Genomic DNA, 57,671 nt, shown 5'->3' on the forward strand with positions numbered 1-57,671 from the left:
GGTGATCATGCCGCGATCCTATGCCGAATCGTCGACGACGACCGAGGGCCGGGCGGGCTGACCTCCGACCCCCGCCCAGCCCAGATCCCGGTCACTCCAGCCGGTGGCCAGGTCGTCCGGGTCGATCAGGGCGAGGTGCTCGGCCCCGACGGCTGCCACCCTCGCCAACTCGCCCTCACCGAGGCCGATGCCGACGGGCCAGGCCCACTCGCCCTCGATCTCGATCAGCCGTACGCCCGGTTGTTCCATCCAGGCTGCAACCCGTTCGGCCTCCTCGACACTGGCGGCCGGCAACCACGCTGGTCCGTCGGGAACCGACTCCGCCATGGAGACAGCGTCCCGGGCCACCTGCTGTGGCACCCCTCCGATCGGGCAGTGGGCCGAGCCGACCAGTCGTCCACGACGGAGCACCTGCACCTCCCACCCGGTCTCGATCCGGCGGGCCGCCACGATCTGTGAGCACCGCGCAAGCGATGACAACCGATGCCAGCGCCGCGTCGTCGACGTGTAGGTGGTCAGCCTGCGGGTGAGCTCCTGGGCCTCCTCGAAACGCTGCTGCCGGGCCAACCGATCGAGCTTCGAGCCGACGGCCCGCACCACCGGACGAACGTCGGCGTCGAGGGCGTGGGTGAGCGCCTCGACGACGGCCGAGTACTGGTCGACCCCCTCGCCGAGTTGGCACGGCGCCGGGCATCGCCCCATCTCGCCCAGCGCGCACGCCGGACTGGGTCTGCGTGCGGAGAGACGGGTCGTGCACTGACGGATGGGGAACGCGTCGTACAGGGCCAGACAACCCTCCTGGGCCGCCTGTGACGACCCGAAGGGACCCCAGTACCGGGCTCCGTCGTCGGTCACCTGACGTACCACCGACAATCTGGGGAAGGCCTCCTGGGTGACCTTGACCCAGTGCGTGCGGTGCTGACGTTTTGAGCGGCGGTTGTACCGGGGGGCGTGGGCAGCGATCATGCGCAGCTCCCGCACCTCGGCCTCGAGTTCGGTGGAACAGACGACGTGGTCGACCCCGTCGGCGACCCTGACCATCTCTTCGATCCGACCCCTCTTCTCCGACGCCGTGAAATAGCTGCGGACCCGGGTTCGCAGACTCCGCGACTTGCCGACGTACAGCACCTCCCGCCGGGTGCCTGCCTGGCCATCGGGCAGGTCGGCCCAGAACCAGTAGACGCCCGGGGAGTCGGGCAGACCCTGGGCCAGTGCTCGCTTGGCGCGGCGCTGGGGCGAGACGCGGTGGGTGAACTCGGTCAGGTCCTCCAGCGTGCTCACCCCCAGATTGCCCACCCGGGCCAGGAGGCCGTGGAGCACCTCGACGGTGGCGCGGGCATCGGACAGGGCCCGGTGGTTCGGCTGGGTGGTGGTGCGGAAGAAGGCCGCCAACGTCGCGAGCTTGCAGTTGGGCACCTCGTCCTTGAGCAGGCTCTGCCGGGCCAGGGCCACGGTGTCGACGACCAGGAAGCCGGGCCACGGATGGTCGTGCAGCTTCGCGGCCCGTTTCAGGAAGCCGACGTCGAAGCCCGCGTTGTGGGCCACCAGCACCGAGCCGGCTGCGAACTCGAGGAAGCTCGGCAGCACCTCGGGGAGCCGGGGGGCACCGGCGACCATCTGGTTCGTGATCCCCGTCAGCACGGCGATCAGGGGCGGGATGGCCGTGGCCGGGTTCACCAAGGTCTGGTACTCGGCGAGCACCTCACCACCGCGGACCTTGACGGCTCCGATCTCGGTGATGGTGTCGCCCTCGCCGCCCCCGGTCGTCTCGAGGTCGACGACCACGAAGGTGACAGCCGCCAGCGGCGTGCCGAGGTCCTCGAAGCTGGGTTGCCCGAAGCCCTGCTGCCCGAGGCCCGGTGGTGCGGCCGGCGACGGCTGGGTCAGCGGGGTGACCTCGGGCCTCGTCCGCGGCTCGTGCTCGCGGTAGGCGGCCCAACCCCGGGATGCACGAGTGGGGGAGCGGTCCGGTGACATGGCCGACACGCTAGGGCGGGGTTCGGACAAATTCGGGGAGGACGTGCTCCCGGCAGATTTGTCAGGGGCCCATGTTCGGATGCGGGCATGGATTCCTTGATTGTTGACTGCTCCACCTGTCAGGTACGCGGCGTCGGCTGCTCGGACTGCGTCATCAGTGTGCTTCTCGAACCATTCGACCCACAGGCCGTGTCGGAACCACAGGCCGTGTTCGACACCGATGAGCAGGCAGCAGTCGCCGCCCTGGTGGAGTCGGGTCTGGTCCCCCCGCTGAGGTTGGTGACCCCCGACCGCGGCTCGGACGGGGCCGGCGAGAGTCCGGGACCACATCGGCGGGCAGCCGGGTGGTGATCCGGCCAGTCGAGTGGCGCGCCTCCTGAAGGTCGGTTAAGATTTTCTCAGGCAAGTCGGTGGAGTGGCTCCATCCGGCGTGGAAGGCAGAATCGTGTCGATGGAGAACGTGTGGCGTCGAGCCTCGCTCGCCGGTGTGGGTGTCGGTCTGACGGTTGCGGCCCTCGTCGTCCCCATGTCGCTGTCCGCCCATGCCGATCCCGACGCGGTCAAGACGGCACAGCAGAAGCTCGAGCAGATCGAGTCGCAGGGTGCCCAGATGGCCGAGCAGTACTCCACCCTCGACGGTCGCCTGAAGCAGACCTCCGGCAGGGTTGCGACGCTCAATGCCGACCTCGTCGAGCAGAAGGCCAAGGTTTCCGCCCAGGTCGGTTCCATGGGTCAGCTGGCGCTGCTGCAGTACCAGGCCAACGGCATCGACCTCACCACCCGCCTGCTCGCGAGCCCCGATGACACGGCGTTCATCCGCAACTTGGCCACGGTGCAGAGCGTCACCACCCTGACCAACGACCGGGTGCAGGCCTACCAGGCCCAGCAGGCCAAGCTCCAGACCACCCAGCAGCAACTCATCGCGGCCAAGCAGCAACTGGTCGACGACAAGGCTGAGCAGGCCTCGCTCATCAAGCAGCAACAGCAGCGCGAGCAGCAGGCCCGCGAGGTGGTGGCCAAGCTGACCGCCCAGGAGCAGCAGCGCCTGGCCGCCGAACGCAAGGCCAAGGCCGAGGCCGAGGCACGTCGGGTGGCCCAACAGCAGGTCGCCACCGCGACCACGCGGTCAACGACCTCGCGTTCCACCACCTCGCGCTCCACGACCCGGGACCAGCCCCCGGCCGTCACCGTCCCCGCAGGCAGCTCGCGTGGCCAGGTGGCGGCGAACTTCGCGCTGTCGAAGGTGGGCGGCCCCTACGTCTACGGCGGAACCGGTCCCACGGGCTATGACTGCTCCGGGCTCACCGGGGGCGCGTGGGCGGCGGCGGGGGTCTCCCTGCCGCGCACCTCACAGGGCCAGTGGGGGGTCGGGGTGCCCGTGAGCGTCTCCCAGTTGCAGCCCGGCGACCTCGTCTTCTACTACTCCGGTATCTCCCACGTGGGCATCTACATCGGTGGCGGCAAGATCGTCGACGCCGCCAACCCCCGTAGTGGCATCCGGGTCACCACGGTGACCGGCAACTACATGCCCTACATGGGTGCCCGCCGAGTCGGGTGAGCAATCCTCTCCCATCCACTGGCGGAGAAAACTGAATAGGCGTTAAGCTTCTCGGGTGCGGGCACCGTGGCCCGCCCCGGAGCCGTCCACCACAGGGGAGCGGCCACCGTGCTGATCTCCGAGGAGACGCCATGACCGACCTGCCCTACCGTGACCCCTCGCTGAGTGTCGAGGCACGAGTCGAAGACCTGCTGGCACGCCTGACCGTCGAGGAGAAGGCCGGGCAACTCACCCAGTACTTCTACTTCGGGGCCTTCGAGGAGACCGCCAACGCTGCCCAGTCCGAGCAGCTCGAGACCGACGCTGACGCGATGCCCCTCGATGCCAGCCTCTTCTCCCAGCAACCCACACTCGTCGAGCAGGCATTGTCGGTGGGTGGCGCCGGTTCCCTCTTGTTCGTCAAGGATGCGGCCAACGCCAATCGGCTGCAGCGGATGGCCATCGACGGCAACCGCCACGGGATCCCCGTCATCTTCGGTTTCGACGTCATCCACGGCTTCCGCACCATCATGCCGGTGCCGATCGCGGTGGCAGCTTCCTGGGACCCCGAGGTCGCCGAGGCGGGCCAGTCGGTCGCGGCCCGTGAGGCGAGCGCCGTGGGCATCCGCTGGACCTTCGCCCCGATGCTCGACATTGCGCGCGACCCGCGCTGGGGCCGCATCGTGGAGGGCGCCGGCGAGGACCCGGTGCTCGGCGCGGCCATGGCCGCTGCCCAGGTGCGCGGCTTCCAGGGCGACCTCGGTCCCGAGCGGATCGTGGCCGGGCCCAAACACTTCGCCGGGTACGGAGCCGCCCGTGGCGGCCGTGACTACGACGACTCCGACATCTCGGACTCCGAACTGCGCAACGTCTACCTGCCGCCGTTCAAGGCCGCGGTCGAGGCAGGTGCTGGCAACATCATGTCGGCCTACATGGACCTCAACGGCACCCCCGCGGTCTCGAACTCCTGGCTCCTGACCGAGGTGCTGCGCGACGAGTGGGGCTTCGCCGGATTCGTGGTCTCCGACGCGAACGGCGTCCGTTCGCAGGAGACCCAGCACCACGTGCCCGACCTGACGGAGGCGGCTGTCCGCGCCCTGAATGCTGGCAACGACATGGAGATGTGCATGTTCGACCCGGCGTTCGGCCGCATCCCCGAGGCGGTCGAGGCCGGCCGGATCAGTGTGCAGACCCTGGACGAGTCCGTCCGGCGCGTGCTGCGGCTCAAGTTCGAACTGGGGCTCTTCGAGAACCCCTATGTCGACGAGGATGCGGTGACCGCCACCCTCGACTCCGTGGCCCACCGAGAGGTCGCCCGCAGTGCCGCCGAGCGATCGGCGGTGCTGCTGAAGAACGACGACGCTGCCCTGCCGCTGTCGGCGGACGGGTTGTCGTCCATTGCCGTGATCGGCCAACTGGCCGACTCGGTCCGTGACACCGTGGGACCGTGGGTCTTCGACCAGGACAACGACGAGACCGTCACGATCCTGGCGGGTGTCCGCGCCTTGGTGGGGGAGGGAGTGAGGGTCGAGCACGCCAACGGTGCCAGCATCCCGAACCGGCTCATCCCGTCGATGTTCGAGCGGATGGACAAGGTTCGCGCCAACACCCCCGAGGGCTACGACGACGACGCCGAGATCGAGCGGGCCGTCTCGCTGGCGGCGTCGGCCGATGTGGCGATCGTGGTGGTGGGCCAACGCCAGAACCAGATCGGCGAGGCTGCCTCGAGCTCGACCCTCGAGCTGGCCGGTCGCCAGACCGAACAGCTGCGACGCATCGCCGAGACCGGAACCCGACTGGTCGTCGTCTCGATGTCGGGTCGCCCCCTCGACCTGCGGGGCGTGCTCGAGGTCGCGCCGGCCGTGCTGCACGTGTGGTACCCCGGCACCCGGGGCGGTGAGGCCGTCGCCAACCTGCTGTTCGGACGAGTCTCCCCGGCCGGACGGCTGCCGTTCACGTGGCCACGCCACGTCGGGCAGGTGCCGATGGTGTTGAGCCACTACCGCACCTTCCAGCCCGAGTCCCAGGCGGCCCGGTACTGGGACGACGAGTCCACCCCCTTGTTCGGGTTCGGCCACGGGCTCAGCTATGCCTCCTTCGAGTACTCCGACCTCAGGGTCGAGCCCGCCAGCATCGCGGTGGGACAGTCCGCGCGGGTGAGGGTCGAGGTCACCAACACCTCCGATGTGGACGCCGACGAGGTCGTCCAGTTGTACATCCACCAGCGCTACGGCACCTCGACCCGCCCCATCCGGGAACTCAAGGGCTTCGAACGGGTGGCGATCCCTGCCGGGACCAGCACCACCGTCAGCTTCGACCTCGGCCCGGACCAGTTGCGTTACTGGTCGGGTGCGACCCGCGACTGGGTGCAGGATGCCACCACGATCGAGGTGCACGTCGGTGGCAGTTCCCGGACGGCGCTGGAGGGCGAACTCACGGTCACGGCGTGAGCACCGTCGGCCTCGGCTAGGCTCACTGCGTGCTCACGATCGGCATCGACATCGGTGGAACCAAGGTGGCGGCCGGTGTGGTCACCCCCGAAGGTGAGGTGCTGCGGCGCCTGCAGCGTCCCACGCCCTCGCGCAGCCCGGAGGCCGTCGAGGACGCGATCTGCGAGATCGTCAGTGACCTCAGCCGAGAGTTCCGCGTCGCCGCGGTCGGCATCGGCGCAGCCGGATGGGTCGACACCGACCAGGCCATCGTCCGTTTCTCGCCCCACCTCGCGTGGCGCAACGAACCCTTGCGCGACCGGATCGCCTCTCGCGTCCAGGTGCCGGTGCTGGTCGACAACGACGCCAACGCCGCCGCCTGGGCCGAGTACCGTTTCGGGGCTGGCCGGTCGGCGCGTGTCATGGTCTGCCTCACCCTGGGCACCGGCATCGGTGGGGCCATGGTCATGAACGGACGTCTCTTCCGCGGCCGCTACGGGATGGCGGGGGAGTTCGGCCACATGAGTGTCGTGCCCGATGGGCACTGGTGCCCCTGTGGCAACCGGGGATGCTGGGAGCAGTACTCCTCGGGCAACGCGCTCGTGCGCGATGCGCGGGCCCTGATCGAGGCCGGGTCCCCCCAGGCCGAGGGCCTGCTCGACCACGTCGAGGGGGGAGACCCGGCCCTGCTGACAGGTCCCGACGTCACCGAGGCAGCGATGGCCGGGCACCCGATGGCCGTCGAACTGATCGGTGACGTCGGCACCTGGCTCGGGCGTGGGCTGGCCAACCTCGCAGCCGCTGTCGACCCCGACCTGTTCGTGATCGGTGGCGGCGTCAGTGCGGCAGGCGACCTCCTGGTGGCGCCCGCCCGGGCCGCCTTCGAACGAACCCTGACCGGGCGTGGATATCGTCCGGTGGCCCAGGTCGCGCTGGCCCACTTCCGCAACGACGCCGGGCTGGTGGGAGCGGCCGACCTGGCCCGGCACTCGATCATCGAGCCTCCCGGCCCCGCACGTGGCTTCTGGCCACGTCGGCGCGGCCGTCCACGTTCCTCGCGGTTGCAGTTGCGCATCCGTGAACTGATGGAGCCACCACGCCGCGGATGACCTCGCCTCAGAGGACGGCGCCCGATCCGTCATCGGGATCGCGGGGTGGGCGCCGCATGGCGCGCACGAGGAGCCAGACCACACCGCCACCGGCGGCTGCGGGTGCCAGCCAGACCAGGTTGGCGGGCAGGTTCACGACGAAGCCAGCCAGCAGGAGGCCGACCAGGCCAGCGGCCGACAGGATCACCGCGATCCGCACGTCGGCGGGCAGGGGTGCCGGTGCGCTGACCCTGCGGTAGTCGACATCGTCGTTCCCCGGCTCGTCCTCGACCGGCTCATACCTCACCGGGCCATGGCTTTCCGGATCCTGACCAACTGGCCCACTCCGGTCGGGCGCCCGGGGCGCGTCCTTGGGTTCGCGCCATGCCTGTTCACCGAACTCCGTCGTGACGAGTTCGGCGAATCGGCGGTCGACGTCGTCGGGATCCACGCCTCCACCGTAGGTCGCTCCGGCGCCGGATTCGAGGGCCGACGACCGATTTCGCCTCCCTCGCCGGCAGGCATGGGTGTCGTAGGGTGTCGGGAGGGCTCGCGCAGGCAGCGGCGAGTGGTGGCGGGAAGGGTGTTGTCAGGTCGTGTGGTACTGGTTCCTGAAATGGACGATCTTTCGTCCGGTCTGCGTCGTGGCGTTCCGGCCGTGGATCAAGGGGGACGAGAACATCCCCGAGGGCGGGGCGATCCTTGCCGGCAACCATCTCTCCGCGGGTGACACCTTCCTGCTGCCCGCGCTCATCCATCGTCGCCTGACCTTCCCGGCCAAGGCCGAACTGTTCGCCGGTGACCGGGGCGTGCGCTCCAAGGTGGTGGCGTGGTTCCTGAAGGCCGTCGGGCAGGTGCCGATGGATCGGTCAGGCGGTCGCGCCTCCGCCACTGGTCTGGGCCCGGTGACGCAGACCCTCAAGGACGGCGGACTCGTGGGCATCTTTCCCGAGGGCACCCGATCCGGCGACGGAAGACTGTACAAGGGGCGCACCGGCGTGGCCCGGCTGGCCCTCGACGGCGGGGTGCCGGTGCTCCCGGTCGGCTTCGTCAACACCGCCTTCACCCGGGGGTTGTTCGGCATCCCGGTGATGCGCCGTCCTGGTGTGATCATCGGCAAGCCCTTGGACTTCAGTGCCTTCGAGGGCCGCCAGGACGAACTGAAGGTGCTGCGCCACGTGACCGATGAGGTGATGGCCGCCATCCAGGAACTCACCGGTCAGGAGTACGCCGACGTCTACGGCACCCGGGTGAAGTTCGGCGACCTCAAGGACGCCGACCTCACCCCCCACCTGAAGAGCCGGCCGGGGGACGACCGGCCCGCGCCCACCCCACCTGCCTGAGCCCGAGGACGCCGCATGCCCCCCCGCCGCCCCACCTCCCTTCCCGCCGTCATGCGGATCGCCCGTCGTGCCGTTCACCGGACGCTCACCGTGGTCGGCGCTCCCGCAGTCAGCGAGTTCCGCGACCTGCAGGTCGAAGGGCTCGACAACGTCCCGGCCCATGGGTCGGCCCTGATCGCGTGCAACCACCGCTCGGCCCTCGACGCGGCCACGGTCCAGGCGGTGCTGGATCGCCCGGCGACGGTGGTCCTCCTGCAGGGGTTGTGGCCTTCGGCCGACGGGGACGAGTCCGTCCGCGTCCAGCACCGGGTCGCGGCCGGGGACCTGCTGCTCTGCTTCCCCGAGGTGCACCCGAGCCCCGACGGCCTCGTCCACCGTGGGCACATCGGTCTGGGCGCCCTGGTGCTCGACCATGACCTGCCCGTGATTCCCGCCGCGGTGGTCAACCACGGACGCTCCGTCAGGTTCGGTGCCCCGCTCGACTTCTCCCGGCACCAGGGACTGCCGCTGGCTCGCACCCTGGCTCGTTCGGTGACCGACGAGGTGATGGAACACATCGTCGAGCTCTCCGACCAGGGCTACAGCGATGCCACCGCAGCCGGTGCCAGACAGCAGGCCCGACGTGAACGCCGCGAGCAGATCGCGGGCCGCCGGATCGCGGCAGCCGCTCGCAGACGGGCCGTCAAGGTGGCCGAGGTCACCCGCCGTGAGCAGCGCCACCTGGAGCGGTCCGACCTGGCCCGCCGCGCCGAGGAGGCCGAGATCGTCGCCCGCAGGCAGGCGGAGGAGGCGGCACGCCGCGACCGGCAACAGTTCGGTGAGGGGCGCTGATGGCGTGGCCGATCGCCAGACAACTCGCTCCCGAGCGGCATCTGCTGCGCCCGACCTTCACGGTGCTCAACACCACCCGACTGCTGCTTGCCGTTCACGCAGTGGTGTTCAACGTGATGCGCTCGGACGCGATCAGACATCCCTGGCTGGTCGGTGGGGTGGGGCTGGTGATGCTGGGCTGGACCGGGATCACGTGGTGGACCAGCAGCCGCGAGTCCGAACCGCGGGGGTGGTTCAACTGCCTCGACCTCGCCGTCACGGTGGGACTCGTGCTGTCGTCGGAGCTGTTGTTGGGGCCCACCACCTACGAACGGGGCTACGTGCCCGTGACCGTCGACTGGCATGTCGCCGCACCTTTGGCCATCGCCGTCTCCCGCGGACCCCGGTGGGGACTCGCCTCGGCGGCACTGGTGGGTGCCTCGACCCTGGCCCTGGCACCCTCGTGGGAGCCCCGGGCCTGGTCGGGAGGATTCGCCGTCTGCATCATCGTCTGGGGCGTGGGTCAACTGGTCGAACTGGTGCGTGCGGCCATCCGTGAGCGTGACGCCACCGTGGCCCGGTCGACCGCCCTCGCCGAGCGTGACCGGGTGGCGCGCATCGTGCACGACGGTGCCCTGCAGGTGTTGTCAATGGTGGAGCGTGAGGGTCCGGCTCTCGGCCCCACCGGGCAACGCCTGTCACGGATGGCGCGCAATCAGGAGACCAGGCTGCGTGCGATCCTGCAGGACCGCACGGTCGACATCGTCGATGGCGACGAACCTGCCATGGTCGACCTGGTCGCACTGCTCGACGCGCAGTCCTCGGACCGGGTGACGGTGTCGACGATGGCAGGGCAGGTGATGATGCCCCGAGGGCGGGCCAGCGAGCTCATGGCAGCGGTCAGTCAGGCCCTCTACAACGCCCAGCGTCACGCCGGGGCGAACGCCCACGCCTGGGTGCTGGTCGAGGAACTCGAGGGCCGGGTGACGATCTCGGTGCGCGACAACGGCGTGGGGATGACTCCCGATGCCATCGCCACGGCTCTGGCATCAGACAGGATGGGTATGCGCGCCTCCATCAGGGGACGACTGGTCGACCTCGGCGGAACGGCAACCCTGCGCTCGGAACCCGGTCGTGGCGTGGAATGGGAGCTGTCGGCCCCCTTGGGCGACCCTGCCACCAGCGACATCGACTCGAGGAAGTGACCCGTGCACCAGCCAGCCAGCGGCCGCCGCGTGATGTTGGTGGACGACCACCCCATGTGGATCGAAGCCCTGCGCGATGACCTCACCCAGGAGGGTTTCGAGGTCGTCGCCGAGGCCCACACCGGTGAGGAGTGCCTGCGGCGCGCCCGGGCCACTCGTCCCGACGTGGTCGTCATGGACCTGCAGATCCCCGAACCCGACGGTGCCTCGTGCACCGAGATCCTGCTCAAGGAGTTCCCCGAACTGAGGATCCTGGTGCTGTCCGCCTCGGGGGAGCGGGACGACGTGCTGCGGGCCGTGAAGGCCGGAGCCCTCGGCTACCTGCTGAAGAACGCCTCGAAGGCCGAACTCCTCGACGGCGTCCGCCGCACGGCCGCAGGCGATGCGGTGTTCACCCCAGGACTGGCCGGGCTGGTGTTGGGCGAGTTCCGGCGGATGATGACCGTGGCCCACCTGCACAAGGAGGAGGGTCCGATCCTCACCTCCCGCGAGGTCGAGGTGCTGCGCCTGGTGGCCAAGGGTCTGGCCTACCGCGAGATCGCCGACGAACTGGTGGTCTCCCACCGCACCGTGCAGAACCACGTGCAGAACGTGCTGCGCAAACTGCAGTTGCACAACCGGGTCGAGCTCACGCTCTACGCCATCGAGCAGGGCTACTCCGAGGGCCCTGTCAGCTGAGCCGCCGCCACCGGCGGCACCGCTGTCCGGGCAGGGCTTCCGCCAGTCGGGAATTGGTGCGGCGCCCCTCCCGTGAGCGACTAGCATCACGATCATGTCTTCGCTGATCCCCTCCTTGGCCGAGCTGCGTGAACGCCCCCTGATCCAGCAGCCGACCTATCAGGATCTGGGGAAGCGCGACCAGGTGATCGAGTCACTGCGGGGGCTGCCGCCGCTGGTGTTCGCCGGTGAGTGCGACGACCTGCGTTCGAAGTTGGCCGAGGTCGCCCAGGGACGAGCCTTCCTGCTCCAGGGCGGCGACTGTGCAGAGACCTTCGCGTCGGTGAACGCCGACAACATCAAGGGCAAGCTGAGGGTGCTGCTGAGCATGGCCGTGGTGATGACCTACGCGGCGCAGGTGCCCGTGGTCAAGGTCGGCCGGATCGCGGGTCAGTACGCGAAGCCACGCTCCAAGAACGACGAGACCCGAGACGGGGTGACCCTGCCGGCCTACCGCGGTGATGCGGTCAACGGCTTCCCCTTCACCCCGGAGTCACGGGCCCACGACCCGCAGCGCCTGCTGCGCGTCTACAACGCATCGGCGGCCACGCTCAACCTCGTGCGCGCCTTCACCAGGGGCGGCTTCGCCGACCTTCGCGACATCCACACCTGGAATGCCGATTTCGTCCGCAACTCCAATGTCGAGACCAAGTACGAGGAGTTGGCCGCCGAGATCGACCGGGCGCTCGCCTTCATGGTCGCCTGCGGTATCGACGCCGACGAGATGTCGACGGTCGACTTCTACGCCAGCCATGAGGCCCTGCTGCTCGACTACGAACACTCACTGACCCGCATCGACTCCCGCTCCCAACTTCCGTACAACACCTCGGGCCACATGGTCTGGATCGGCGAACGCAACCGTCAGCTCGACGGCGCGCAGGTCGAACTGATGCGCCACATCCAGAACCCGGTCGGGGTGAAGCTGGGTCCCACCAGTGACGCCGAGACGGCCCTGGCGCTCGCCGACCGGCTCGACCCTGAGCGGGTGCCGGGCAAGATCACCTTCATCACCAGGATGGGCGCGGCCAACGTGCGGGACAAACTCCCGGGCATCGTCGAGGCCGTCGAGGCGTCGGGCCGCAAGGTGGTGTGGGTCTGCGATCCGATGCACGGCAACACCTTCGAGGCCGCCAACGGCTACAAGACCCGTGCGTTCAACGACGTGGTCGACGAGGTGAACGGGTTCTTCGACGTGCACCACAACCTCGGCACCTGGCCCGGGGGCGTGCACATCGAGCTCACCGGCGACGACGTGACCGAGTGCGTGGGGGGCGCTGACGAGCTCAAGGAGGAAGACCTCGCGAGCCGCTACGAGACCGCCTGCGATCCCCGACTCAACCGCAACCAGTCGCTGGAGTTGGCGTTCATGGTGGCCGAGCGCCTGCGTGACGGACTGGCCAAGCGCGGGGTGAACCCCGTACAGGCCTTCCAGTCCAGGGAACTCTGAGCAGACATGACCGCGATCGACCTGCGCTCCGACACCGTCACCCGTCCCACGGCGCAGATGCGTCGGGTGATGCTCGACGCCCCGGTGGGCGACGACGTCTACGGCGAGGATCCCTCGATCGCCGAGTTCGAGGCCCGGGTGGCCGACCTGTGCGGCAAGCCGGCGGCGTTGTTCTGCGCCACCGGGTCGTTGTCGAACCTGTTGGGGGTGCAGACCCTGGTCGCTCCCGGCACCGAGGTGCTGTGCGAGGCCAGCGCCCACATCGCCCGCGCCGAGATGGGTGCACACGGGGCCCTGCACGGGGTGACCATGCGCACCTGGGTCGCCGGGCACGGCGAGGGACGAACGGCGGGGCTGGCCACCACGGGTCAGATCGAGGAACTGCTGTCGCCTGAGGCGGGCCCCTACCTGGTCTCCACCGCGGCCGTGGAACTGGAGAACACCCACAACTTCGGCGGCGGCACCATCCAGCCCATCGAGCACCTGCGGGAGGTCTCGGCGATGTGCCGCGCGGCTGGGGTGGGCCTGCACCTCGACGGGGCGAGGTTGTGGAATGCCCATGTCGAGACCGGTGTGCCGATCGCCGACTACTCCGCCCTGTTCGACACCGTGAGCCTTTGTTTCTCCAAGGGCCTCGGCGCCCCGGTCGGGTCGGTCCTGGTCGGCTCGGACGAGGCCATCGCCCAGGCAAGGGTGCAGCGCAAGCGACTCGGGGCGGGCTGGCGACAGGCCGGCATGCTGGCAGCGGCCGCCCAGTTCGCCCTCGACCACCACGTCGACCGGTTGGTGGACGACCACGCCGCTGCCCGCGCCTTCGCCGAACGGGTCGCCCTGGCTGCCCCGGGAGCGGTGGACCCCGAGCGGGTGCCGACCAACATCGTGGTCGTGAAGACCGGGAGCCGCCCGGCCCAGGACGTGGCGGCCGCCGCCGCTGCCCAAGGGGTGCGGGTGAGCGTGGTGGGTGCGCGTCTGGTGCGGGCCGTGACCCACCTCGACGTGGACGCCGCCGACTGTCGGGCGGCCGGCGACGTGGTCGGACGACTGCTCGCCCCCTGACCCGTGGGTCGCGGACGGGGCCCGACGGCTGGGTGAACACAGCCAGGATCGGCTGCCCCGATCGGCTGACGAACGGTGTCGACCCGGGCAGAGTGGACTCATGCAACTGACACATCTCGGGCACGCGGCCGTCCTGGTCGAGGTCGCCGATCGGCGCCTCCTGATCGACCCCGGCAACCTCTCGTCCGACTGGCACACCCTGACCGGTCTCGATGCGATCCTGGTCACCCACCAGCACCCCGACCACGTCGATCCGGCCCGGATCGGTGCCCTGCTCGCCGCCAATCCCGATGCGAAGGTCTGGGTCGAGCCGCAGGTGCTCGACAACGTCGACCTCGGCGGTCGAGGCGAGGGCCTGGCGGCTGACGGGTCGGTGGACCTCGGCGCGGTCCGAGTCAGCGCCGTGGGTGGTCTGCACGCGGTCATCCATCGCGACATCCCTCAGATCGGCAATGTCGGACTGCTGGTCGAGGCGGAATCAGAACCGTGCTTCTTCCACCCCGGCGACTCACTGGCGACCTGCCCCCAGGGCGTCGACGTCGTCGCAGTTCCCGGGTACGGCCCCTGGGCGGCCATGAAGGAGACGATCGACTTCGCCCGCGAGGTGGGGGCGCCGCAAGGATTCATCATCCACGACAGACTGCTGAGCGAGCCCGGGTTCGGACTGGTCTTCTCCCGGGTCGGCGACATGTCCCCGACGACGATGGTCGACCTGCGGGACGGGCGGCCGTTCGAGGTGGGTCAGCCCACTCAGTAGGGGAGCACCTCGGTCAGGCGCGTCTGCTGCTCGACCGATCCCACCAGCGGCACGGGCGGGACCGCCAGACCCAGGTTCTGCCACACGTAACGCGGCACACGTCCGAAGAACGCGAGCAGGAACAGTCGCGCGGTCTCCATGGACTCGACGGTGTGCTCGCAGCTGATCGTCAGTCTGCCGTCCGCCCCCTCGAAGGGAGGGGGGTTGACCGCCAGCATCCACTCCATCATGCGGGGGTGGAAGATGTCGTGGGCGAAGCGGGCGTCGGGTGCGCGCACGGTGAACCGTTCGTTGAAGTCGACCGACTCGAACTCGCGCTTGTTGCCGAACCACCCGGCATTGACCTTGAACTCGCCGAACGGGAAGCTCGGGTGGAACTCACGAAGGTTCTCCGAGTGGTGGTCGGTGACCGTCCGCGTCCGCGTGCCACCGTTGCCATCGGACTCGGTGACGGTTCGCGTGGTCGTCCAGTGGTGCGTGAGGGCGACGATGGCGATGGGGCCGTCGGTGGCGATCATCACGTCCTTCGCCTGGTGGTTCGACCCGCCGGAGGTGTGCGCCACCGACTGCAACGCGGCATCGTCCCGGGGACGGTAGATCCACGCGGGGTGCTGGTAGAAGCTCAGTTCGCGCGGCGGGGCCTCGGTCTGGAACCGGGCCAGACCTTCTGCCGACAGCTCCCGGGCCCCCAGTGCCATCGCCTCGACGTAGGCCTGCAGCTGGTCGGCCTGTCGTGGCGCGCCCAGCCCCACCAAGGATGCGTGGTCGACCACCAGTTGGGGCGTGGTCACGGTCGAGAGCTGCCGGAGTGCCGGGTCCAGGGCGCGTGCGGCCACTCGCACCCATGCGGCGTCGTGGCCGATCTGGCGCAGCCCTGAGTCCTGGCTGAACTCGGTGGCACGGATGCCGGAGCGGTTGACGGTGACGGGGAAGGTGTGGAACTCGGGCAGTGAGCGGGGCAGGGGCATGGTGACCACGTAGCCGTCGCCCGCCGACACCCCCGAGGCGGAGTACTTGAAGGCCTGGAAGGGCACGCCAGAACTCGTCCGCCCGATGATCTGGTCATCGACCCGACGGTTGAACCCCAGCCCGAAGGGGGCCACGTTGAGCCCGTGCACGATCGAGACGTCGGGGCTGGTGACGAATCGCCACCCCTTGTCCCTGAGCGACTTCACGTACCGCGCTCGGAGCACCCCCCAGACGATCAACCCGGCCACCAGGAGGCCGAGCACCACCAGCAGCACGACCCATCCGCCGCCACCGTCCATGGCGATCCCCTCTCACTCGAGCCCAGCCTGCCACCCGGACCGGTCAGGCGGACTCGGCTGGGACGCGGGCAGCGTCCTGCTGGATCCGGGGGACGACCCGGCCACGTGCGGACGACGGGCGCCCGCGGCGAGCAGCCGTGACGCGTCCGCGCCAACGGCCCCGGGGGACGATCACCAAGGCGATGGCGGCGGTGATGGCCGTGCCGCCCAGCAGCAGCCGAAGGGTGAGGGACTCACCGCCCATCGAGATGGCGAACAGGGCCCCCCACAGGGGCTCGGTGCCCATCACGATGGCGGCCTTGGTCGCCTCCACGTGGGCCTGGGCCCACACCTGGAGGGCCAGCGGGAGCGCTCCGCAGATCACCGCGAGGTAGGCCAGTTCCCACCACAGTCCCGCGCTGTCGGGAAGAGCAACCCCGTGGGGGATCGCGACGATCCCGGAGACGACGGCGATGGTGATGGTCTGCACCAGGGTGAGGCTCAGCGCCGTCCGGGGAGTGACCACGTGGCCCACGGCAATGATGTGGGCCGCGTAGGCCAGTGCACCGAGCAACGTGAGCAGCTCACCTCGTCCGATGCCTGAACCGGTCGAACCCAACGAGAGGGCGGCCAGCCCAAGGGTCGACAGCCCCACCGCCGTCCAGACGTTCCTGGACGGTCGTGCCCCCAGCACGACCCATGCGAGCAGTGGGGTGGCAACGATGTAGAGTCCCGTCAGGAATCCCGAGATCGAGGCATCGATGTCGACCAGTCCCCAGGTGCTGGTCAGTTGTCCGAGGACGAAGACCAGGCCCAGCAGCACGCCCTGGCCCAGCGTGCGTCGTGACATGCGCAGGGCATGGGGAACGATGACCAGGAGCGCGACCGCAGCGATGGCGAACCTGGAGAACACGAGGTCGGTGGCGTCCATCGCCCCCAGCAGGTCCTTCATCACCACCAGTGAGGATCCCCACAACACCGCCATCGCCACGAGCGAGAGCGGTGCCAGACGATTCACATGGAGGTTCTTCACATGGATGGATCGTACAGGAAAGGAATTTTGTTCCAAACTCGAGCAGGCGTCAGATTTTACGGTTCCTGCACGGTTGGACGGAGAGTGTCGTCAGCTCACGAAGATGGTGACGGTCGAGCCCTTGGGGATCATCCGACCACTGGCCGGGTCCTGCCCCGCCACCACGTTGAGCCTCAGCCAGTCCGGCGTGTTGTAGGTGACCGTCACCTTGAACCCGGCCTGGGTCAGCTTCTCCCTGGCCTGGGCCTCGTCCTTGCCGGTGACCCGCGGAACACTGACGAGCACCGGTCCCTTGGACACGACCAGACGTACGGTGTCCCCCTTCTTGCCGTTGCCCCGATCAGGCGACTGGGAGATGACCACACCCTTCGCGACGGTGTCGGAGTTCTGCTCGGTCCTGGTGACGGTGAATCCCGCCTTGCCCAGGGCGGTGCTCGCATCGTCCGCGGACTTGCCGACGTAGCTGGCGATCGGGATGGGTTGGGGCCCCTTCGAGACCGTCAGGTCGATGGGGGTGTTCTTCTTCAGCAACGTGCCCTCGGGCTGGGAGGACTTCACCACGACGCCGACCGGCACCGTCTCGTTCCATGCCTGGCTCAGTGTGCCCAGGGTGAGTCGCCCCCGGCTCAGCGCCTGTCTGGCCTCGTCCAGTGAAAACCCGACCAGGGTCGGGGTCGCGTAGCGCTCCGGACCCGACGAGATGAACACGTGGAGCGAGGTACCCTTCTTCACGCGTTCCCCCCCGGTGGGGTCGCTGGAGATCACCGACCCCTTCTGCACCGTCTCCGAGAACTGTGACTCGCTGACGATGGAGAACCCCTCGGAGTGCGCCAGTGAGGTGGCCTGGCCCTCGCTCAGGTTCGCCAGCGGGGGAGCGGTCGTGTACGACCACCTGGTCACGTACAGGTAACTGGTGACGATCAGCCCCACCACGAGCACGAGCACCAGCAGGGCTGCCACCAGCCCCCGGCGGCGGCGGTGCACGGGTTCGTGCGAGATGTGCGAGAACACCGGGGTGCGTGGACTGCGCGGACTGCGTGTCGTCGGAGGGTTGGTTCGCGCACGGGAGACAGGACGCGGAACCGCGAACCCCTCCGAGTCATCCTGGTCGTCACGACCCACCCAGCCCACCGAGGATGAACCGGCTGAGGTCCGGCGGCGAGGGTCGAGGGAACTGCCGTCCACGGCCTTGTCGCTGAGGTCGACCCGGTAGTCAGGTCCGTGGCCCGGGGCGCTGTGATCGGTGGGGCTCTTCGGGGTGGGGGCCGTCAGCCGCACCGAGGCAACAGCCGGCTCGAGCCGGTGGATGGGCTCGGAGTGCGGTGAGGTGGGCCGGTGGCTGACCGGACGAGGCGGTGCGCCGGCTGACTGGGCGCCCTGCCGCAGGGAGGACCGGTGCGGTGGCTCGGGTCGGCCGTCGGGGTCGGGAACGGTGCGTTCGTCCCGGCCCGGGTCGTGGCGCGTCGAGGCCAGCATCAGGTCGGTCAGGGCGGGGTCGTCCATCACACCCTTGCGCAGCGACCGCCGTGCGGTGCGCACCAGGGCGAGCAGTTCGCGCGCGTCGCGGGGGCGATCGGAACTCTGTCGACGGGTGCAGGCGACCACCAGTGCGTCGAGGTAGGGAGGGATGATGCGCGAGGTGTCGGTGGCCCGCCCGAGCAAGGTCGAGGGAGCGGGGATGTCGTGGTGGACGTGGCTCCAGGCGACGGCGATCGGTGTCTCGGCGACATGCGGCTTCTGGCCGGTCAGCATCTCGAAGAGCATCACCCCGGTGGAGTACACGTCTCCTGAGGCATCTGCCCTGGCGCGGGTGACGAGTTCGGGGGGCATGTAGCTGACGGTGCCCATCAGCAGTCCCTGGGTGGCCGTGGCGGTCTGCGCGGTGACGGCGCGAGCGAGCCCGAAGTCGGCCACCTTCACCTGACCCCGGCTCGAGATCAGCACGTTCTCGGGCTTCACGTCGCGGTGCACCATCTGCGAGTCGTGCGCACTCGCCAGGGCGTGGGCGACCGCCTCGATCAGTTCCAGGGCTCGCAGGGGTTCCATGGGACCCTCGCGATTGAGCAGGTGGCGCAGCGTGGAACCGTCCACGAACTCCATCACGATGTAGGGACGACCGTGGTCCTGTCCCTGGTCGAAGACGCTCACGACGTGCGGGTTCGACAGGGTGGCAGCTGCCCGTGCCTCCCGGTCGAACTTCTTGGCGAAATCGGTGTCGCCCCCGAGCCCCTCGTGCATGACCTTGATGGCGACCACCCGGGTGAGGCGGCGATCCAGCCCGCGGTAGACGGTTGCCATGCCCCCTCGCGCAAGGCGCGCAAGGACCTCGTAGCGCCCGTCGAGCACTTGCCCGACCAAGGGATCGCTGACGCCGGTCATGGTCACAAAAGCTCCAAACACGGTCGGGGAAGGGAGGCCGTGCAAGCCTGCGGCCCATCGTAGACGACACGACTGTGATTCTCCCCGCGCCCTCGCGTGAGCGTGTCGGGCGAGCGGGGGCCCTGGCGTCGACCGCCAACCGCGCCCGCCGCAGCCGCCCTCTCCCTATGCTGAACGGGTGACTGCACTCATCTCCATGCGTGACAACCTGCGGTGGTCGAAGCTGCACCTCATCACCGATCTCGGTGCGGGGCGAGGGGTCGCTGCCCACGACCTACCACGGTTCATCGGTGACCTCTATGACGCCGGGGTCGACGTCATCGAGTTGCGCGACCAGGCGCTGGGGGAGCAGCGTGCGCTGGTCGAACAGGTGCACGCGGTGGCCTTCGACCGCCGACGGTTGCTGGTGCTCGGACGAGACCTGCAGGCGGCGGCGGCCCAGCAGGCAGACGTGCTGCACCTGGGGGCGAGCGACGGTGACCTGACCGCCGCGCGTCGCCGACTGCACGAGTACGCCCTGGTCGGACGGTCGGTGCACAACCCGGCCCAGTGGGACCACGCGGCCCGGGAGGCCGACTACGCCTACGTCGGGCCGGTCTTCGCCGAGCAGGGACAGGCACCGGGGCTGGAACTCGTGCGCTACGCCGCCCAACAGTCCGGTGATGACTTCGTGTGGGTCGCGGTGGGTGGGATCACCGCGTCGAACCTCGACCAGGTGCTCGAGGCGGGAGCCAGACGGGTGGCGGTCTCCGCGGCCATTGTCGGCGCCAAGGATCCGGTGGCGGCGGCCGGGGCACTGGCCGACACCCTGCGCGAACGGCTGGGGCCGGTCGGCCTCACGGCACATGACTGAGCTGTGAGCGCGCCCCCGTGAGGTGGCTGTGGCCCCCGTGATGTGGCTGTGGCACAGTGGGAAGACATCTCCTGAGCAGTCTGGCTGGTGACCATGTCGAACCTGTTCGAACTCTTCAATCCCAACGCGGCGCACTGGCGCCGCCAACGCGATCTCGACAAGGTCGCCGTCGTGCCCAGCCGCAACGGTGCGCAGGGGCCGATGAGGATCGATCTCGACAAGGGGACGATCGTGCTGCCAGCCCGCCCCGCCAGCGATGTCGATCCCACCGCCACCGCCGAAGCCGAGACCTCCTCAGCCAAGACCTCCTCGGGGCCGGTCGCGGACCAGGATCCATCGGCCGCCGAGGAAGCAGCCGGGGCGCAGGAGTCCACTCCGGGTCAGTGACTGCGACGCACGCTGGCCTCGGCCAGAGCCGTCAGGGCCGTCCGTCCCTCATCGGTCAGTCTCGCCGCGTTGAGAACGTCGAGGGCTCGTGCATGGGCCGCCGAGATCGCCTGTTCCGTCGCAGCCAGAGCACCCGAACCCTCGATGATCGTCCTGGCGCGGTCGACGTCGGCCTCCGTCAGGTCCGGGTTCCCGAGCATGGCGTCCAGGGCGGCCGCGTCCTCGTCCGGGGCGAGGTCGAGGGCGTGGGCCACCAGCACGGTCCGCTTTCCCTCCCTGAGGTCGTCACCGGCCGGCTTGCCGGTCACTGACTCGTCACCGAACACGCCCAGCACGTCATCGCGGTACTGGAAGGCATGGCCCATGGGTGAGCCGAACTCGCCCAGGGCGCGCAACAGGTGCGAATCGGCGCCGGCCAGCGCCGCACCGATCTGACAGGGTCGGGCCACCGTGTAGCGGCTGGTCTTGAACTCGACCACCCGTTGGGCCATCTCCACCTCGCGGGCCACCTGCAGGTCACGGGCCTCGCCCCCGGATGCTGGAGTCGAGACGCCCAGCCTGGCCTGCGCCACCACGTCGAGGTACTGGCCGGCGGTCACTTCCTGTCGGACGGCGTCGAACAGGGGCAGGGCGCGGCCCAGGACTTCGTCGGCCAGCCCCGAGCGGCGCAGCAATTCGACCGACCAGACCAGCAGCAGGTCACCCAGCAGGATGGCCCCCGCCCTGCCGAAGGATTCTGCGCTGCCGCGGCCACCAGCGGCCCGGTGCTCGGCCTCGAGCTGTCGATGGGCCGAGGGCAGGCCACGTCGGGTGTCGGAGGCGTCCATCACGTCGTCGTGCATGAGGGCCGAGACGTGCAACAGGTCGAGCGAGGCGCAGGCCCTCAGCAGGGGTGCCGGGTCAGCGGGCTGGCCGGTGACCGCCACGTGGCTCCAGTACGCGAAGGCCGGACGAATGCGCTTCCCCCCGGTCGTGAACGTGGTGGCGAGGTCGCCCAACCGTGACAGCTCCGGGGCGATCTCGACGAGGCTGTTCGTCCGCTCGTCGATGAACTCGGTCAGTTCCCGGTGGACCGCCTCACGAAAGTCGGCGCTGAGCGGGGAACTGGGGTCGAAGGGGGCCACGGACTGAGCCTAACCGGTGGCCACCGAGCCGTCGCCCTAGGCTGGAAGGCGTGCCCTCCACCCCCGTGACCCCCCCGCGACCGACCCTCGCCGAGCGGTTGGCGACCGCGGAGCGTCCGTTGTTCTCGTTCGAGTTCCGGCCCCCGCGCTCCGAGGAGGAGTTCGAGACCCTGTGGACGGCCATCGAGCGGCTGGCCCCGCTCGACCCTGATTTCGTCTCGGTCACCTACGGCGCGAACGGGTCCCAGCGAGAGCGCACCCTGCGTGCGAGTGAGCGGATCATGCACCGTACCCAGCTGGAGACCATCGGCCACCTCACCTGTGCCGACCAGTCCGTCGACGAGTTGCGTGCCACCATCCGTGCGTACGCCGAGATCGGCGTCACCCACATCCTGGCCATCCGGGGCGACATGCCAGGAGGTCCCACCGTCCCCTGGCAGCGGCACCCCGACGGCCTCGACAACGCCACCGAGCTGGTGCGGCTGATCAAGGCCGAGGGAGATTTCTGCGTCGGGGTGGCGGCCTTCCCCACCCCCCACGCGGACAAGTCGGACGCCGACCTCGACGCCCGCCTGCTGGTGGCGAAGTGGGAGGCGGGCGCGGAGTTCGCGATCACCCAGCTGTTCTTCGAGCCCGACCAGTACTTCGATCTCGTCGACCGGGTGCGCTCGCTGGGCTGCCCCATCCCGATCATCCCCGGGATCATGCCGGTGGCAACCGTCAAGCAGGTCACGACCTTCGCCGAACTCTCGGGGGCACCCCTGCCGCAACTGATGGTCGACCGGTTGCAGGCGATCGCACACGATCCCGACCAGGTGCGGGTCGTGGGCGCCCGGATCGCCTCCGAGCTGGCCGTCACCCTGCTACGAGGTGGCGCGCCGGGGCTGCAGTTCTTCACCCAGAACCGGTCCCGGGCGACCCGGGAGATCTTCGAACGGCTGCAGCACCGACATTGGTGAACCCGTGCCCGGCGCCGGGCCGGGCGCCGGGTCAGACGCCTGCCACCTCGGGGCGCCAGCGTGCCGGGCGGCCCCGGTCGAGGTCGAGGGTGACCAGTCGCTGGGTGGGTCGGGTCAGCGCGACGTAGAGCACACGGACTCCACCCGGCGCCTCCGCCACCACGTCGTCCGGTGAGACCACCAGGACCCCGTCGTACTCCAGACCCTTGGCCTGCAGCGGCGTGACCACCCGCACCCGGTCGGGGTGGGAGGTGGCGAGCGCGGCGCGCACCCGCTCGATCAGCGAGGGAGGTGAGACGACACCGATCGTCCCCGTCACCTGGTCGGCCAGCCTGGACACGTGCTGACGCAGGGCATCGTCCAGGCCCTCGGGCGTGGTGGCCTCCAGCTGCGGAGCGAAACCGGTTCGACGCACGGCCTCGGGAAGGTCGGCGTCCGGCTGCACCGTGGTGATCACCTTGGCCGCCAGGTTGAACACCTCGGCCGGCGAGCGGTAGTTCGTCGACAACCTGAACTGGCGGAACGGGGCTCGTCCGACCAGGTCGGTCATGGCCCGGGCCGTCTCGTCGGGGTCGGGGAAGGAGCTCTGCGCGGGATCGCCGACGATCGTCCAGCTGGCCTGCGGGCCGCGCCGACGCAACATCCGCCACTGCATCGGCGTGATGTCCTGGGCCTCGTCGACGAGCACGTGCGCGAAGGTGTCCTGGGGGTCGTCGTCGGGGTCGACGACGCGCTGGTCGGTCAGCCGTTCCATGGTGGTGACCAGTTCCTCGACGTCGGCGCCTCCCTCGAAGATGACCGAACGGTCGTCGTCCACCTCGACGACGGGTGCGCCGACGATCGAGACCAACTCGTCGAGCAGCGCGATGTCGGCGATCGTCCAGCCACGCTCGCCCGAGACGACGGGGGCGTAGGACTCCGCCAGCACTCGGCGCTCCTCGGCCGAGAGTCCGCCCCCCACCTGCTCGAGCACGGCCGGGTCGACCAGTCGGGTCAACAGGTCGCGTGGGTCGACCGAGGGCCACCAGGCGTGCAGGAACATCGTCCACGACGCCTGCGAGGTGACGGCATCGTCGAACTGGTCGCGGCCCAGCTCGTCGTCATTGGTGAACATGCCCCACAACGCACCCAGGGCGGCCCGTTCGGCGGCCTCCCTGCCCTGGTTGAGGCGGTGGTTCGACAGCACCTGCTTGCGCAGTCCCGCCACCTGCTGGGGACGAAGGGTCATCACCTCGCCCTTGACGCTCACCCGAAGGCTCGGTTCCTGGTCACCGGGCGGAAGCTGGGCCAGGGCCCTGAGCACCGGCAGCATGCGGATGGAGCCCTTCAGCAGGGCTGCCGGCGCGGTGTCGACGATGTCGGAACTCGACCCCAGCACGTCGACGGCCAGGGCCCCGACGGCGCGCAGGGTGACGGCGTCCTCGCCGAGCGAGGGCAGAACCCGTTCGATGTAGTTCATGAACACCCCGCTCGGGCCGACCACGAGCACGCCGCCCTTCTCGAGGCGCTTGCGGTGGGTGTAGAGCAGGTAGGCCGCGCGGTGCAGGGCCACGACGGTCTTGCCGGTGCCGGGGCCACCCGAGATCACGGTGAACCCCTGGTAGGGAGCGCGGATGGCTTCGTCCTGCTCGGCCTGGATGGTGGCGACGATGTCGCGCATGGCGTCGCCCCGGGCGCGCTTCAGGGCGGCCATCAGGGCGCCCTCGCCGACCACCACCAGGTCGGAATCGGCGGAGGAGTCGAGCAGGTCGTCCTCGACACCGGTGACGGTGGCACCGTGGGTGCGCAGCACTCTGCGGCGGATGACGCCGAGCGGCTCGTTGGGGGTGGCGCGGTAGAACGGCTCGGCGGCCGGAGCGCGCCAGTCCATCACCAGTGGCTCGTACTCCTCGTCGCGCACGCCGATGCGACCGATGTGTCGCACCTCGCCATCGGTGAGGTCGAGCCGGCCGAACACCAGCCCCTCGTGTTCGGCGTCCAGGGTGGCCAGACGTCTGGCGGACTGGTAGGCGAACGCGTCCCGCTCGAACATGGCGGTGCCATGTTCCTCACGGACGTAGTCGCCACGATCGCTCTTGTAGGTCTCGCTACCAGCGCGAGCCACCTGCTTCGCGGACGCCGTGGCCAGGTCGAGGGCCTGGTACACGCGGTCGACGTGATCCTGTTCCGCCGCGATCTCTCGACGGACGGTGTCAGGATCGGGGGTGGACGCGGACTGGCGAGGCCGGTCCGAGCTTGTGGGTGATGAGTTCACTAACTTCCCTCACACGGTGAGACTGACGCTCAAGCCTACTCGGGTGCACGGCCGAACTGGGTATTCGAGCCGTCTGCTGGTCGCGGAACCGGAATCGGGCGTAGCCGTGGGGGAAGCGGTTGGTTCCGGTTGGTGGGGCGGATGTCCTCCCCGGTGAGGTGCTCGTGCACCTCGTAGGCCAGCAACGCCCCGGTGAGCAGTTGAGCCCAGGGTTCGTTGCCCGCGTGGCTCGCGGCGCTGCCTCGCCAGTGGGTGTCGTCGACGCGCAGAGGCGGACGCTCACGCCACTGACGGAAGCTTTTCACGGTCCAGCCCGCGGTACCCGGTGGGGGGGCCTGGCGGGTCGCCCAGTCGGTGACGACGGCGTGCCCCTGCCAGAGCCACGTGACCTCAGCCCCCGCCTCGGTTCGGTGATGGACGTGTTCGGTCACAACCCCTGGCGGCAGGTCATTGTCGTGATGACTGCACTCGAACGAGGGGGCCCAGGGGCGCGGGGCCGACCGCCACGGCAACAACGACCGCGGCGGGACCGGGGTCAGGGTGTCGACGTCGACGCGGGCCGAGCCGGGGTGCTGCTCATGGACGTGGGTGAAACGGACCCCCAGGGAGAGGGCCCGCGTCATCAGCAGATCGGTGAGGCGGCTCAGGGGTTGGGCCCGGCGGGTGTCGGCATCGATGAGGTGCCATCGTCCGAAGGTGCGCTCCACGGACCAGCGGGAGGCCAGCAGGGCAGGCGCCCTGTTGTCACGCGTGGCTGGTTCGTTCTCGGCGCCCGCGCGCGCTGCGACGCTGGTGAAGAGCTCGACCAGTCGGGCGTCGGTCAGTGGTGCGGTCAGTTCCCCCATCGACGTCCGCGGCAGCAGGGGGCCGAGATCTGCGTCGGTGTCGAAGGGATGCTCGGCGCCTTGGCGCCGCCAGGCCTGCCACAACGTGTCGGCGCGGTCGAGCACCTGGGCCCAGGCCAATGCCTGGGTTCGTCCCACCAAGGGCTCGAGGGCTCGCACCTGCGCCCCGCGCTCGGTGGGAAGTGCCACCTCGCTGCCGTCGAAGAAGTGATGCATCGCAGGGGGCGCCTCGACCAGTTCCAGATGGGCGCCGTTCAGCGCTCCGGCCAAGGGTTGGCCGGTCTTGGTGAAGAGGTCGCGCCAGACAGCCGGGAGAGTCATGACCGGGGGGTCGCACCGCTCCGGGGAGGGGGTGCCGACCACTTCGACCTGATGCCCCCAGCGGGCCAGTCGTGCCGCCGTGGCGATCCCCACCAGGCTCGCCCCACGCACTCGTACGGTAGGCCCCTCGCCGAGGCTCATGATGGCCGTGGCTCCGGGCGCAGCCAGCGTCGGATGGCACGCCATCCGCGACGCACCCTCGAGAAGGCGAACCAGAACACGATCGCGGTGGCCACCAGCAGCACGCCCGCGATGATCGCAGCCACCACCGGGAAGCTGGCAGCCAGAGCCGCCACTCCCACGACGCTGACGTCACCGGCGGCCGAGGCGGCGACATTGGTGACCGGCTCGGGTGAGGTGTTGATGGCCAGTCGTAGCCCCGCCTTGGTGAGGTGGCTGAGCAGGGCCGACACCCCGCCGACGGCTGCCAGCGAGAGGGTCAGCAGGCTGCCTGAGTGCCCGGCGATCAGGGCTCCGATCACGGCCCCCGCGACGGGTCGGATGATCGTCGAGACGGTGTCCCAGGCTGAGTCGAGGTAGGGAATCTTGTCGGCCACCAGTTCGAGCACGGCGAGCACCGTCATCACGATCAGCACATCGGTGCGCTGGAACCCCGCCGGAACGCTCGGCTCGTGGGCGAAACGGCCCATCAAGCCCAGGACCAGCACGGTGGCGTAGGCGTTGATGCCGCTGGCCCAACCCGAGGCGAACGTCATGGGGAGCAGTTCCATGGCGACACAGTAGGCCCGCGGCGGCCCGCGGCTCAGGCCATCAGGGCGGCGAGCACTGCGAAACTGACCAGCCAGTGCGTGCTCATGAAGTCGCCCTCGCTGATGGCGGCGGATGCATGGGCCACCAGCTCGTCCGCGGCAGAACGGGCTGCCGTGGCCCGAGGTGCCTCGAGGAAGGGCGCCAGTGCCCGTAGTTGGGCCGCGCGACTGAGCGCGAGCCCGTGGAGGTGGACGGCGTGGCCGTCGGTCTCGTCCAGCACGACCGGCGTCTGCAGCAGCCTCTCGCCGGGTTCGGCCAGCACCGGCAGGAAGGTGTTCAGCCAGGCCCCGAACTCCTGGTGGGGCAGCACCCGGCGCATCAGGTCGGCCTCGCAGAGCGCCGGGGACAGGAAGTCGGAACCGCTCGGCTCCCAGGAGCTGGGGTAGTCGACGTCGGGGAGGAAGAACTCGCGGGCGGCCGTGTCGATGGCGGTGACCACGTCGTCGACCCCGAGCGCCTCGAAGGCGTCGCGGGCCAGGGTGAGGCCGAAGGCGGTGTTGGAGTGCACCCCGTGGCGGATCGGGAAGGCGAGTTTGGGCAACCAGGCGATCAGGTGGTCCCCGACCTGGTCGGCCACCGGCTGCAGCGCGGTGGCCCAGGTCCGGGCGCGTGCAGCCAGGGGGTGGGCGGTGTCCGCCGCCAGCGCCGTGGCGCCGGCGGTCAGGGTCGCGACCCATCCCCAGCCATAGGGCCGTTCATAGCCGGGATGGTCCGCCAGATAGGTCGCCTCCACCTGACCGTTCTCGTCGGTGAGTCGGGAGTCGAGTTCGGCGGTGAGGGCGTCACGGGTCTCCTCGGGGAGGGCCGTGTGGTGCAGCAGCGTGATCGCCGACCACTGCATGTGCGCCGAGGAGTGCCAGTCGAGGCTGGCGTGGAACATCGGGTGCAGGCGGGAGGGGGTGACGTCACAGTCCTCGGGTCCCCGGCTGGCGTGGGCTGCGGCGTAGGGCCACGGGGTGGCCAACACCTCGGCGATGGTGGTGGCCCACGTCTGGGCGTGGGGCTGCAGCGCGCTGATCGACATGCCCTCGAGCGTAGGTGCTCGTGCCAGACTCGGGCACATGCGAACCGTCGATCTGAACGCCGACCTGGGGGAGTCCTTCGGGTCGTGGACGATGGGTGACGACGAGGCCCTGCTCGGCGTGGTGACCTCGGCCAATGTCGCCTGCGGTTTCCACGCCGGGGACCCGACGGTGATGCTGCGTACCCTGCGTGCGGCCGCCGACCGGGGGGTCGTGGTCGGGGCGCACGTCTCCTACCGCGACCTCGCGGGCTTCGGACGACGGTTCGTCGACGTCGATCCCGCCGAACTCCGCGCCGACGTGCTCTACCAACTGGCCGCACTGGCCGGTCTGGCCGCCGTCGTCGGCGCCCGGGTGGGCTACGTCAAACCCCACGGGGCGCTGTACAACGCCATCGTCACCCACCCCGAGCAGGCCGGTGCTGTGGTGGGGGCCATCGGTGACTTCGACGAGTCCTTGGCCCTGTTGGGCCTGCCGGGGATCGCTCACGAACTGGCCCGTGGACGAGGCATCCGCACCGTCGTCGAGGCCTTCGCCGACCGGGGTTACCGCCCCGACGGCACGCTCGTCCCGCGCCGCGAACCCGGTGCGCTGCTGCACGACCCGCGGGTGGTGGCGGAGAGGATGGTGGGGCTCGTCCGCACCGGGGTGGTTGAGGCCGTCGACGGCACCGAGGTGGCGGTGGAGGCCGAATCGATCTGCGTCCACGGCGACTCGCCCGGGGCGGTGGCGCTGGCCTGCTCCGTGCGGGAGGCGATGGCCGCGGCCGACATCGGGCTGGCCCCGTTCGTGTCGTGACGTCGGTGCCCGGCGAGTGGACGGACGATCCGGTGGGTGGCTCCGGGATCAGGCCCTTCGAGCTGAGACCCCTGGGCGGTTCGGCCGTGCTCGTCGACTGCGGGTCGCCGGTTCGGCGTCGCCAACTCGTGGCGCTGCTCGAGGCCGAACTGGTGGGGGGCCGGTTGCCCGACGTGATCGACCTGGTGGTGGGTGTGCAGACCGTTGCGGTCTTCCTGACCTCGCCTGTCGAGGTGTCGGCCGCGATGGCAGCACTCACCAGCCTGATCCCCAGGAGCGTCGTCACCGGGAGCACGGTGCCCGGGGCGGTTGCCGGGGTCACCTCCGACGTGGTGGTTCCGGTGGTCTACGACGGTGATGACCTCGTCGAGGTCGCCGACCTGCTCGGTCTGGGAGTGCGTGACCTGGTCGACTGGCACACCAGCCAGGTCTGGACCTGTGACCTGGTCGGATTCCTGCCCGGGTTCGGTTACCTGGTCGGTGAGCACCCCCGCTCCGTGCCTCGGCGCACCGCCCCCCGAACCCGAATCCCCGCCGGTTCGGTGGCGCTGGCGGGGGAGTGGAGCGGTGTCTACCCGGGTGCCTCTCCGGGGGGTTGGCAGGTGATCGGCCGCACGGCGCTGGCGATGTTCGACCCCCACCGTCAGCCGCCCGCCCTGCTGCATGCCGGGGTGCGGGTGCGGTTCGTCGAGGTCTCCGCGTGAACCCCCTGCCTGTGGACCCCTGCCATGTGGACTCCCTGCCTGTGGACCCCCGCCCAGTGGACCCCCTGCCTGCGGGTCCTGTTCTGCGGGTGCTCGAGCCCGGTCCCCTCTGCCTGCTCCAGGACCTCGGACGCCGCACCGGTCTCGGCATGGGACTGCCGAGGGCCGGTGCCCTCGATCGCGCCTCGTTGAGGCTGGCCAATCGTCTGGTCGGCAATCCCGAGACGGCTGCCGGCCTCGAACTGCTGGGCGGCGGGTTGGTGGTGCAGGTGATGGCTGACACGGTGCTCGCCTTCTGTGGGGCACCTGCACCCGTCCTGGTCGACGGACGACCCGAGCCCAGCCACACCGCCCTCCCGGTTCGTGCCGGGGCGCAGGTGCGGGTGGGTCGTCCCAGCCACGGGCTCCGGGTGCTGCTGGGCGTGGCCGGCGGACTGGCGGGCGACCTCCTGGTCGGTTCGGTCTCGTCCTCACCCACCGCGGGGTTGGGACGAGCGCCCGTGCGCACCGGTGACGTGCTCGACTCGGCGGGGCTGCCCACCGGCCCGTGGACGGCGACCGACCTCGGGCTGGCCGCGGCGGCGGTCGGCGGGGGGAGCGACGGGCTGGTGCTGGGTGTGTTCGCGGGGCCCCGGGACGACTGGTTCACCCCGGCGGCCCGTGCCCTGTTCGTCGCCACGCCGTGGCTGGTCTCTCCGGAGTGCGACCGCGTCGGCATGCGACTGCAGGCGCGCCACCACCCGGCGCGGGTCGGCCTCGAACGACTGGTCACCGGCGAACTCCCGAGCGAGGCCGTGATCCCCGGATCGGTGCAGGTGCCACCGGATGGTCGTCCCGTGGTCTTCCTCGCCGACCACCCGACGACCGGGGGCTACCCGGTGATCGGGGTGGTCGACCCGGCCGACCTCGACGTGCTCGGGCAGGTGCGCCCCGGTGACGAACTGAGGTTCGAGTGGAGGATCAACCCGGGGTTGACGAAGTGTCGGAGGGTGCTCCTATAGTTGGTGATGTTCGAACACCTGTTCGATTCGAGGGTGGTCACCCACTCCCTCGCATCACCGATCGGGAACTTGGGGAAGGGCCCGATCGGAACCGCAGTTCGTCGGTGGACGAGGTGGTTCGAGCACTGGGACCGCTTCGGCGTGGTCGGCCTCGACCCCCGATCACGTCGGAGCTCCCTTCACGGGTCGAGAAGTAGGTTTCGCACGGCTCGGGGAAGGGGTTCACAGTGCGCAGGCGTGGGGACGCGATCGAGGTCAGGCTCGGCAGGATGAACGATCCTGCCCAGTTCCTGTGGCGGGGGCAGCTGTGGCGGGTGCTGGCCATCGAGAGTCGCTGGATCGAGTCCGGGGAGTGGTGGACCTCGAGCCAGGTGCGCGCCGCTCGCGGCGACGACGACTGGGAGCACCAGCGCCTGGGTGGTGGCACGGCCACCATGAGCCGCCAGCACCCGGGAGCGGGCGATGACGCCGACCTGTTGCGTGAGAGCGAGGTGTGGCGGGTCGAGGCGGCCAACGGCATGGCAGGCAGTCGTGGCATCTACGAACTGGCCCACCGCTTCCACGACGGTGCCTGGCAACTGCGCACCGTGATCGACTGAGGAGCCTGGGATGAGCCACGAACTCCTGTCCTCCACCAGTGCGCGACCCGTCCGGGTGGCCGATCACCACCGCATCGACCTGGCTCGGGCCCAGACCCTGGTCGTCACGGCCGACCTGACTCCCGATCCGGCGACCCGCTACCTGGCCGCCCACCACGCCCTGCGCGAGCTGGCTGTCCTGGCGCTGCGGGCGCGCACCGGTCGTCCACCCCGTGGTTCCTCGAACGCAGGGTTGTGGCGCGTCGTGGCCCACCATGCCCCCGAACTGGCGGAGTGGGCGGGTTACCTGTCGGCCATCCAGCCACGCCACGACGCGGCCGCCCGAGGTGAACTGCCGATCGGTGACCGGGAGGCCGATGACCTGGTGCGCGACGCCCAGACCTTCCTCGAGGCCGTGGGCAGGCTGCGCCTCGATCCGGGGGGGCGACGATGAGCGACCCCTTCGTCCATCTTCGGGTGGCCTCGGGCTACTCCTTCCAGCACGGCGCCTCCCATCCTTCGGCCCTGGTCGCCACGGCGGCCGAGCACGGCCAGTCGGTGATGGCACTGACCGACCGTGACGGCCTCTACGGGGCGATCAGGTTCGCCAAGGCCTGCCTGCAACACGGGGTGGCCCCCGTGCTGGGGGTCGACCTGGCCGTCCCCGAACCCGTCGCCGCCCTCGCCCGAGCCCCGCGGCGGACCGCCGCCCGGGGGGGCGAGACACGTGACCGACGCCACCCTCGCGTGGTGCCGCTGGCGACGTCGAGGACCGGATGGGCGAGCCTGTGCCGATTGGTCTCGGCCACCCATCTGGCCGGGGAGCGCGGCACTCCCGAGACCTCGCTCGACCAACTCGAGCGGCACGGTGACGACCTGGTCGTGATGCTCGGCAGCGACTCCAGTTTCGGGTTGCGGGTGGCCGAACGTGATCGGCTCGGTGCCGAGGCCGAACTGCAACGGTGGGTCGACCGGCTGGGTGCCGATCGGGTGGTGATTGCTGCCACCAACCACCAGGTGGCCGGCAGTGGGGTGAACTCCGCAGCCCAGGCCGGGGGGATGGTGGCCCTGGCCGACCGGTTCTCGCTCCCGGCCGTGCTCACCAACCAGGTGCGGATGGCTGAACGCCACCAGGCTGCCACCGTCGACGTGCTCGACGCGGCCCGCCGGTTGGTGCCCCTCGACCTGCGCAACATCGATCGCCGCAACGCCGAGGGCTACCTCAAGTCGGGCAAGGCCATGGTCGAGATCGCCGAGCACGTCGTCCAACTCGCCGGACGAGGCCGCCACGGTGCCGAGCGGTTGGTGGCAGACACCCGCACCCTGGGACTGCGGTGCCAACTCGATCCCCGTGCTGACCTCGGGCTGGGTGAGATCCACCTGCCCGAGTTCGGGGTGTTGGGCACCACGGCCGAAGAGGTGATGACCACGCTGAGGCAACGCTGCGAGGCAGGCATCGCGGGTCGCTACGGGTCATCGTCCGCCCTCGTCGAGAAGGTGGAACGCAGGCTCGACGAGGAACTGGCCGTGATCGAGCACCTCGGTTTCGCCTCCTACTTCCTCACCGTCGCCGACGTGGTGCAACTCGTGCGCGACATGGGTATCCGCTGTGCCGCGCGCGGGTCGGGTGCCGGCAGCATGGCCAACCACCTGCTGGGCATCTCGGGGGTCGACCCGATCGCCAACGGGTTGATCATGGAGCGCTTCCTGTCGCCGCTGCGGCGGGCCCTGCCCGACATCGACCTCGACGTCGAGTCGGCCCGACGCACCGAGATCTACGAGAAGATCCTCGACGTCTTCGGTGGTGAGCGGGTGGCCTGCGTGGCGATGCTCGAGACCTACCGGGTCAGGCATGCCGTCCGCGACGTCGGGGCAGCCCTCAGCCTTCCCCCCATCGAGGTCGACGCCATCGCCAAGGCCTTCCCCCACATCCGTGCACGCGATGCCAGGTCCGCCCTGCGCGACCTGCCCGAACTGCGGGCCGCCGGGCTGGCTGAACGCCGCCTCGACGTGCTCTTCGACCTGGTCGAGTCGCTCGACGGGTTGCCCCGCCACGTCGCCCTGCATCCGTGTGGGGTGCTGCTGTCGGATGCCACCCTGGGTGATCGCACCCCGGTGGAGGCCAGTTTCGGCGGCTTCCCGATGAGCCAGTTCGACAAGGACGACGTCGAGGACATCGGCCTGCTCAAGCTCGACGTGCTGGGCATCCGGATGCAGTCGTCGATGGCGCACTGCCTCGACGAGATCGAGCGCACGGGGCACGTGCGGCCCGACATCGACGCCCTCGCACCCTTCGACGATCCCGACACCTACGACCTGATCGCCCATGCCGCGACCCTGGGTTGTTTCCAGATCGAGTCACCCGGGCAGCGTGAACTGATCGGGAAGTTCGGTCCCACCACCTTCACCGACGTGGTGATCGACATCTCGCTGTTTCGCCCCGGGCCGGTGAAGTCCGACATGGTGGTGCCCTTCCTGAACGCGCGCCAGGGCTGGAAGGACCCGGTGTACCTGCACCCCGACCTGGTGCCGGTGCTCGAGGAGACCGGCGGCGTGGTGGTCTTCCACGAGCAGATCATCCAGATCGTCGCCGTCATGACCGGCTGTTCGCTGGCCCAGGCCGACGAGGTCCGGCGGGCCTTGGGCGACCCGGCGGGACAGGCCGATGTGCGCGCCTGGTTCATTCCCACCACGATCGACCGTGGTTACGACGAACGGGTGGTCGAGAAGGTCTGGTCGGTGCTGGCCGCCTTCGCCTCGTTCGGTTTCTGCAAGGCGCACGCGGCCGCCTTCGCCCTGCCCACCTATCAGTCGGCCTGGTTGAAGCGGCACCATCCGGCCCATTTCATCGCCGGTGTGCTCACCCACGACCCGGGTATGTACCCCAAGCGGCTGATCCTCGAGGAGGCGCGGCGCATGCAGGTGCCCGTGCTCGGGCTCGACGTGAACGCCTCCAGTGACGTCTATCGGGTGGAGTGTCTGCACGGCCTCGAGTGGGGTGACTGGCGCCCGTCTCGCCGCACTGACCTCGACGAGGAACAGGAACAGGCGGGGTTGGAGCCGGGCAGTGACCCGGCCACCGCCGTTCGTCCGTTGAACCCCCAGGGCCTGCCCCAGGACCCCGAACACGGCATCCGGATGGCCCTCAACGAGGTGAAGGGCATCAGTGCCATCGAGGTCGCCCGGATCGTCGCTGGCCAGCCGTACCACTCCCTCACCGACTTCTGGAACCGGGCGCAGGTCGATGCCCCCGTGGTCGAACGGCTGGTGCTGGCCGGTGCCTTCGACCGGCTCTACGGCATCGGACGAGCGGCCGCGGTGCACCAGCGAGGGCTGCTCACCCGTCGTGACCTCGTGCTCGCTGTCGCCGACCTGCGTCGGCTCCAGGTGGTGGAGGCGCGGACCGCCTCCCGCGCCAAGGGACTGCGACGCACCAAGCCCGTGGCGTCGAACCTCGACGATCCCCGCGATCTGGCCAGGTCCCAGGCACAGGGTGAGGTGGTGAACGCACGCCGCGCGGATGCCTTCGCGGGGGTGCAGTTGGCCCTCGACTTCACCGACCCGGGGGAGGACGAAGCCCGGTCCGAGGGGTGGGGGTCCTCCCGCCAGGGTCCCGGCGACGTGGCCGCCACGGGGCTGCCCGAACTCGACGACCGGCAGCGCCTCGAACTCGAACTCGAGATCCTCGGCATGGACGCCAGCCAGCACGTGATGGCCTTCTACCGCGCCTTCCTGCAGCGGTTGGGCACCACCTGGTCGCCTGACCTGCTGGGCCAGCGCTCGCATGCCGACCTGCTGGTGGCGGGAGTGAAGGTGGCCACCCAGACACCGCCGGTGCGCAGCGGACGACGAGTCGTCTTCCTGACCCTCGATGATGGTTCCGGACCAGTCGATGCCACCTTCTTCGAGGACGCCCAGGGTCCGTACGCGGCGACGGTGTTCTCGAGTTGGCTCCTGGTGGTGCGCGGGGAGTTGCGCCGCACCGGGCCCCGTGGGGTCTCACTGCGGGCGACGGGGGCGTGGGACCTGCAGGCGCTGTTCGCGACCTACCAGGCCCACCTGACCCGGGACGGCGACGTCGACGCGGCGATGCAGGCCGTGGTCGACGAGATCAACGCCCGTCCCGAGCAACTGCAGGCGTCGGCGCCCCGTGCGGAGCGGATGACCGATGCCCGTCCCGCCGCCGACGCGCAGACCCACGGACGAGCCGGGGGCATGGGTCCCCGTCGCGTCCTGGTGCACGCCAGCGGTTTCAAGCAGTCGCCCTATGCCGACGTGAAACCGGCCGGCACCCCGGCTGCGCAGGCACCACGCAAGCTGTGGCACTCCAGCCCGGGAAGTTCGGGGTGGTGACGATGGCGAGCGAGACGGTGATCATGCACGTCGACATGGACGCCTTCTACGCCACCGTCGAACTGGCTCGCAGACCCGAACTGCGCGGACGACCGATGTGGGTGGGAGGCGCCGAGCGGGGGGTGGTGCTGTCGGCCAGCTACGAGGCACGCGCTGCGGGGGTGAGGTCGGGCATGCCCAGTTCACGGGCCAGGCGGTTGTGCCCCCAGGGGATTCCGGTGCCGCCCGACCACGACACCTATGCCGCGGTCAGCAAGGGTGTGTTCGCGATCTTCGGAGGGGTCACCCCTCGGGTGGAGGCGATCTCGATCGATGAGGCCTTTCTCGACGTGACCGGGTCGGTGCTGCGGCTGGGGGATCCCCGGGTGATCGCCGAACTGATCCGTGCGCAGGTGGCCGACGAGCAGCAGATCACCTGTTCGGTCGGCATCGCGCCCTCGAAGTTCGTGGCCAAGCTCGCCTCGAACCAGGCCAAGCCCGACGGGGTGGTGCAGGTACCCCCCAGTCAGGTGGTCGCCTTCCTGCACCCGCTCCCGGTCGAGAAGGTGTGGGGGGTCGGGGAGTCGACCGCCGCTCGCCTGCACCAGCTGGGACTGACCACCATCGGCGAGGTGGCCCACACGTCCAGACAGACCCTGCAACGGGCGATGGGTACCCATGCGGGGGGGTGGTTGCACGACCTGTCGTGGGGCAGGGACGACCGCCGGGTGGTCGGGGAGGCGGTGGAGCGCAGCATCGGGGCGCAGGAGACGTTCTCCCGTGACACCGACGACCCAGGTCTCGTGACCACCGAACTCCTGCGCATGGCGGCGCGCACCGCCGGACGCATGCGCCAGGCCCAGGTGCTCGGCCGAGGGGTGAGCATCTCGCTACGGTTCGCGGACTTCACCACCATCACCCGCACCACGCAGCTGGCCACCCCGACCGATGTCACCGACGAGATCTACGCGGCAGCACTGAGGTGTTGGCGGGGGCTGAACCTGCAGCGGGCACGGATCCGCCGGGTGGGGGTACGGGTGGAACGGTTGGTCGATGCGGACGAGGCCTACCAGCAGTTCACCCTCGATGCCCCCGAGAAGGGCATGAGGGAGGTGGAACAGGCGGCTGACGCGGCCATCATGAGGTTCGGGCCCCACGCCGTGCGGCGAGCAAGGCTGACCGGCTGAGGCCTGAACAGTCCGGACGGCGGGTCAGCGCCCCTCGTCCTGGCGCTTGCGCCAGCGCTCCTCGAACTTGTCCATCATCGAGCCGGAAGGGGCGGCCTTGGCGGCGGCCTGCTGCTTTGGCGTGTGGTGGTGCTGGCGCGGACCGCCACGCGAAGGCAACAACCCCAGTCCCGATGCAGCCGAGGCGGCCATCACCACGAAGCCGGCCACGCTGACCGTCCAATGGGTCTGGATGCCCAGCACCAGCAGGGTGAGCCCGACCAGGAAACCGATGCCCCCGGCCACGAGGTGGCGGGAACCACGGGTGGGACGAACCCGGCTGCCCCGCATCAGATGGGCAAGTTTCGGGTCGTCCTCGGCGAGGGACTGTTCGAGTTGCGCAAGCAGGCGCTGTTCCTCATCGGAGAGAGCCATCATGCCTCCTTGCCTTGACCCTGGGATGACTGACCGGTGAACGGGGTGGCGGCCGACGATCCTCGGCTGCTGACCCTGGTGACCAGACGGTCTTGTTGTGTCCTCCAGTCTAGGCCGCGGGCGGGGCGGCACAACAGACAGCGTCTCGATTCGCGGGCCCGATCCTCTGGGGTGCCGGCCGGTCCGGAATCACTGGCGGACCCCGGACAGCCAGCGCCCGAGGTTCACCCACAATGACCTCGGCCACAACGTCGCGGCAAGGCCGCGTAGGCCGGTCTCGTGCTCGCGCACCTCGTGGGTGAAGAACCGGATGTCATCGGCCAGGTCGGGTGACAGGTCGTCCATCGTCCTGGCGTACCGCGAGTGCTCCACCGCCAGCGCCAACCGGCTCAACGCCCCGGCGGCCTCGGTGCCCAATCCGGGGGCCGCTGCAGCGGCACGCCCGCGCGGTGATCCCTCGGGCCAGTCCGTGCCCGAGTCCACCAGCGTGTCCCGGGCCTCCTCCCACCACCCGGCCACCACGTGGTGGGGGTCCCCGGTGGCGTGCAGTCGTCCACGCCTGATCGACCGGCGCACCAGCAACGGCGTCACGGCGAGGAGCGCCACGACCGCGAGCCCGCCGGTGGCCCCGATGACCTGCGCCCACGGCATCACGAAGCCCGTGCCCCCGCTCACGGGCGCGGCCGTGCTCTGGCTGGCGCTGGGGTCCGAACTGGGGGCGCTGGCGCTCGACGACGAGGTCGGGTCGGACGACGGCTGCTGGGAGGTGCTGGAACTGGGGGTGGGTTGGTTCAGAGGTGAGGTCACGGTCCACATCGGGGCGTCAGCGACGGCTGCGGTCGGCTCGAAGCGAACCCAGCCGAAGCCGGCGAAGTAGAGCTCGGGCCAGGCGTGCATGTTGCGTCCGCGAACCCGCCACTGGTCGCCCGTCTTCTCACCGGGCAGGAAGCCGACGGCCACGCGGGAGGGAATGCCCTCGAGCCGCGCCATCAGCGCCATCGCCGAGGCGAAGTGGATGCAGTACCCGGCCTTGTCCCGCAGCAGGAAGTTGGCGATCACCTCATAGCCGTCGCCGGCCGGGGCCGTGGTCGAGTAGGTGAACCGGCGGGGGTCGCGCAGGTACTCCTGGATCGCCGCTGCCTTCAGCACGGGGGTCGGTGCGTCCTTCGTGATCGAGGCCGCCAGTTCGGCGATCTCGGCCGGCACGTCGCTGGGCACCTGGGCGGTGACGGCAGCGTCGGCGGGTGCCCCAGGGATCGCCTCGTTGAACTGCTGCGGGTTGGGATCGGTGTCGACACTGGTCACCTCGTAGGAGAGGTTGCGCGTCGACTCGGTGCCGTTGGCGGCGGTCGAGACGAGGGTGAGGGTGTTGCGATCCCAGGCCCACTCGCCCGTGGCCTGGAACGAGTCGGGCGCATAGGGGGCAGGCAGGTACTGGGTCGAGAAGTCACCGACGTTGATCTGCGTGGTGGTCCGGCGCGTCGACGAGACCCCCGGGGGCTGGGGGAGCGAGCCGGTGCTCAACTGCATCGGGGTCAGCTTCCACCCCGTGCGGTCGATCTGGCTGAGCGAGGTCAACCGGATGTACTCCCCGGTGGGGCTGTTACTGGTGTAGGTCATGACGACCCGTTCCGACTGCTGGGCCAGGTTCTTCTGCAGCTCGATGGTGGGGTCGACCAGTTGGATCGGGCCGTTGCCCCGGGGTCGCCGGGCATCGAGGTCGAGGGTGCCGAAGGTGGGCAGCAGGCTGCCGGCGGCTATGGCCGCGGCCAGCACCGGTATCCCGACCACGGCTGCCATGCGCCACACCCCCCAGCGGGAGTGCGTGCGTTCGGCGGAGTCGGTGACCAGGTTCCTCGTCCACGTGCCGAGTCGGTTGGCGGTGTCCGCCGCGAGGATCACCAGGTAACCCGAGGCCAGCAGGGCGAAGACCCACCACGACACACCACCCGGCAGGGCGAGGGCTGGGATCAGGTAGACCGAGACGAGCGGTGCCAGCGACCAGGCGGGCGATGAGAGGGTCAGCACCAGCAGGTCCATCAGGATGGTGACCAGACCCAGGATGATCAGGAACAGCCAGCGGACGGCGCCGTTGGCCTCCATGGGCGCCGACTCGGTGCGGATGGTGAGAACCGCCTCGAGGTAGAGCTGCCCCAGTTGTTGCAGCCAGCTGCCCGACGCGGGTTGGGCGCTGAGTCCCAGTCCCAGTCCGACGCCGGCCACGACGAGCAACTGCCACAGGTGCACCAGCCAGGAGCCCACGCGCAGGCGTCTGGCCCCGGCCGAGATCACCATCAGCACGGCGACCAGTCCGATGCCGAAGGCCAGCAACAGCCGGTCGCTGGTGAGGGCGAGCATCGACACGGTGGCGAGCACCATGGCGCCCATCGTGGCGAGGGCGAGTCGGTCCGTCGTCCTCATCGGGTGCTCACCCCCACCCGGTCGAGTGACCGCCAGGCCTCGTCGATGGTCGTCGTGCCGGTCACCTCGACCACCCGCCAGGCATGACGACGCAGCAGGTCGATCGCCGCCTCGTGCTCACCGGCGAGGGACTCGTCCCCCCGGAAGCGACGAGCGGTGAAGGTGTCGACGTCGAGCACCATGGCCAGCCCCTGGGCCCGGTGGGAGCGCATCGCGACCAGGGCGTGCACGTCGTCGCGGCTGAGGCGTCCGGTGATGGCGATCAGCACCTCGCCGGTCTGGTGGCCTGTGGCGGCGCGCACCATCGTCGCCAGCGACGTGTTGTGGCTGGTCATGGTCACGTCGGTCAGGGTGAGCGCGACCGACTCCCGCAACTCGTCGGGGGTCAGCCTGTCCGCATCGACCAACGGTCCCTCGGTGTCGAGGATGCTGAGTCGGTAGCCCGACGAGATCATGTGCATCGCGACCGAGGCGGCGGCCGAGACCGCCCATTCGAAGGAACTGTCCTGACCCATGCCGGCGTGGGCCGAGGAGCGGTTGTCGAGCAGCACGGACACGCTGGGATCCCAGGCCTGTTCCTCGCGGCGCACCATCAGTTCGTCGCGCCGGGCGGTCGAGCGCCAGTGGATCCGACGCACGTCGTCCCCGGCCCGGTACTCGCGTACCAGCACGTCGTCGGCGCCGACCAGCCCGATCCGCTGGGGGGTCGAGTCACCGCTCTGGCCCTGCCCGGTGGCCGACCCCATGCTCGACAACGGCACGATGCGCGGGGTGATCATGGTCTCTCGGGTGGAGGCGAAGCGACGATCCATCTTGGCCAGCCCGAAGGGGTCGGTGGCCCGGACCAGCAGGGGCCCCACCTGGTAGCGGCCCCGCTCGAGGCCCTCGAGTGGGTAGTTGACCTGCCGCGACCACTCACCGGCGAAGCGGTGCACGGTGAACCGCGGGCGGCGTCCGAGCTGGCGGGGGATCGCCTCCTCGAACTGCAGCAGTCCCAGCGGTAGCGATCCCCGTTTGGTCAGGGTGAGGCTGCCCCGCAGCCGCTCACCCAGGGGGGCGCGGGCGGGGTTCAGTCGGCGTTCCACCGCCAGCGACATGCGCGATCGTCCGACCATCACCATGGCGACCGCCGGCAGCGCGATCAGCAGCAGTCCCAACCAGAGCAGGTCGTTCTGGCCGAACAGCATCGCGGCGACGGTGACGATCGCTCCGAGGATGACGAGCGTCCAGCCCCGCGAGGTGAGCATGCGCAGGACGCTCATGGTCACCGACGATCGGGGATGACCACCGACGACACGGCGTGCTCGATGATGTCGGCCACCGAGCGCCCGTCGAGCTGGGCGGCCGTGGAGGGCAACACTCGGTGTGACAGCACGGGACGAGCCAGGGCCTGCACGTCGTCGGGAATGGCGTAGTCGCGGCTGTGCAGGGCGGCGTGCGCCCGCACGGCCCGCAGCAGGTGGAGACTGGCCCGTGGCGAAGCTCCCAGACGCAGGTCGTCGGTCCGGCGGGTGGCGGTGACCACGTCGATGATGTAGTCCTTCACCGCCGGTGCGACGTAGACGTCCTTGATGATCTCGATGAGCCGCACGATCTCGGGTCCGTCGGTGACAGGTTGCAGGTCTGACAGGGGCTGGCGGGCACCGTGGTGCTCCAGCATGGCGAGCTCGGCACCGCGGGTGGGGTAGCCCATCTCGACCCGTGCCATGAACCGGTCGCGCTGGGCCTCGGGCAGGGGATAGGTGCCCTCCATCTCGATGGGGTTCTGGGTGGCGACCACCATGAACGGCGAGGCGAGCTCGTGGGTGACACCGTCGGACGAGACCTGGCGCTCCGCCATGGCCTCGAGGAGGGCCGACTGGGTCTTGGGCGAGGCACGGTTGATCTCGTCGCCGACGACGATGTTGGCGAAGATGGCGCCGGGCTTGAACTCGAAGTCGCGCGTGACCTGGTTGAAGACGCTGACCCCGGTGATGTCGCTGGGCAACAGGTCGGGGGTGAACTGCAGCCGGCGAACGGTGCAGTCGATGGACTTGGCCAGGGCCCGGGCCAGCATGGTCTTGCCGACGCCCGGCACGTCCTCCACCAGCAGGTGCCCCTCGGCGAGCAGCACGGTCATCGCGAGGGTGATCTGGTCGCGCTTGCCCTCGATCACCTGCTCGATGGCGCCTCGAACACGATCGGTGATCTCGATCACCTCGTCGATCGCGACGGCCTGGTTCGTGTCTGCCACGGTTCTCCTCGCTGGTGCGCCGCCGGTGGGCGGCCTGGTGGGCGACTTCGGATCAGGCGTGGACGTCGGAGCACCACCCCCACGCAGACTGCCTCAGCCTAACCACTGCAGGCAACGGCGGGGAAGAAACCGGGTCGGGGGCCCGGCCCAGCAGGTGCCCGGGTGGCCTCGGCCCCGCCACGCCTCGAGCGGGCTCGCTCCGAGCCGCGGGAGCTGGTGGGAAGGGGGAGCAACACACCGGCGCCTATGGTCTTGGTGGGGCGAAGTGGAGTATGGTGGAGCGCAGTGGAGCAGACGGGTGCTTCTGTGGAGCGACAGGGGAGGGTGCGGGATGTTTCTCGGTACCTACTCGCCCAAGCTCGACGAGAAGGGCCGGCTGTTCCTGCCAGCGAAGTTCCGGGAGGCGCTCGCGGACGGAGTGGTGGTCACCAGGCAGCAGGACCGCTGTCTGGCCATCTATCCGCTCGAGACCTTCAGGCAGATGACGGTGGCGAGCATGAAGGCCCCGAGCACCTTCAAGCGAGTGCGGGACTACCAGCGCATGCTGGCGGCCAGTGCTTCGGACGAGGTGCCCGACAAGCAGGGACGCATCACGATTCCTCCCCGGCTGCGCGACTACGCCGGCCTCGACAAGGAATTGGTCCTGGTGGGCTCGATCGATCGCCTCGAGGTCTGGGATCCGGCTGCATGGGATGCCTATTCCGCGCAGAACGAGGACGCCTTCGCAGAGATGAACGAGGACCCCTTCCTCGGTTTCGACCAGCACGACTGAACACCCCCCAAGTAGGACCACCCGGTAGGACCACCCGGTACGACCAAGCAGTACGACCAAGCAGTACGACCAACGACTGTGTCCCGCGGCTTCAGCCCGGTCACCGCAGCCCCCTGGCGCACCTTCCCCGGTGCCAGGTGGCCTTCCCAGCGGCCCGGACTGAAACCCCGGAACACAACCGTTGCCCCCCGAGCCAGCCACACGAACATCCCGAGAGGGAGGGTCGAATGTCCGAGGTGGACGCCCCGAAGCCACACGCGTCAGCACTGCACGAACCGGTCATGGTCGACCGCATCGTGCAGGTCCTGGCGCCGGCACTCCAGGCTCCGGGTTCGGTGCACGTCGACGGCACCCTCGGTATGGGTGGCCACGCCGAAGCCATCCTCGCCGCCTGCCCCCACGCCAGACTGATCGGGATCGACCGCGACCCGCAGGCGCTGGCCATCGCCGGTGAGCGGCTGGCCCGCTTCGGTGACCGTGTCCGTCTCGAGCGGGCCGTCTACGACGAACTGCCCCAGGTCCTGGAGCGCACCGGGACGACGAGCATCCAGTCGATGTTGCTCGACCTGGGACTGTCCAGCCTGCAGATCGACCGCACCGAGCGGGGGTTCGCCTACTCGGTCGACGCCCCCCTGGACATGCGGATGGGTGATTCGGGCCCCACCGCGGCCGACGTGGTCAACACCTACGAACTGGACGACCTGGAGCGGATCCTTCGTCGCTTCGGTGAGGAGAAGTTCTCCCGACGCATCGCCCAGCGCATCGTCGCGGCCCGTCAACAGGAGCCCTTCACCAGCTCGGCCAGGCTCGTCCAGGTCATCTCGGATGCCATCCCGGCCGCCGCCCGCAACACCGGCGGCCACCCAGCCAAGCGCACCTTCCAGGCCCTGCGCATCGAGGTGAACGCCGAACTCGAGGCCTTGGCGGGGGTGCTCCCGGCCGCCGTGGCCGCACTGGCCGTCGGGGGCCGTCTCGCCGTGCTGGCCTACCACTCCCTGGAGGACCGACTGGTCAAGCAGGTCTTCCGGGTGGCTACCTCCGACCGCGCCCCTGCCCACCTGCCGATGGTGCCCGAGCACCTCCGCGCGGAGTGCAGGTCGCTGACAAGGGGGGCGGAGAAACCCACCCCCGACGAGGTGGCGGCCAACCGGCGTGCCGCCTCGGCCCGCTTCCGCGCCATCGAACGAGTCCGTGCCATCGAAACAGTGAGAAGTGCAGCATGAGTGTGGTCGAGTCCCTGACCTCCTGGGCCAGTCCTCAGCGCGAACCCGGCGCCCCGGAGTCAACGCGTCCCCACCTGCGGGCGCTGGACGCCCCGGCCAAGGTCGTCCGCATCCCGTTCGTGGCCGTGTTGGGAGCACTGCTGGCACTCGGGTTGTTGGGGCTGCTGGTGCTCAACACCGCGATCCAGACCCAGGCGAAGCAACTCAACTCGCTGCAGGCCGACGCCACCTCGCTGGGGTACCAGAAGGGCGAACTCACCACCCAGGTGGAGCAACTGCGCTCCGCCTCCGCGCTCGAGCAGAGGGCCCATCAGCTGGGGCTTCGTCCGAACCCCTACCCCGCCTTCATCACGCTGGCCGACGGACGAATCCTGGGCAACCCCGTGCCCGTCACCGGCAACGAACTCCCCGACCAGAAGTGGAGTTCCTGGCAGCAGCAACAGGACGCCCAGGAGGGCGCTCGCGCCCGGGTGGCGGCCGAGGCCAAGGCCAAGGCCGATGCCGCCAGGAAGAAGGCCGAGGAGTTGAGCAAGAAGCGCGCTGAGGAGGCCAAGAAGAAGGCCGCGGCAGCCAAGGCCAGCGCCAAGCCAAGTGCGAAGCCCAGCGCCACTTCCAGTACCGCCAACCCGTCTGCCAAGGCGAATTCCTCGACCAAGCCCTCGACCGCCCCGACCGCCGGCGGTCGCTGATGAGCCCCGAGCGTCGTCCCCCCAGCGATCGCCGCGCCCCGTCGGACCGCCCCCGTTCTGACCGCCCCCGTTCTGACCGTTCCTCCTCGGAGCGTCCCCTGTCCTCCCGCTCCTCGTCCTCCCGCTCCTCGGCGTCGCGCTCCTCGTCGGGACCTGCGGGCCAGCGCAGCGCGTCGACCGGACCCGCTCGCACCCCCGGCCGCCGTCCCCACCAGACGGACAGGCCGACCTACGGACGCACCTGGCGCCTCCGGCTGGCCAACAGCACCACCCGTCTGAACGCGCTGCTGCTGGTGATGCTGTTGACGCTTGCGGCGTGGGCAGGCCGGGCCTTCTACCTGCAGGCCTACGACGCCCAGGCGAACGCGGCGATGGCCGCCAACCGGATGACCTACACCAAGACCCTGGTGGCCCAGCGCGGCACCATCAGCGACCGCAACGGCGTGGTGATGGCTTCCTCGGAGCAGGCGGTCAAGATCGTCGCCGACCCGATCATGATCAGCCGCAACGGCATCGACACCCGGGTGGAGATGACCCCGGGGCAGAAGAAGCGCGCCGCGACGGCCGCCCGTGACATCTCCGTCGTGCTCGCCAAGTACCTCGGGGGCTCCGAGGCCGATTACCTGCCCATCCTCAGTGACCTCGGTCGCAAGCACTACGTGGTCGTCAAGTCGCAGGTGCCGGCCTGGACCTATGAGCAGATCCGCCGCGACCTGGCCGCCGCCAACGACGGCATCGGACTGCACGGCTTGGCCAAGGAGGACGACCCGATCCGCACCTACCCGGCGGGCGATGTGGCCGCCAACGTGATCGGCTTCATGAATTCGGCCGGCGAGGGGGCCGGTGGACTGGAGTATTCCCTGGAGGCCTCCCTGGCAGGGACCGACGGCAAGGAGTCCTACGCGACCAGCGCCAACGGACGCATCCCGTTGGCCAACACGACCCTGGTCCCGGCGGTCGATGGCACGAGCTACACCCTCACCCTCGACACCGAGATGCAGTTGATGGCCAACCAGGCACTGGCCGCGGGGGTGACCAGGGCGGGCGCCAAGAACGGCACCGCGATCGTCATGAACGTCAAGACCGGCGAGTTGTTGGCCCTGTCGACCACGCCCGGATTCGACTCCAACGACCCGGCCGGAGCCGACCCGGCCAACCTGGGCAACCGTGCCGTCAGCGCCCCTTACGAGCCCGGGTCGGTCGAGAAGGTGCTGACCATGGCCGCCCTCGCCGACCAAGGTCTGGTCACCGCGGACACCCGCGTCGAGGTACCCAGTCGTGTGGTCTCGGGCGACGGCAAGATCAAGGATGCGTTCGAGCACGGCACCCTCCACCTCACCGCGCGTGGTGTGATCGCCAACTCGTCCAACATCGGCACGGTGTTGCTGACCCGCCAGATGAACAAGCAGAAGCTGCGCCAGTACCTGCTCGACTTCGGCCTGGGGAAGAAGACCGGACTCGGCCTGCCCGGCGAGTCGGCGGGTTGGCTGCCCCCCGCGAGCCTGGCCGACTACTCCCGCGACCAGATCAGCTTCGGTCAGGGACTGTCAGTCACCGCCGTCCAGGAGGCATCGGCCATCGCAGCGGTGGCCAACGGTGGGCTCTACAACGCGCCCACGCTGGTCAAGGCGACGGTCGACGGTGACGGCAAGGCGGTTCCCGTCGAGAAGGCGGAGCCACGCCGGGTCATCTCGGCGGCGGCATCGGCGCAGGTGCTCGACATGATGGAGTCGGTGGTGATGCTGAAGAAGTCCCGCTCGATCCCGAACTACCGCATGGCAGGCAAGACGGGCACCGCCCAGCGTGTCGACCCGCAGTGCTCCTGCTACCGCGGCTACACCGCCAGCTTCGTGGGCGTCGCCCCGGTCGAGGACCCGCAGCTGCTCGTCTACGTCGTCGTCGACCAGCCCACCCGCGGGACCGACGGTTCGACGCTGGCCCTGCCGGTGGCCCAGCAGATCATGAGCCTCGCCCTGCCCCGCTACGGTGTGCTCCCGTCGACCACCAAGCCGACCGAGCGTCCGCTTACATATGTACCGTGACCGGTGATCCCTCGATGACGTCCCCACCCCCGATCAGGCTGTCCGTGCTGCTCGCCGACCTCGCGGTGGCGCCGGTCGGAGCCGCTGATGTCGTGGTCACGGGACTGGCTCTTGACTCACGAACGGTGGCCCCGGGCAATCTGTGGGTGGCACTGCCCGGTCAGAGGGCGCACGGGGCGCAGTTCGTCGACACCGCTGTCACGGCGGGCGCTGCCGTCGTGCTCACCGACGAGGTGGGTTCGGGCCTGGTGGGCGACCGGTTGCCGGTCGTCGTCGTCGCCGATCCCCGCCTGACCATGGCCGATCTCGCCGCGCGCTTCCATGGATACCCGAGTCAGCGGCTGACCATGCTGGGAGTCACCGGCACCAACGGCAAGACCACCACCACCTTCCTGCTGGAGGCGGCGCTCGCGGCGGCGGGTCATCGGGTGGGCACCATCGGCACCATCGGCTTCCGCCTCGCGGGCGAGCCCGTCGAGGTGGCCAGGACCACGGTGACGACCCCCGAATCGCTCGACCTGCAGGCCCTGCTCGCCCGGTTCGTCGGCCAGGGCGCCGACGCAGTGGTGATGGAGGTCTCGTCCCACGCCCTCGCGCTGGAGCGGGTGCGGGCGGTCGGCTTCGACGTCGCCGGCTTCACGAACCTCGGCCGCGACCACCTCGACTTCCACCCCACCCTCGAGGACTACTTCGAGACCAAGGCCCGCCTGTTCGAGCCAGACCGCTGCCGGCACGCCGTGGTGATGACCACCGATGACCACGGACGACTCCTGGCCTCCCGCCTGCGCGCAGCGAAGGCGCCCGCCCTCACCACCGTGGGCACGGCAGCGGACGACGACATCCGGCTGCTGTCGAGTGAGCCGACTCCCGAGGGTGGTACCCGGGTTCGCATCGCCGGGGCGCTGGGGGAGCGAGAGCTCAGCATCGACCTGCCGGGCGCCCACAACGGACGAAATGCCGTGCTCGCCCTGGCCATGGCCGCGGTGGTGGGCGTCGACCCCGACCAGGCGATGGCGGGCCTCAGGCACGCCCAGGTGCCGGGACGCATGCAGCGGATCCCACTTGGGCCACCCCGCCAGGGGGAGCAGGCCACCCCGACCGTGTTCGTCGACTTCGCCCACACCCCCCAGGCGATCGAGGAGGCGGTGCGGGTCGGGGACCAGTTCTCCCGCACGGCTGTGGTGGTGGGTGCCGGGGGTGATCGTGACAGCGCCAAACGATCGATGATGGGTGGCGCGGCCGCTCATGCCGATCTCGTGGTCGTCACCGACGACAACCCCCGAACCGAGGACCCCGCCCGGATCCGGCTGGCCGTCGAGCAGGGAGCCAGGGCCGTCGCCGAGACACGACCGGGGGCGACCGTCGTGCAGTGCGCCGACCGTGCCGCCGCGATCGCACACGCCCTTCGCTGGGCCGAGCCCGATGACGTCGTGCTGGTGCTGGGCAAGGGTCATGAACAAGGACAGATCGTCGGCGACCGGGTGCTGCCCTTCGATGACGCCGACGTCGTGGTCGAGGAATGGGCGATGATCGCCCGGGAGCAGTCATGAGTGCGATCAGCGGGAGCGGCACCGGCAACAGCCGGATCCGTGCCAGCGCGACCACCGGGATCGGGGAGCAGTCATGAGGAGCCATCGTCTGTCAGACCTCGCCGCCTGGACCGACGGCCGCGTCGAGGGCGACCCGACCACCGTGGTCGGCCCCGACGTCGTGATCGACTCCCGGCTCGCCACAACCGGATGTCTGTTCGTCGCGCTTCCCGGTGAACACGTCGACGGACACGACTTCACCGCCCGCGCCGCCGACGCCGGAGCAGCCGCGGTGCTGGCCAGTCGTCCCACCGGTGCCCCGGTGCCACACCTGCTGGTTGACGACCCGCTTGCAGGCCTGTCCGGGCTCGCGCGGGCCGTGGTGGACGAGGCCCGTGCCGCCGGACTCGTCACCTTGGCCATCACGGGTTCTTCGGGCAAGACCAGCACCAAGGACCTGCTGGCCCAGGTGCTCGAGGCCGAGGGGCCGACGGTGGCGCCGGTCGGGAGTTTCAACAACGAGATCGGGGTACCGCTCACGGCGACCGGGATCGACGAGCAGACCCGCTTCCTGGTCAGCGAGATGGGTGCGCGAGGGCAGGGGCACATTGCCTGGTTGTGCTCGATGACCCCGCCCTTGGTCTCGATGGTGCTCAATGTGGGTTCGGCCCATCTCGGCGAGTTCGGCTCGGTCGAGGGCATCGCCCGCGCCAAGGGTGAGATCGTCGAGGCGTTGCCGGCCGAGGGATGGGCGGTGTTGAACGCGGACGACCGCCGGGTTGCCGCGATGGCCAGCCGCACCATCGGGCAGCTCGCCTGGTTCTCGGCCGCCGACGCTCGACCCGAGGTCGACGGACCGCTGGTCTGGGCCACCCGGATCAGCCTGGACGACCTGCAACGCCCCACCTTCACGCTGGTGTTCACCGATGCCGCCGGCGAGCACCGCCACCAGGTCAGCCTGGCCCTCCTGGGTCGCCACATGGTGGCAAACGCCGCCGCCGCAGCAGCCGCTGCCTGGCGGGCCGGAGTGGCGCCCGAGCGGATCGCCGCCTCGTTGACAGCCGCCCGCCACCGTTCCCACTGGCGGATGCAACTCGAGGTGGCGGCACATGGCGGGGCCGTCATCAACGATTCCTACAACGCCAACCCCGACTCCATGAAGGCCGCCCTGGCAGCCCTCGGTGCGATCGGCGCGGCGCGCCGGGCCGCGCATCCGGACGCCACGGTGATCGCCGTACTCGGCGACATGCTGGAGTTGGGCCCCGACTCGACCACCCGCCACCACGAGGTCGGACGATGGGCCGCCGAGGCCGGCGTCGACCTGTTGCTGGCCATCGGCGACGAGGCTCCCGCCATGGTGGCCGGCGCCGCCGAAGCCGGGCTCGCCGGTCGGGTCGTCAGCGTCGACGAGGCCGGATCGCTAGATTTGGGCCCGCACGACGTCGTCCTCGTGAAGGCGTCCCGCGGTCTCGCACTCGAACGAGTGGCTGCGGCCGTGCTCGCCCATGTCGTGGAGGAGAAGTCGTGAAGAACATCCTGCTCGCCGGTGGACTGTCGATGGTCGGCACTCTGTTCGGTACCCGCCTGTTGATCCAGTTCCTCGTCAGCAGGGGCTACGGGCAGTTCGTGCGCGATGACGGGCCGACCACCCACCACACCAAACGAGGTACCCCCACCATGGGTGGCTGGGCCGTGATCGTGTCGGTCATCGTCTCCTACTTCCTGGCCCACCTGCTGACCTGGACACCGATCACCGTGTCGGCCCTGCTGGTGCTCTACCTGCTGCTGGGCATGGGCTTCATCGGCTTCCTCGACGACTGGACGAAGATCCGCCAGCAGCGTTCCCTGGGGCTGACCCCCCGGGGCAAGCTGTTCGGGCAGGTCTTCGTCGCCGGTTCGTTCGCGGTGTTGGCACTGCTGCCCTCCGAGGCACCCTGGGCACCGTTCTCGCTGGCGGACGACCGGGGCATCGAACCCGCGAGCCAGGCCATCTCGTTCCTGCGCGACATCAACTGGTTGTGGTTGCCCTTCCCGCTCGCCGTGCTGTGGCTGATGGTGCTGATCGCGGGTGCGTCCAACGCCTCCAACCTCACCGACGGCCTCGACGGTCTGCTCGCCGGCTGCTCGACGATGATCTTCGCCGCCTACGCGATCCTCAACATCTGGCAGTTCAACCAGTACTGCGGGTTCACCTCGACGGCCGGACCCAAGTGCTACGACGTGCGCAACCCACACGACCTGGCTGTGGTCGCGCTGGCCCTGGCGGGAGCCTGTTTCGGATTCCTGTGGTGGAACGCCAAACCGGCCAAGATCTTCATCGGCGACACCGGCTCCCTGGCGATCGGGGGTGCCTTGGCCGGGCTGGCCATCATGAGCCGCACCGAGTTCCTGCTGGTGATCATCGCCGGGATCATGGTGATGGAGACGCTGTCGGTGATCCTCCAGGTGGGCTGGTTCAAGGCGACCAAGGGCAAGCGGCTGTTCAAGATCGCACCCTTCCACCACCACTTCGAGATGGTGGGGTGGCAGGAGGTCACGGTGACGATCCGGTTCTGGATCATCTGTGGACTGTGCGTGGCGGCCGGCCTCGGCGTCTTCTACGCCGAATGGGTGGTCGGCTGATGGAGGTCACGCCCCGCCTGCCCTGGCTCGAAGGAGCCGACCGCAGTTCGGCCTGGCATGAGGCCACCGTCGTGGTCGCCGGGCTCGCCCGCTCGGGTTTCGCAGCGGCCGATGCGCTGCTGGAACGCGGTGCCCGGGTGATCGTGCTCGACGAGGCCGACACCGAGGCCAACCAGGAGAAGGCGACCCTGCTGCGGCTGCTCGACGGAGACGTCCGGATCGGGGAGGGCTCAACGGCTACCCTCCCCGACGATGTCGACCTGGTGGTCACCTCGCCGGGGTGGCGCCCGGTCGCGCCCCTGATCGCGCAGGCCCTGGCAAGAGGAGTGCCGGTGTGGGGTGAGGTGGAACTCGCCTGGCGCTTCCAGCGGCCAGACCGGGTGGTGCCCTGGCTGGCGATCACGGGCACCAACGGCAAGACCACCACCACACAGATGCTCGACTCGATCTTGCGGGCCGCCGGGTTGAAGGTGGCCTGTGTGGGCAACATCGGACGCCCCGTCATGGAGGCCGTGCTCGACGACGTCTCCTATGACGTCTACTGCGTGGAACTGTCGTCCTTCCAGTTGCACTACGCACCCTCCCTGCAGATGCATTCAGCGGCGGTGCTGAACCTCGATGCCGACCACCTCGAGTGGTACGCCCACGAGGACGACCCCTATGCCGCCTACGCGGCGGACAAGGCGCGCATCTTCAACCAGGTCAGCCATTCCTGCGTCTACAACGTCAACGACCCGGCCACCGAGAGGATGGTCGAGGAGGCCGACGTGATCGAGGGTGCCCGCGCGATCGGGTTCACCCTGGGCATCCCCGGGCCGTCGATGCTGGGGGTGGTCGACGACCTGCTCGTCGACCGCGCCTTCGTGGCGCAACGTCAGTCGTCCGCCCTTCCCCTGTGCAACCTCGACGACGTCAAGCCCTCTGCGCCGCACAACGTCGAGAACGCCTTGGCCGCCGCCGCCCTGGCACGCAGCTTCGGGGTGTCGCCGCAAGCCGTGGCCGAAGGGCTTCGCACGCTCGAACTGGGCGGGCACCGCATCCAGAAGGTCGCCGAGATCGGCGGGGTCACCTACGTGGACGACTCCAAGGCCACGAATCCGCACGCAGCCAACTCCTCGATGAGGGCGTTCGAGTCCATTGTCTGGATCGCCGGGGGACAGGCCAAGGGGGTCACTTTCGACGACCTCGTGAGCCAGCACGCCGACCGGCTGCGGGGGGCGGTGCTGATCGGTGTCGACGCTCCCGTCATTGCCGCCGCGCTTTCCCAACACGCGCCCGATGTGCCGGTCATCTCGATCGAGAGGTCGGACACTGGAGCCATGGTCGAAGCCGTCGAGGCGGCGACCGGACTGGCCCAACCAGGCGACGTGGTGCTGCTCGCTCCCGGATGTGCGAGCAAGGACATGTGGTCCGGCTACGACGCCCGCGGTGACAGCTTCATCGACGCCGTCGGCGGGCTCGTCCAGGACTGACTTCCCCCAGCCCTGCGAAAGGAATCCGAATGGCGACGACCACCCGCGAGCGGACGAAGGCACGCTCGGGTGGGTCCCGGCGCAGGCAAGGGGCCGTGTCGGCTCTCCTGGCCCAACCGATGTCGTCGTACTACCTGGTGTTGATCCCGGTGGTGCTGCTGGTGAGCATCGGACAGCTGATGAGTCTCAGTTCGTCCTCGGTCTACGCCCAGGCCATCTCGGGCACCCCCTACTACTTCGCCGTGCGGCAGATGGTCTTCCTCGCCGTCGGCATCCCCGTTGCCTGGTGGCTGAGTCGGCGCAGTGTCGGTTTCCTGTCGGGCATCGCGTGGCCGGCCATGGTGCTGTCGGTGGTGTTGTTGTTGACCCTGTTCACGCCGCTCGGGATCGAGAACAAGGGCAACCGGGCGTGGATCTCGCTGGGCGGGCTGGGCACCCTGCAGCCGGCCGAGTTCGCGAAGCTGGCCTCGGTGGTCTGGGCGGCCGCGGTGCTGCACAACAAGCAGAAGGTGCTCGACCAGCCCAAGCAGTTGCTGCCCCCGCTGCTGATCGGGTTCGGGGTGCCGATCCTGCTGATCCTGGCCGGCGGCGACCTCGGTACCGCTCTGGTGCTGGTGGCCATCTTCGCCTCGGTGCTGTGGCTGGTCGGCACACCCATGGTGATCATGGGCGGCTTGGGTACGGCCCTGGGCGGGGTGGTCGCCGTGTTGGTGCTGGCGAGCCAGAACCGCATGACCCGCATCATGAACTTCCTGGCGGGAACCTCGCACAACGACCCCACCGTCTCGCAGCAGCCGCTCAGCGCGGTCTACGCCCTCGCCACCGGTGGCTGGTTCGGGGTGGGGCTCGGCGGGTCGCGGCAGAAGTGGGGAGGGCTGGCCGACGCCGCCCAGAACGACTACGTCTTCGCGGTGCTGGGTGAGGAACTGGGGCTCTTCGGCACCTTGTCGGTGATCGCGGCCTTCGCCGTGCTCTGTTACGGCGGCATCCGGATCGCGCAGCGGGCCGACACCTTGTTCGTGCGGGTGGTGGCAGGTGGGATCACCTGCTGGATCATGTTCCAGACCTTGATGAACATCGGGGTGGCCCTGAACGCACTGCCCGTGGTCGGGGTGCCACTGCCGTTCATCTCGGTGGGGGGTTCCGCCTTGCTGTCGAACCTGCTGGCGGCCGGTGTGCTGCTCGCCTGCGCGAGGCACGAGCCCGCCGCGCGCAAGTGGATCGAGGCCGCGGCGTCGAAGAAGCGCCGGGTCACCCGCGTCGTCCCCAAGTGAGGCGCCCGAGCGCGACGACACCGCCCGTGTCGACGCCGCCACCGCCCGTGTCGACACCGCCGCGAGGACGAGGATCCGCGTGTCATCGCGCTGGTTTGGAATGATGGGTGAGGAACATCCGAGGAGAGGTTGGTGGACGACGTGCTGAACGTGGTGCTCGCCGGGGGAGGGACGGCCGGTCACACCTCCCCACTGATCGCGACCTCCGAGGTGCTTCGCGAACACGGGGTGACGTGCACCGCGATCGGTACGTCTCGGGGCCTGGAGACCAGGGTGATCCCGGCGGCGGGGCTCGAACTCGACCTGGTCACGCCTGTGCCACTGCCGAGGCGGCCCACCCTTGACCTGGCCAGACTCCCGTGGCGACTCGTCGGTTCCGTGCGCGAGGCGAGGGCGATCCTCAAGCGCAGGCGTGCCGACGTGCTCGTGGGTTTCGGCGGCTACGTGTCCATGCCTGCCTACCTCGCGGCCAGGGCCATGGGCATCCCCGTGGTCATCCACGAACAGAACGCCGTCCCGGGTCTGGCGAACCGGGTAGCTGCCCGGTTCGCGACGGTGTGTGCCGTCAGCTTTCCCGAGACCCCCCTGCCGCGCGCCCGCTTCATCGGCCTCCCGGTTCGCACGGCGATCTCCGACCTGGCCCGCGAGGACGGGGCCGGACGGTCGGCCCGCCGGGCCGAGGCGAGGCGTGACCTGGGTCTCGCCCCCGACCGGCTCACGGTGTTGGTGAGCGGCGGATCCCAGGGCGCCCGCAGCATCAACACGGCCCTGCTGGGTGCCCGCGACCGACTGTTGGCGCAGGGCTGGCAGGTGCTGCACGTGTGGGGTCCCAAGAACTTCGCCGAGCACACCGAGGTGGTCACTGCCGAGTCGGGCGCCCGCTACGTCCCCGTGGCCTTCGTCGACCGCATGGAGCGGGCCTACGCCGCCGCCGACCTGATGATCGGACGATCGGGTGCGGGCACCGTCGTCGAGACGGCCGTGGTCGGACTGCCCGCGATCTTCGCCCCGCTGCCCCATGGCAACGGTGAGCAGGCCCGCAACGCCGCCAGCCTGGTGGCGGCACACGGAGCGGTGCTCGTCCCCGATCACGAACTCGACGGTGACAGGCTCGCCCACGAGGTCGAGGCCATCCTCGGCGACCCCGCTCGCCTCCAGCGGATGGCCAAGGCCGGCCCGGCGCTGATGCCGGCCGACTCGGCACGCACCCTGGCCGAGATCATCGAATCCGTCGCCGGAGGTGACCATGGCACTGCGTGAACCGATCGACGTGCAACCGCTCGAGAGTCTGGGACGGGTGCACTTCATCGCCATCGGCGGCGCCGGCATGAGCGGCATCGCGCAACTGTTCCACGCCAGGGGGGTGCAGGTCAGCGGTTCCGACCAGACGGATTCGTCCGTGCTCCGCCAACTCGCGGCCACCGGCATCCCCACCTTCGTCGGCCACGAGGCTGCGCAACTCGGTGAGGCAGACACGGTGGTCGTCTCCTCGGCCATCAGGGAGACGAACCCCGAACTCGCCGAGGCGAGACGCCGAGGTCTGCGCGTGCTGCACCGGTCCGCCGCGCTGGCCAGCCTGATGCACGGCAAGGTCGGTGTGGCCATCGCTGGCACCCACGGCAAGACCACCACCACGGGCATGACCGCCGTGATGCTCGCCGCAGCCGGCCTCGATCCGAGCTATGTGATCGGCTCACCCCTGGCCAGTTCCGGAACCAGCGCCCACCTGGGCACCGGTGACGTCTTCGTGGTCGAGGCGGACGAGTCGGACGGCTCCTTCCTGCAGTACCCGACCACGATCGCGGTGGTGACCAACGTCGAGGCCGACCATCTCGACAACTGGCAGACCCCGCAGGCCTACATCGACGGGTTCGTCCGGTTCGCCAGCCAGCCCGGCGTGGCCGTGCTGGTCGCCAACTCCGACGACCCAGGAGCGGCCGAGTTGGCCGATCGGGTGGAGGCGTTGGGCACCACCGTGGTGCGGTACGGCTCGGGGCCCGGGGCCGACGTCCGGCTCAGCGAGCTGGACTTCGAGGGCACCACCGCCTCGGGGGTGCTCGACCATGGGGGGTCCTCCGGCCGGATCCGGCTGCAGGTGCCGGGACGCTACAACCTCGAGAATGCCGCTGCCGCCTACGCGGTGGGCCGCCAGCTGGGCTGCAGCCATGAACAGTTGGTGGCCGGGGCCGCGGCCTTCACCGGCACGCTGAGGCGGTTCCAGCTGGTCGGCGAGAGCGGGGGAGTGCGGGTGTACGACGACTACGCCCATCACCCGACCGAACTGCGTGCCGCGCTCACGGCGGCCCGTCGGGCCGTCGGTGAGGGACGACTGATCGCCTGCTTCCAGCCCCACCTCTACAGCCGGACCGCTGAGTTCGCCGACGAGTTCGGCGAGGCCCTGACCTTGGCTGACCTCGCGGTCGTGACTGATGTCTACGGTGCCCGTGAGGACCCGGTACCCGGTGTCAGCGGAGACCTGGTGGTGCAGGCCGGCCAGGCGCACGGAGGCGAGGTCAGTTACGTGCCCGACAAGCGTGACCTGCCCGGCTGGCTGGCCAGCCACAGTCGTCCGGGAGATCTCGTGATGACCCTGGGTGCGGGTGACGTCACCTTGGTCGGGCCCCTGCTGGTCGACCTGCTGCGCGAAGGCACCGCCTGATGGCCGATCGCAGCCGCGTGCCAGGTCTGGCCGACGCCAGGCCCGGCCTGCGACGGCGTCGTCGGCGCGCCCGCTGGCGCAGGGTTCGTCCGGTGGTGCTGGCCGGCGTCGGGTTGGGACTGGCCGTCGTGCTGGCCGTGGTGGTCTGGTTCACCCCGGTCTTCTCGGTTCGGGAGGTTCGCATCGAGGGCACCCGGTTGCTGACCTCCGCCCAGGTCGAGTCCCAGGCGAGGGTGCCCGTGGGCCAGCCCCTCGCGCAGGTCAGGCTGCAACAGATCTCCGACCGCGTGGCAACGCTTCCCGAGGTGGAGTCGGTGAGCACAACCCGCCGGTGGCCCTCGGCGGTCCAGGTGGTCGTCACCGAACGGACCGCCCGGGTGCAGCGCATCAACGGTTCCACCTACCAGTGGGTCGACGGCTCGGGGGTGGTGTTCCACACCCAGACCCAGCGCGATCCGCGCCTGGTCGTGGTGAACACCACCGACACCGACCGTCGACTGCTCGGCGACCTGGCCACCGTGGCGCAGTCCCTCACCCCGCGGTTGCGGAGCGAGGTGACCGGCATGAAGGCCCAGAGCCCCGACACCATCACGGTGGTGCTGAGGGGCGGACGATCGGTGGTCTGGGGCAGCGCCGAGGAGTCGGCGACCAAGGCCCAGGTGGCGACCGCGCTGCTGCAGGTCAAGGCCACCGTCTACGACGTCTCGTCACCGGCCAATCCGACCAGTCGCTGAGCCGCTCCCCAGCCCCGTCGGATCGACCCTTGACCACCGCTTGAGGGTTCCCCCTCAGCCCAGTGCTGTGTTGGACACCGTTTCGAGCGCGCCCCTAGCCTGAGAACCGACAACGCTGAGGGTGACACGTAAGGTCGTGTGAATCCCGGTCCTGCGCCTGCAGGGCAGGCGAACTTCGTGACAAGAGCTCGCAAGGCAACCAAGTGAGGCGGACTTCCGTGGCAAGTGCAGGGCAGAACTACCTGGCTGTGATCAAGGTGGTCGGTGTTGGCGGTGGCGGCGTGAACGCCGTGAACCGCATGATCGATGCCGGCCTGAAGGGTGTTGAGTTCATCGCGATCAACACCGACGCCCAGGCTCTGCTGATGAGCGACGCCGACGTGAAGCTCGACGTGGGCCGTGAGCTGACGCGCGGTCTCGGCGCCGGCGCCGATCCCGACAAGGGCAGGCAGGCAGCCGAGGATCATGCCGAGGACATCGAGGAGACCCTCAAGGGGGCCGACATGGTGTTCGTGACCGCCGGCGAGGGAGGTGGCACCGGAACCGGTGGCGCACCCGTGGTCGCCAAGATCGCCCGCTCGCTCGGTGCGCTGACCATCGGCGTCGTCACCCGCCCGTTCGGGTTCGAGGGCAAGCGTCGCGCCACCCAGGCCGAGACCGGTATCGCCGCGCTGCGCGAAGAGGTCGACACCCTCATCGTGATCCCCAACGACAAGCTGCTGCAGATGACCGACCACCAGGTCGCGATCCTTGATGCCTTCAAGCAGGCCGACACGGTGTTGTTGCAGGGCGTCCAGGGCATCACCGACCTGATCACGACCCCCGGGCTGATCAACCTGGACTTCGCCGACGTGAAGTCGATCATGTCGAATGCGGGGTCGGCCCTGATGGGCATCGGGTCGGCCCGCGGTGAGGACCGCGCCCGCGCCGCTGCCGAGATGGCCATCAGCTCGCCGCTGCTCGAGGCCAGCATCGACGGTGCCCACGGCGTGCTGCTCTCCATCGCCGGTGGTTCCGACCTCGGTCTCTTCGAGGTCTCGAATGCCGCCAACCTGATCGAGGCGGCCGCACACGACGAGGCCAACATCATCTTCGGTACCGTGATCGACGACTCGCTCGGCGACGAGGTGCGGGTGACCGTGATCGCCGCCGGCTTCGACGGCGGGCAGCCCCCCAAGCGGCAGCCCGGAGTGCAACGTCGCGAGCCCCGCCAGCAGCCCGAGGCCCCGGTCGGTGTGACCCAGACCCTGAACCCGATCACCGGCCAGCCGCTGCAGTCGCGCCCGCAGCAGCAGGCCCCGGTGCAGTCGCAGTTCCAGACCCAGCAGGCGCCGGTGGCTCCCCGTCCCGCACCGACCGCACCCCGGCCGGCCGACGACGATGACCTCGACGTTCCCGACTTCATGAAGTGAGCCCGTGTTCCGTG

Annotated in this window: 48 protein-coding genes and 2 pseudogenes (2 of these 50 running past the window's edge); 34 read left to right on the forward strand and 16 right to left on the reverse strand. The window is 69.6% G+C overall.

Translation table 11 applies throughout. The annotated features are described in order from the left end of the window. Together H507_RS0105360 and H507_RS14940 are read right to left on the reverse strand one after the other, a co-directional pair. Nucleotides 1-9 carry the start of an Lrp/AsnC family transcriptional regulator gene (locus H507_RS0105360; RefSeq protein ID WP_022909696.1) on the reverse strand. 270 nt of this gene lie to the left of the window's left edge, so the window shows 9 of its 279 coding nt (coding positions 1-9); the start codon lies at nt 7-9; its stop codon lies beyond the left edge, outside the window. Between the two features lie 9 nt (nt 10-18). Beyond that, nucleotides 19-1,977, reverse strand: a complete 1,959-nt coding sequence (locus H507_RS14940; protein WP_084707633.1) for a DEDD exonuclease domain-containing protein — start codon at nt 1,975-1,977, stop codon at nt 19-21. A 451-nt stretch (nt 1,978-2,428) separates the two neighbouring features. On the opposite strand from H507_RS14940, the gene H507_RS0105375 reads away from it, so the two are divergent. The 3 genes from H507_RS0105375 to H507_RS14950 all read left to right on the forward strand — a co-directional run bounded on the left by H507_RS0105375 (nt 2,429) and on the right by H507_RS14950 (nt 7,052). Next, nucleotides 2,429-3,535 carry a C40 family peptidase gene (locus H507_RS0105375; RefSeq protein ID WP_022909699.1) on the forward strand — a complete coding sequence of 369 codons (1,107 nt, stop codon included), beginning with the start codon at nt 2,429-2,431 and terminating at the stop codon, nt 3,533-3,535. Nucleotides 3,536-3,666: 131 nt separating this feature from the next. Continuing rightward, complete coding sequence (locus H507_RS0105380) at nt 3,667-5,964, forward strand: glycoside hydrolase family 3 N-terminal domain-containing protein (protein ID WP_022909700.1); 2,298 nt, start codon at nt 3,667-3,669, stop codon at nt 5,962-5,964. A gap of 29 nt (nt 5,965-5,993) precedes the next feature. After that, complete coding sequence (locus tag H507_RS14950) at nt 5,994-7,052, forward strand: ROK family glucokinase (RefSeq protein WP_022909701.1); 1,059 nt, start codon at nt 5,994-5,996, stop codon at nt 7,050-7,052. Nucleotides 7,053-7,059: 7 nt separating this feature from the next. On the opposite strand, the gene H507_RS0105390 is transcribed toward H507_RS14950, so the two are convergent. Then, nucleotides 7,060-7,482 carry a hypothetical protein gene (locus tag H507_RS0105390; RefSeq protein WP_022909702.1) on the reverse strand — a complete coding sequence of 141 codons (423 nt, stop codon included), beginning with the start codon at nt 7,480-7,482 and terminating at the stop codon, nt 7,060-7,062. Nucleotides 7,483-7,627: 145 nt separating this feature from the next. Here H507_RS0105390 and H507_RS0105395 point away from each other — a divergent pair, with 145 nt between their 5' ends. The 7 genes from H507_RS0105395 (at nt 7,628) to H507_RS0105425 (ending at nt 14,366) form a co-directional block, all read left to right on the forward strand. Then, nucleotides 7,628-8,374, forward strand: coding sequence for a lysophospholipid acyltransferase family protein (locus tag H507_RS0105395; protein WP_022909703.1), 747 nt, complete (start codon nt 7,628-7,630; stop codon nt 8,372-8,374). A gap of 15 nt (nt 8,375-8,389) precedes the next feature. Continuing rightward, the gene (locus tag H507_RS0105400) at nt 8,390-9,205 is read left to right on the forward strand and encodes a lysophospholipid acyltransferase family protein (RefSeq protein WP_022909704.1); all 816 of its coding nucleotides are present in this window, start codon (nt 8,390-8,392) and stop codon (nt 9,203-9,205) included. Next, the gene (locus H507_RS14955) at nt 9,205-10,389 is read left to right on the forward strand and encodes an ATP-binding protein (RefSeq protein WP_022909705.1); all 1,185 of its coding nucleotides are present in this window, start codon (nt 9,205-9,207) and stop codon (nt 10,387-10,389) included. The genes H507_RS0105400 and H507_RS14955 overlap by 1 nt, the downstream gene beginning before the upstream one ends. Nucleotides 10,390-10,422: 33 nt before the next feature. Beyond that, nucleotides 10,423-11,067: a response regulator transcription factor gene (locus H507_RS0105410; RefSeq protein ID WP_211217317.1), complete on the forward strand. Its 645-nt coding sequence runs from the start codon at nt 10,423-10,425 to the stop codon at nt 11,065-11,067. A gap of 94 nt (nt 11,068-11,161) precedes the next feature. Next, nucleotides 11,162-12,553, forward strand: a complete 1,392-nt coding sequence (locus tag H507_RS0105415; RefSeq protein WP_022909707.1) for a class II 3-deoxy-7-phosphoheptulonate synthase — start codon at nt 11,162-11,164, stop codon at nt 12,551-12,553. Between the two features lie 6 nt (nt 12,554-12,559). Next, nucleotides 12,560-13,609 carry a threonine aldolase family protein gene (locus tag H507_RS0105420; RefSeq protein WP_022909708.1) on the forward strand — a complete coding sequence of 350 codons (1,050 nt, stop codon included), beginning with the start codon at nt 12,560-12,562 and terminating at the stop codon, nt 13,607-13,609. Nucleotides 13,610-13,709: 100 nt separating this feature from the next. Continuing rightward, nucleotides 13,710-14,366 carry an MBL fold metallo-hydrolase gene (locus H507_RS0105425; protein WP_022909709.1) on the forward strand — a complete coding sequence of 219 codons (657 nt, stop codon included), beginning with the start codon at nt 13,710-13,712 and terminating at the stop codon, nt 14,364-14,366. On the opposite strand, the gene H507_RS0105430 is transcribed toward H507_RS0105425, so the two are convergent. The 4 genes and pseudogenes from H507_RS0105430 to H507_RS18225 form a co-directional block, all read right to left on the reverse strand. After that, complete coding sequence (locus H507_RS0105430) at nt 14,360-15,634, reverse strand: hypothetical protein (protein ID WP_022909710.1); 1,275 nt, start codon at nt 15,632-15,634, stop codon at nt 14,360-14,362. The two genes, H507_RS0105425 and H507_RS0105430, sit on opposite strands and share 7 nt — an antisense overlap. 43 nt (nt 15,635-15,677) lie before the next feature. After that, complete coding sequence (locus H507_RS14960) at nt 15,678-16,631, reverse strand: DMT family transporter (RefSeq protein ID WP_022909711.1); 954 nt, start codon at nt 16,629-16,631, stop codon at nt 15,678-15,680. 105 nt (nt 16,632-16,736) lie between these two features. Further along, entirely contained in the window at nt 16,737-17,924 is a 1,188-nt protein-coding gene (locus tag H507_RS18220; RefSeq protein WP_425393305.1) for a PASTA domain-containing protein, read from the reverse strand. 138 nt (nt 17,925-18,062) lie between these two features. Further along, nucleotides 18,063-19,025, reverse strand: a pseudogene (locus H507_RS18225) (protein kinase domain-containing protein); the annotation flags it as partial. Between the two features lie 178 nt (nt 19,026-19,203). On the opposite strand from H507_RS18225, the gene H507_RS14970 reads away from it, so the two are divergent. Both H507_RS14970 and H507_RS0105450 read left to right on the forward strand, forming a co-directional pair. Then, nucleotides 19,204-19,878: a thiamine phosphate synthase gene (locus H507_RS14970; protein WP_022909713.1), complete on the forward strand. Its 675-nt coding sequence runs from the start codon at nt 19,204-19,206 to the stop codon at nt 19,876-19,878. Between the two features lie 93 nt (nt 19,879-19,971). After that, a complete protein-coding gene (locus H507_RS0105450) occupies nt 19,972-20,265 on the forward strand; it encodes a hypothetical protein (RefSeq protein ID WP_026377818.1) in 294 nt (97 codons plus the stop codon). Here the strand turns inward: H507_RS0105450 and H507_RS0105455 are convergent. Beyond that, nucleotides 20,259-21,389, reverse strand: a complete 1,131-nt coding sequence (locus H507_RS0105455; RefSeq protein WP_022909715.1) for a polyprenyl synthetase family protein — start codon at nt 21,387-21,389, stop codon at nt 20,259-20,261. The two genes, H507_RS0105450 and H507_RS0105455, sit on opposite strands and share 7 nt — an antisense overlap. Nucleotides 21,390-21,439: 50 nt before the next feature. On the opposite strand from H507_RS0105455, the gene H507_RS0105460 reads away from it, so the two are divergent. Then, complete coding sequence (locus H507_RS0105460; RefSeq protein WP_022909716.1) at nt 21,440-22,348, forward strand: methylenetetrahydrofolate reductase; 909 nt, start codon at nt 21,440-21,442, stop codon at nt 22,346-22,348. 31 nt (nt 22,349-22,379) lie between these two features. On the opposite strand, the gene H507_RS14975 is transcribed toward H507_RS0105460, so the two are convergent. From H507_RS14975 to H507_RS0105480, 4 genes are all read right to left on the reverse strand, one after another. After that, nucleotides 22,380-24,524, reverse strand: coding sequence for a HelD family protein (locus H507_RS14975; protein ID WP_040437912.1), 2,145 nt, complete (start codon nt 24,522-24,524; stop codon nt 22,380-22,382). Between the two features lie 113 nt (nt 24,525-24,637). Next, entirely contained in the window at nt 24,638-25,768 is a 1,131-nt protein-coding gene (locus tag H507_RS0105470; RefSeq protein WP_157438884.1) for a phytoene desaturase family protein, read from the reverse strand. A gap of 137 nt (nt 25,769-25,905) precedes the next feature. Further along, a complete protein-coding gene (locus H507_RS0105475) occupies nt 25,906-26,499 on the reverse strand; it encodes a DUF4126 domain-containing protein (RefSeq protein WP_022909719.1) in 594 nt (197 codons plus the stop codon). 32 nt (nt 26,500-26,531) lie between these two features. Continuing rightward, nucleotides 26,532-27,563 carry a DUF2891 family protein gene (locus H507_RS0105480; protein ID WP_022909720.1) on the reverse strand — a complete coding sequence of 344 codons (1,032 nt, stop codon included), beginning with the start codon at nt 27,561-27,563 and terminating at the stop codon, nt 26,532-26,534. A gap of 37 nt (nt 27,564-27,600) precedes the next feature. Here H507_RS0105480 and H507_RS0105485 point away from each other — a divergent pair, with 37 nt between their 5' ends. The 7 genes from H507_RS0105485 (at nt 27,601) to dinB (ending at nt 36,161) form a co-directional block, all read left to right on the forward strand. After that, nucleotides 27,601-28,359 (forward strand): LamB/YcsF family protein, encoded by a 759-nt coding sequence (locus H507_RS0105485; RefSeq protein ID WP_022909721.1) that lies wholly within the window; start codon nt 27,601-27,603, stop codon nt 28,357-28,359. Next, nucleotides 28,356-29,063, forward strand: coding sequence for a 5-oxoprolinase subunit B family protein (locus H507_RS0105490; protein ID WP_022909722.1), 708 nt, complete (start codon nt 28,356-28,358; stop codon nt 29,061-29,063). The genes H507_RS0105485 and H507_RS0105490 overlap by 4 nt, the downstream gene beginning before the upstream one ends. An 89-nt stretch (nt 29,064-29,152) precedes the next feature. Further along, nucleotides 29,153-30,064 (forward strand): 5-oxoprolinase subunit C family protein, encoded by a 912-nt coding sequence (locus tag H507_RS14980; RefSeq protein ID WP_211217290.1) that lies wholly within the window; start codon nt 29,153-29,155, stop codon nt 30,062-30,064. A gap of 227 nt (nt 30,065-30,291) precedes the next feature. Continuing rightward, on the forward strand, nt 30,292-30,663 hold the full coding sequence (locus H507_RS0105500; RefSeq protein WP_022909724.1) for a DUF6504 family protein: 372 nt from the start codon (nt 30,292-30,294) through the stop codon (nt 30,661-30,663). 10 nt (nt 30,664-30,673) lie between these two features. Continuing rightward, complete coding sequence (locus H507_RS17220) at nt 30,674-31,096, forward strand: SAV_6107 family HEPN domain-containing protein (RefSeq protein ID WP_022909725.1); 423 nt, start codon at nt 30,674-30,676, stop codon at nt 31,094-31,096. Then, nucleotides 31,093-34,995, forward strand: a complete 3,903-nt coding sequence (locus H507_RS0105510) for a DNA polymerase III subunit alpha (protein ID WP_022909726.1) — start codon at nt 31,093-31,095, stop codon at nt 34,993-34,995. The genes H507_RS17220 and H507_RS0105510 overlap by 4 nt, the downstream gene beginning before the upstream one ends. Before the next feature lie 2 nt (nt 34,996-34,997). Continuing rightward, complete coding sequence (gene dinB, locus H507_RS14990; RefSeq protein WP_040437919.1) at nt 34,998-36,161, forward strand: DNA polymerase IV; 1,164 nt, start codon at nt 34,998-35,000, stop codon at nt 36,159-36,161. Between the two features lie 24 nt (nt 36,162-36,185). Here dinB and H507_RS0105520 read toward each other — a convergent pair whose 3' ends face one another. The 4 genes from H507_RS0105520 to H507_RS0105535 all read right to left on the reverse strand — a co-directional run bounded on the left by H507_RS0105520 (nt 36,186) and on the right by H507_RS0105535 (nt 41,229). Continuing rightward, on the reverse strand, nt 36,186-36,575 hold the full coding sequence (locus H507_RS0105520) for a DUF3040 domain-containing protein (RefSeq protein ID WP_026377822.1): 390 nt from the start codon (nt 36,573-36,575) through the stop codon (nt 36,186-36,188). A 189-nt stretch (nt 36,576-36,764) separates the two neighbouring features. After that, a complete protein-coding gene (locus H507_RS14995; protein ID WP_022909728.1) occupies nt 36,765-38,996 on the reverse strand; it encodes a transglutaminase TgpA family protein in 2,232 nt (743 codons plus the stop codon). Next, nucleotides 38,993-40,258 (reverse strand): DUF58 domain-containing protein, encoded by a 1,266-nt coding sequence (locus H507_RS15000; protein WP_040437437.1) that lies wholly within the window; start codon nt 40,256-40,258, stop codon nt 38,993-38,995. Before H507_RS15000 ends, H507_RS14995 begins: the two co-directional genes overlap by 4 nt. A gap of 2 nt (nt 40,259-40,260) precedes the next feature. Further along, nucleotides 40,261-41,229 carry an AAA family ATPase gene (locus tag H507_RS0105535; protein ID WP_022909730.1) on the reverse strand — a complete coding sequence of 323 codons (969 nt, stop codon included), beginning with the start codon at nt 41,227-41,229 and terminating at the stop codon, nt 40,261-40,263. 331 nt (nt 41,230-41,560) lie between these two features. On the opposite strand from H507_RS0105535, the gene mraZ reads away from it, so the two are divergent. From mraZ to H507_RS15010, 14 genes and pseudogenes are all read left to right on the forward strand, one after another. Then, complete coding sequence (mraZ, locus tag H507_RS0105540; RefSeq protein ID WP_022909731.1) at nt 41,561-42,001, forward strand: division/cell wall cluster transcriptional repressor MraZ; 441 nt, start codon at nt 41,561-41,563, stop codon at nt 41,999-42,001. Nucleotides 42,002-42,228: 227 nt separating this feature from the next. Next, nucleotides 42,229-43,224 (forward strand): 16S rRNA (cytosine(1402)-N(4))-methyltransferase RsmH, encoded by a 996-nt coding sequence (rsmH, locus tag H507_RS0105545; protein WP_022909732.1) that lies wholly within the window; start codon nt 42,229-42,231, stop codon nt 43,222-43,224. Continuing rightward, nucleotides 43,221-43,913 carry a cell division protein FtsL gene (gene ftsL, locus H507_RS17225; protein WP_022909733.1) on the forward strand — a complete coding sequence of 231 codons (693 nt, stop codon included), beginning with the start codon at nt 43,221-43,223 and terminating at the stop codon, nt 43,911-43,913. The genes rsmH and ftsL overlap by 4 nt, the downstream gene beginning before the upstream one ends. 254 nt (nt 43,914-44,167) lie before the next feature. After that, a complete protein-coding gene (locus H507_RS0105555) occupies nt 44,168-45,955 on the forward strand; it encodes a penicillin-binding transpeptidase domain-containing protein (RefSeq protein WP_026377824.1) in 1,788 nt (595 codons plus the stop codon). A gap of 14 nt (nt 45,956-45,969) precedes the next feature. Then, nucleotides 45,970-47,505, forward strand: a complete 1,536-nt coding sequence (locus H507_RS0105560) for a UDP-N-acetylmuramoyl-L-alanyl-D-glutamate--2,6-diaminopimelate ligase (protein WP_084707690.1) — start codon at nt 45,970-45,972, stop codon at nt 47,503-47,505. 73 nt (nt 47,506-47,578) lie between these two features. Then, nucleotides 47,579-49,012 carry a UDP-N-acetylmuramoyl-tripeptide--D-alanyl-D-alanine ligase gene (locus tag H507_RS0105565; RefSeq protein ID WP_022909736.1) on the forward strand — a complete coding sequence of 478 codons (1,434 nt, stop codon included), beginning with the start codon at nt 47,579-47,581 and terminating at the stop codon, nt 49,010-49,012. Then, entirely contained in the window at nt 49,009-50,106 is a 1,098-nt protein-coding gene (gene mraY, locus H507_RS0105570) for a phospho-N-acetylmuramoyl-pentapeptide-transferase (protein WP_022909737.1), read from the forward strand. Before H507_RS0105565 ends, mraY begins: the two co-directional genes overlap by 4 nt. Further along, nucleotides 50,091-51,578: a UDP-N-acetylmuramoyl-L-alanine--D-glutamate ligase gene (murD, locus tag H507_RS0105575; RefSeq protein WP_026377826.1), complete on the forward strand. Its 1,488-nt coding sequence runs from the start codon at nt 50,091-50,093 to the stop codon at nt 51,576-51,578. The genes mraY and murD overlap by 16 nt, the downstream gene beginning before the upstream one ends. A gap of 119 nt (nt 51,579-51,697) precedes the next feature. Continuing rightward, nucleotides 51,698-52,852 carry a peptidoglycan glycosyltransferase FtsW gene (locus H507_RS0105580; protein ID WP_051139702.1) on the forward strand — a complete coding sequence of 385 codons (1,155 nt, stop codon included), beginning with the start codon at nt 51,698-51,700 and terminating at the stop codon, nt 52,850-52,852. A gap of 141 nt (nt 52,853-52,993) precedes the next feature. Beyond that, complete coding sequence (murG, locus tag H507_RS0105585; protein ID WP_026377828.1) at nt 52,994-54,112, forward strand: undecaprenyldiphospho-muramoylpentapeptide beta-N-acetylglucosaminyltransferase; 1,119 nt, start codon at nt 52,994-52,996, stop codon at nt 54,110-54,112. Further along, on the forward strand, nt 54,099-55,511 hold the full coding sequence (gene murC, locus H507_RS0105590) for a UDP-N-acetylmuramate--L-alanine ligase (protein WP_026377829.1): 1,413 nt from the start codon (nt 54,099-54,101) through the stop codon (nt 55,509-55,511). The genes murG and murC overlap by 14 nt, the downstream gene beginning before the upstream one ends. Beyond that, a complete protein-coding gene (locus H507_RS0105595) occupies nt 55,511-56,245 on the forward strand; it encodes a cell division protein FtsQ/DivIB (protein ID WP_022909742.1) in 735 nt (244 codons plus the stop codon). Before murC ends, H507_RS0105595 begins: the two co-directional genes overlap by 1 nt. A 218-nt stretch (nt 56,246-56,463) precedes the next feature. Further along, a pseudogene (gene ftsZ, locus H507_RS0105600) lies at nt 56,464-57,414 on the forward strand (cell division protein FtsZ); the annotation flags it as partial. A 247-nt stretch (nt 57,415-57,661) separates the two neighbouring features. After that, nucleotides 57,662-57,671 carry the start of a purine nucleoside phosphorylase YfiH/LACC1 family protein gene (locus tag H507_RS15010; RefSeq protein ID WP_022909744.1) on the forward strand. 803 nt of this gene lie beyond the right edge of the window, so only the first 10 of its 813 coding nucleotides appear in the window; it begins with the start codon at nt 57,662-57,664; its stop codon lies off the right edge, out of view.

It is taken from the genome of Aestuariimicrobium kwangyangense DSM 21549, from assembly GCF_000421525.1.
Taxonomy (GTDB): Bacteria; Actinomycetota; Actinomycetes; order Propionibacteriales; family Propionibacteriaceae; genus Aestuariimicrobium; species Aestuariimicrobium kwangyangense.

What these genes read in the sequence shown, in the direction of transcription:
- H507_RS14995 (WP_022909728.1), bottom strand. Translation starts at nt 38,996, where the DNA reads ATGAGGACGACGGACCGACTCGCCCTCGCCACGATGGGCGCCATGGTG.
- H507_RS17220 (WP_022909725.1), top strand. Translation starts at nt 30,674, where the DNA reads ATGAGCCACGAACTCCTGTCCTCCACCAGTGCGCGACCCGTCCGGGTG.
- ftsL (WP_022909733.1), top strand. Translation starts at nt 43,221, where the DNA reads ATGAGTGTGGTCGAGTCCCTGACCTCCTGGGCCAGTCCTCAGCGCGAA.
- H507_RS0105410 (WP_211217317.1), top strand. Translation starts at nt 10,423, where the DNA reads ATGTTGGTGGACGACCACCCCATGTGGATCGAAGCCCTGCGCGATGAC.
- H507_RS0105380 (WP_022909700.1), top strand. Translation starts at nt 3,667, where the DNA reads ATGACCGACCTGCCCTACCGTGACCCCTCGCTGAGTGTCGAGGCACGA.
- H507_RS0105520 (WP_026377822.1), bottom strand. Translation starts at nt 36,575, where the DNA reads ATGGCTCTCTCCGATGAGGAACAGCGCCTGCTTGCGCAACTCGAACAG.
- H507_RS0105485 (WP_022909721.1), top strand. Translation starts at nt 27,601, where the DNA reads ATGCGAACCGTCGATCTGAACGCCGACCTGGGGGAGTCCTTCGGGTCG.
- rsmH (WP_022909732.1), top strand. Translation starts at nt 42,229, where the DNA reads ATGTCCGAGGTGGACGCCCCGAAGCCACACGCGTCAGCACTGCACGAA.
- H507_RS0105425 (WP_022909709.1), top strand. Translation starts at nt 13,710, where the DNA reads ATGCAACTGACACATCTCGGGCACGCGGCCGTCCTGGTCGAGGTCGCC.
- H507_RS14940 (WP_084707633.1), bottom strand. Translation starts at nt 1,977, where the DNA reads ATGTCACCGGACCGCTCCCCCACTCGTGCATCCCGGGGTTGGGCCGCC.
- H507_RS0105475 (WP_022909719.1), bottom strand. Translation starts at nt 26,499, where the DNA reads ATGGAACTGCTCCCCATGACGTTCGCCTCGGGTTGGGCCAGCGGCATC.
- H507_RS0105565 (WP_022909736.1), top strand. Translation starts at nt 47,579, where the DNA reads ATGAGGAGCCATCGTCTGTCAGACCTCGCCGCCTGGACCGACGGCCGC.
- H507_RS0105400 (WP_022909704.1), top strand. Translation starts at nt 8,390, where the DNA reads ATGCCCCCCCGCCGCCCCACCTCCCTTCCCGCCGTCATGCGGATCGCC.
- H507_RS0105580 (WP_051139702.1), top strand. Translation starts at nt 51,698, where the DNA reads ATGTCGTCGTACTACCTGGTGTTGATCCCGGTGGTGCTGCTGGTGAGC.
- dinB (WP_040437919.1), top strand. Translation starts at nt 34,998, where the DNA reads ATGGCGAGCGAGACGGTGATCATGCACGTCGACATGGACGCCTTCTAC.
- H507_RS0105430 (WP_022909710.1), bottom strand. Translation starts at nt 15,634, where the DNA reads ATGGACGGTGGCGGCGGATGGGTCGTGCTGCTGGTGGTGCTCGGCCTC.
- H507_RS0105375 (WP_022909699.1), top strand. Translation starts at nt 2,429, where the DNA reads ATGGAGAACGTGTGGCGTCGAGCCTCGCTCGCCGGTGTGGGTGTCGGT.
- murD (WP_026377826.1), top strand. Translation starts at nt 50,091, where the DNA reads ATGGGTGGTCGGCTGATGGAGGTCACGCCCCGCCTGCCCTGGCTCGAA.
- H507_RS0105415 (WP_022909707.1), top strand. Translation starts at nt 11,162, where the DNA reads ATGTCTTCGCTGATCCCCTCCTTGGCCGAGCTGCGTGAACGCCCCCTG.
- H507_RS0105480 (WP_022909720.1), bottom strand. Translation starts at nt 27,563, where the DNA reads ATGTCGATCAGCGCGCTGCAGCCCCACGCCCAGACGTGGGCCACCACC.
- H507_RS0105420 (WP_022909708.1), top strand. Translation starts at nt 12,560, where the DNA reads ATGACCGCGATCGACCTGCGCTCCGACACCGTCACCCGTCCCACGGCG.
- murC (WP_026377829.1), top strand. Translation starts at nt 54,099, where the DNA reads ATGGCACTGCGTGAACCGATCGACGTGCAACCGCTCGAGAGTCTGGGA.
- mraZ (WP_022909731.1), top strand. Translation starts at nt 41,561, where the DNA reads ATGTTTCTCGGTACCTACTCGCCCAAGCTCGACGAGAAGGGCCGGCTG.
- H507_RS14955 (WP_022909705.1), top strand. Translation starts at nt 9,205, where the DNA reads ATGGCGTGGCCGATCGCCAGACAACTCGCTCCCGAGCGGCATCTGCTG.
- H507_RS0105560 (WP_084707690.1), top strand. Translation starts at nt 45,970, where the DNA reads ATGACGTCCCCACCCCCGATCAGGCTGTCCGTGCTGCTCGCCGACCTC.
- H507_RS0105595 (WP_022909742.1), top strand. Translation starts at nt 55,511, where the DNA reads ATGGCCGATCGCAGCCGCGTGCCAGGTCTGGCCGACGCCAGGCCCGGC.
- H507_RS0105510 (WP_022909726.1), top strand. Translation starts at nt 31,093, where the DNA reads ATGAGCGACCCCTTCGTCCATCTTCGGGTGGCCTCGGGCTACTCCTTC.
- H507_RS15000 (WP_040437437.1), bottom strand. Translation starts at nt 40,258, where the DNA reads ATGAGCGTCCTGCGCATGCTCACCTCGCGGGGCTGGACGCTCGTCATC.
- H507_RS0105470 (WP_157438884.1), bottom strand. Translation starts at nt 25,768, where the DNA reads ATGACTCTCCCGGCTGTCTGGCGCGACCTCTTCACCAAGACCGGCCAA.
- H507_RS0105450 (WP_026377818.1), top strand. Translation starts at nt 19,972, where the DNA reads ATGTCGAACCTGTTCGAACTCTTCAATCCCAACGCGGCGCACTGGCGC.